Origin of the sequence: Pseudomonas sp. RSB 5.4 (assembly GCF_037126175.1) — a bacterium.
GTDB classification, from domain to species: domain Bacteria; phylum Pseudomonadota; class Gammaproteobacteria; order Pseudomonadales; family Pseudomonadaceae; genus Aquipseudomonas; species Aquipseudomonas fluorescens_H.
Genome location: NZ_CP146986.1, coordinates 403,701 through 461,371, shown reverse-complemented (window position 1 = coordinate 461,371; position 57,671 = coordinate 403,701). Strand labels below are relative to the sequence as shown.

44 protein-coding genes and 1 other RNA gene (2 of these 45 cut by a window edge) are annotated in these 57,671 nt (G+C 61.9%); 27 read left to right on the top strand and 18 right to left on the bottom strand.

The genetic code is table 11. From position 1 onward, the window contains the following. From V9L13_RS02035 to V9L13_RS02010, 6 genes are all read right to left on the bottom strand, one after another. On the bottom strand, window positions 1–3,721 hold the beginning of the coding sequence (locus tag V9L13_RS02035; protein WP_338801306.1) for a non-ribosomal peptide synthase/polyketide synthase. Its footprint begins 8,603 nt before the window's first position; the window shows 3,721 of its 12,324 coding nt (coding positions 1–3,721); the start codon lies at window positions 3,719–3,721; its stop codon lies beyond the left edge, outside the window. Window positions 3,722–3,734: 13 nt separating this feature from the next. Further along, entirely contained in the window at window positions 3,735–11,594 is a 7,860-nt protein-coding gene (locus tag V9L13_RS02030; protein WP_338801305.1) for an amino acid adenylation domain-containing protein, read from the bottom strand. Continuing rightward, window positions 11,591–15,001 carry an amino acid adenylation domain-containing protein gene (locus tag V9L13_RS02025; RefSeq protein ID WP_338801304.1) on the bottom strand — a complete coding sequence of 1,137 codons (3,411 nt, stop codon included), beginning with the start codon at window positions 14,999–15,001 and terminating at the stop codon, window positions 11,591–11,593. Before V9L13_RS02025 ends, V9L13_RS02030 begins: the two co-directional genes overlap by 4 nt. Before the next feature lie 187 nt (window positions 15,002–15,188). After that, window positions 15,189–16,172 carry a TauD/TfdA family dioxygenase gene (locus V9L13_RS02020; protein WP_103484099.1) on the bottom strand — a complete coding sequence of 328 codons (984 nt, stop codon included), beginning with the start codon at window positions 16,170–16,172 and terminating at the stop codon, window positions 15,189–15,191. Window positions 16,173–16,210: 38 nt separating this feature from the next. Beyond that, the gene (locus V9L13_RS02015; RefSeq protein ID WP_003223420.1) at window positions 16,211–16,951 is read right to left on the bottom strand and encodes an alpha/beta fold hydrolase; all 741 of its coding nucleotides are present in this window, start codon (window positions 16,949–16,951) and stop codon (window positions 16,211–16,213) included. Between the two features lie 71 nt (window positions 16,952–17,022). Then, window positions 17,023–18,195, bottom strand: a complete 1,173-nt coding sequence (locus tag V9L13_RS02010) for an MFS transporter (RefSeq protein WP_338801303.1) — start codon at window positions 18,193–18,195, stop codon at window positions 17,023–17,025. 243 nt (window positions 18,196–18,438) lie between these two features. On the opposite strand from V9L13_RS02010, the gene V9L13_RS02005 reads away from it, so the two are divergent. From V9L13_RS02005 to V9L13_RS01990, 4 genes are all read left to right on the top strand, one after another. Then, the gene (locus V9L13_RS02005) at window positions 18,439–19,239 is read left to right on the top strand and encodes a glucose 1-dehydrogenase (RefSeq protein ID WP_103484097.1); all 801 of its coding nucleotides are present in this window, start codon (window positions 18,439–18,441) and stop codon (window positions 19,237–19,239) included. Further along, window positions 19,232–21,058, top strand: coding sequence for a glycoside hydrolase family 15 protein (locus V9L13_RS02000; protein WP_338801302.1), 1,827 nt, complete (start codon window positions 19,232–19,234; stop codon window positions 21,056–21,058). The genes V9L13_RS02005 and V9L13_RS02000 overlap by 8 nt, the downstream gene beginning before the upstream one ends. 390 nt (window positions 21,059–21,448) lie before the next feature. Beyond that, complete coding sequence (locus tag V9L13_RS01995) at window positions 21,449–21,838, top strand: hypothetical protein (protein WP_338801301.1); 390 nt, start codon at window positions 21,449–21,451, stop codon at window positions 21,836–21,838. 174 nt (window positions 21,839–22,012) lie between these two features. After that, the gene (locus tag V9L13_RS01990) at window positions 22,013–22,906 is read left to right on the top strand and encodes an alpha/beta hydrolase (protein WP_338801300.1); all 894 of its coding nucleotides are present in this window, start codon (window positions 22,013–22,015) and stop codon (window positions 22,904–22,906) included. On the opposite strand, the gene V9L13_RS01985 is transcribed toward V9L13_RS01990, so the two are convergent. Next, a complete protein-coding gene (locus tag V9L13_RS01985; protein ID WP_338801299.1) occupies window positions 22,875–23,858 on the bottom strand; it encodes a GlxA family transcriptional regulator in 984 nt (327 codons plus the stop codon). The genes V9L13_RS01990 and V9L13_RS01985 overlap by 32 nt on opposite strands. 89 nt (window positions 23,859–23,947) lie before the next feature. Between V9L13_RS01985 and inhA the strand changes: the two genes are divergently transcribed. The 3 genes from inhA to V9L13_RS01970 all read left to right on the top strand — a co-directional run bounded on the left by inhA (window position 23,948) and on the right by V9L13_RS01970 (window position 27,330). Then, the gene (inhA, locus tag V9L13_RS01980) at window positions 23,948–24,634 is read left to right on the top strand and encodes an isonitrile hydratase (protein WP_003223406.1); all 687 of its coding nucleotides are present in this window, start codon (window positions 23,948–23,950) and stop codon (window positions 24,632–24,634) included. A gap of 236 nt (window positions 24,635–24,870) precedes the next feature. Continuing rightward, window positions 24,871–25,662, top strand: coding sequence for a CPBP family intramembrane glutamic endopeptidase (locus V9L13_RS01975; RefSeq protein WP_338801298.1), 792 nt, complete (start codon window positions 24,871–24,873; stop codon window positions 25,660–25,662). Window positions 25,663–25,764: 102 nt separating this feature from the next. Beyond that, complete coding sequence (locus tag V9L13_RS01970) at window positions 25,765–27,330, top strand: PAS domain-containing methyl-accepting chemotaxis protein (protein ID WP_003223402.1); 1,566 nt, start codon at window positions 25,765–25,767, stop codon at window positions 27,328–27,330. A 913-nt stretch (window positions 27,331–28,243) separates the two neighbouring features. On the opposite strand, the gene V9L13_RS01965 is transcribed toward V9L13_RS01970, so the two are convergent. Further along, window positions 28,244–28,921: an alpha/beta family hydrolase gene (locus tag V9L13_RS01965; RefSeq protein ID WP_338801297.1), complete on the bottom strand. Its 678-nt coding sequence runs from the start codon at window positions 28,919–28,921 to the stop codon at window positions 28,244–28,246. 93 nt (window positions 28,922–29,014) lie between these two features. On the opposite strand from V9L13_RS01965, the gene ccoN (V9L13_RS01960) reads away from it, so the two are divergent. From ccoN (V9L13_RS01960) to ccoP (V9L13_RS01925), 8 genes are all read left to right on the top strand, one after another. Then, window positions 29,015–30,439 (top strand): cytochrome-c oxidase, cbb3-type subunit I, encoded by a 1,425-nt coding sequence (ccoN, locus tag V9L13_RS01960; protein ID WP_103368400.1) that lies wholly within the window; start codon window positions 29,015–29,017, stop codon window positions 30,437–30,439. A gap of 10 nt (window positions 30,440–30,449) precedes the next feature. Next, entirely contained in the window at window positions 30,450–31,058 is a 609-nt protein-coding gene (gene ccoO / locus V9L13_RS01955; RefSeq protein WP_003223389.1) for a cytochrome-c oxidase, cbb3-type subunit II, read from the top strand. A gap of 5 nt (window positions 31,059–31,063) precedes the next feature. Beyond that, window positions 31,064–31,261 carry a cbb3-type cytochrome c oxidase subunit 3 gene (locus tag V9L13_RS01950; RefSeq protein WP_095138674.1) on the top strand — a complete coding sequence of 66 codons (198 nt, stop codon included), beginning with the start codon at window positions 31,064–31,066 and terminating at the stop codon, window positions 31,259–31,261. Next, window positions 31,258–32,211 carry a cytochrome-c oxidase, cbb3-type subunit III gene (ccoP, locus tag V9L13_RS01945; protein ID WP_003223384.1) on the top strand — a complete coding sequence of 318 codons (954 nt, stop codon included), beginning with the start codon at window positions 31,258–31,260 and terminating at the stop codon, window positions 32,209–32,211. Before V9L13_RS01950 ends, ccoP (V9L13_RS01945) begins: the two co-directional genes overlap by 4 nt. 481 nt (window positions 32,212–32,692) lie before the next feature. Further along, complete coding sequence (gene ccoN / locus V9L13_RS01940; protein WP_003223381.1) at window positions 32,693–34,135, top strand: cytochrome-c oxidase, cbb3-type subunit I; 1,443 nt, start codon at window positions 32,693–32,695, stop codon at window positions 34,133–34,135. Then, window positions 34,135–34,743 (top strand): cytochrome-c oxidase, cbb3-type subunit II, encoded by a 609-nt coding sequence (gene ccoO / locus V9L13_RS01935; protein WP_003223378.1) that lies wholly within the window; start codon window positions 34,135–34,137, stop codon window positions 34,741–34,743. Before ccoN (V9L13_RS01940) ends, ccoO (V9L13_RS01935) begins: the two co-directional genes overlap by 1 nt. A 6-nt stretch (window positions 34,744–34,749) precedes the next feature. Next, a complete protein-coding gene (locus tag V9L13_RS01930) occupies window positions 34,750–34,935 on the top strand; it encodes a CcoQ/FixQ family Cbb3-type cytochrome c oxidase assembly chaperone (protein ID WP_003175465.1) in 186 nt (61 codons plus the stop codon). After that, the gene (gene ccoP, locus V9L13_RS01925; RefSeq protein WP_003223372.1) at window positions 34,932–35,915 is read left to right on the top strand and encodes a cytochrome-c oxidase, cbb3-type subunit III; all 984 of its coding nucleotides are present in this window, start codon (window positions 34,932–34,934) and stop codon (window positions 35,913–35,915) included. The genes V9L13_RS01930 and ccoP (V9L13_RS01925) overlap by 4 nt, the downstream gene beginning before the upstream one ends. 55 nt (window positions 35,916–35,970) lie before the next feature. Here ccoP (V9L13_RS01925) and V9L13_RS01920 read toward each other — a convergent pair whose 3' ends face one another. Next, on the bottom strand, window positions 35,971–36,975 hold the full coding sequence (locus tag V9L13_RS01920) for a metallophosphoesterase (RefSeq protein WP_338801296.1): 1,005 nt from the start codon (window positions 36,973–36,975) through the stop codon (window positions 35,971–35,973). Between the two features lie 252 nt (window positions 36,976–37,227). On the opposite strand from V9L13_RS01920, the gene V9L13_RS01915 reads away from it, so the two are divergent. The 9 genes from V9L13_RS01915 to hemN all read left to right on the top strand — a co-directional run bounded on the left by V9L13_RS01915 (window position 37,228) and on the right by hemN (window position 45,600). Then, window positions 37,228–37,425 carry a hypothetical protein gene (locus tag V9L13_RS01915; protein WP_338801295.1) on the top strand — a complete coding sequence of 66 codons (198 nt, stop codon included), beginning with the start codon at window positions 37,228–37,230 and terminating at the stop codon, window positions 37,423–37,425. Between the two features lie 174 nt (window positions 37,426–37,599). Beyond that, window positions 37,600–37,854, top strand: coding sequence for a type II toxin-antitoxin system Phd/YefM family antitoxin (locus tag V9L13_RS01910; protein WP_045122727.1), 255 nt, complete (start codon window positions 37,600–37,602; stop codon window positions 37,852–37,854). Continuing rightward, entirely contained in the window at window positions 37,854–38,264 is a 411-nt protein-coding gene (locus V9L13_RS01905; protein WP_338801294.1) for a type II toxin-antitoxin system VapC family toxin, read from the top strand. Before V9L13_RS01910 ends, V9L13_RS01905 begins: the two co-directional genes overlap by 1 nt. A gap of 222 nt (window positions 38,265–38,486) precedes the next feature. After that, entirely contained in the window at window positions 38,487–39,902 is a 1,416-nt protein-coding gene (gene ccoG / locus V9L13_RS01900) for a cytochrome c oxidase accessory protein CcoG (RefSeq protein ID WP_338801293.1), read from the top strand. An 11-nt stretch (window positions 39,903–39,913) separates the two neighbouring features. Then, the gene (locus V9L13_RS01895; RefSeq protein WP_338801292.1) at window positions 39,914–40,453 is read left to right on the top strand and encodes a FixH family protein; all 540 of its coding nucleotides are present in this window, start codon (window positions 39,914–39,916) and stop codon (window positions 40,451–40,453) included. Window positions 40,454–40,588: 135 nt separating this feature from the next. Beyond that, window positions 40,589–43,039, top strand: a complete 2,451-nt coding sequence (locus tag V9L13_RS01890; RefSeq protein ID WP_338801291.1) for a heavy metal translocating P-type ATPase — start codon at window positions 40,589–40,591, stop codon at window positions 43,037–43,039. 22 nt (window positions 43,040–43,061) lie between these two features. After that, on the top strand, window positions 43,062–43,274 hold the full coding sequence (gene ccoS, locus V9L13_RS01885; protein ID WP_338801290.1) for a cbb3-type cytochrome oxidase assembly protein CcoS: 213 nt from the start codon (window positions 43,062–43,064) through the stop codon (window positions 43,272–43,274). Further along, on the top strand, window positions 43,267–43,950 hold the full coding sequence (locus tag V9L13_RS01880) for a sulfite exporter TauE/SafE family protein (RefSeq protein WP_103485067.1): 684 nt from the start codon (window positions 43,267–43,269) through the stop codon (window positions 43,948–43,950). Before ccoS ends, V9L13_RS01880 begins: the two co-directional genes overlap by 8 nt. 267 nt (window positions 43,951–44,217) lie before the next feature. After that, a complete protein-coding gene (gene hemN, locus V9L13_RS01875) occupies window positions 44,218–45,600 on the top strand; it encodes an oxygen-independent coproporphyrinogen III oxidase (RefSeq protein ID WP_338801289.1) in 1,383 nt (460 codons plus the stop codon). On the opposite strand, the gene V9L13_RS01870 is transcribed toward hemN, so the two are convergent. Continuing rightward, window positions 45,597–46,079, bottom strand: a complete 483-nt coding sequence (locus tag V9L13_RS01870) for a hypothetical protein (RefSeq protein ID WP_338801288.1) — start codon at window positions 46,077–46,079, stop codon at window positions 45,597–45,599. The two genes, hemN and V9L13_RS01870, sit on opposite strands and share 4 nt — an antisense overlap. Window positions 46,080–46,234: 155 nt before the next feature. Between V9L13_RS01870 and fnr the strand changes: the two genes are divergently transcribed. Both fnr and V9L13_RS01860 read left to right on the top strand, forming a co-directional pair. Next, on the top strand, window positions 46,235–46,969 hold the full coding sequence (gene fnr / locus V9L13_RS01865; protein ID WP_003223347.1) for a fumarate/nitrate reduction transcriptional regulator Fnr: 735 nt from the start codon (window positions 46,235–46,237) through the stop codon (window positions 46,967–46,969). Between the two features lie 78 nt (window positions 46,970–47,047). Next, the gene (locus V9L13_RS01860) at window positions 47,048–47,596 is read left to right on the top strand and encodes an adenine phosphoribosyltransferase (protein WP_003223345.1); all 549 of its coding nucleotides are present in this window, start codon (window positions 47,048–47,050) and stop codon (window positions 47,594–47,596) included. 108 nt (window positions 47,597–47,704) lie between these two features. On the opposite strand, the gene V9L13_RS01855 is transcribed toward V9L13_RS01860, so the two are convergent. The 5 genes from V9L13_RS01855 to dnaX form a co-directional block, all read right to left on the bottom strand. Further along, a complete protein-coding gene (locus V9L13_RS01855; RefSeq protein ID WP_338801287.1) occupies window positions 47,705–48,853 on the bottom strand; it encodes an acyl-CoA dehydrogenase family protein in 1,149 nt (382 codons plus the stop codon). A gap of 182 nt (window positions 48,854–49,035) precedes the next feature. Then, window positions 49,036–49,638, bottom strand: coding sequence for a recombination mediator RecR (gene recR / locus V9L13_RS01850; RefSeq protein WP_007965550.1), 603 nt, complete (start codon window positions 49,636–49,638; stop codon window positions 49,036–49,038). A 66-nt stretch (window positions 49,639–49,704) separates the two neighbouring features. Then, on the bottom strand, window positions 49,705–50,739 hold the full coding sequence (locus tag V9L13_RS01845) for an NADP-dependent oxidoreductase (protein WP_338801286.1): 1,035 nt from the start codon (window positions 50,737–50,739) through the stop codon (window positions 49,705–49,707). A gap of 264 nt (window positions 50,740–51,003) precedes the next feature. Continuing rightward, on the bottom strand, window positions 51,004–51,342 hold the full coding sequence (locus V9L13_RS01840) for a YbaB/EbfC family nucleoid-associated protein (RefSeq protein WP_003223337.1): 339 nt from the start codon (window positions 51,340–51,342) through the stop codon (window positions 51,004–51,006). 67 nt (window positions 51,343–51,409) lie between these two features. Further along, window positions 51,410–53,503, bottom strand: coding sequence for a DNA polymerase III subunit gamma/tau (gene dnaX, locus V9L13_RS01835; RefSeq protein ID WP_338801285.1), 2,094 nt, complete (start codon window positions 53,501–53,503; stop codon window positions 51,410–51,412). 144 nt (window positions 53,504–53,647) lie between these two features. Here dnaX and V9L13_RS01830 point away from each other — a divergent pair, with 144 nt between their 5' ends. After that, window positions 53,648–54,397, top strand: a complete 750-nt coding sequence (locus V9L13_RS01830) for a transporter substrate-binding domain-containing protein (RefSeq protein WP_338801284.1) — start codon at window positions 53,648–53,650, stop codon at window positions 54,395–54,397. A 121-nt stretch (window positions 54,398–54,518) separates the two neighbouring features. On the opposite strand, the gene V9L13_RS01825 is transcribed toward V9L13_RS01830, so the two are convergent. The 3 genes from V9L13_RS01825 to V9L13_RS01815 form a co-directional block, all read right to left on the bottom strand. Continuing rightward, window positions 54,519–56,468 (bottom strand): hypothetical protein, encoded by a 1,950-nt coding sequence (locus V9L13_RS01825; protein ID WP_338801283.1) that lies wholly within the window; start codon window positions 56,466–56,468, stop codon window positions 54,519–54,521. A gap of 228 nt (window positions 56,469–56,696) precedes the next feature. Next, an RNA gene (ffs, locus tag V9L13_RS01820) (signal recognition particle sRNA small type) lies at window positions 56,697–56,793 on the bottom strand. 111 nt (window positions 56,794–56,904) lie between these two features. Beyond that, window positions 56,905–57,671, bottom strand: partial view of a putative zinc-binding metallopeptidase gene (locus tag V9L13_RS01815; protein ID WP_338801282.1) — the 3' portion only. Its footprint extends 400 nt past the window's final position; 767 of the gene's 1,167 nt are visible here — the last part of the coding sequence; its start codon lies beyond the right edge, outside the window; its stop codon occupies window positions 56,905–56,907.

Here is a 57,671-nt window from a genome sequence, read left to right as displayed (position 1 = left end):
ACACGCCATCGACCACCAGGTGATGGATCACCAGCAGCAAGCGCTGGCTGGCGTCCGGCAGATCGACCAGCGCCGCACGCATCAGCGGGCCGTCGAGCAGATCGAGACTGCGCTGCAACTCCAGGCACAGCGCCGGCAATGCCGCACTGTCATTCAGCGTGACAGTGCGCAGCAACGCTTGCGCCTGATCCGCCGGCGCATGGCTCTGCTGCCAGCCATCGCCGGTCTGGCGATAACGCAGGCGCAGCGCGTCATGGTGCCGTTGCAGGTGCAGCAGCGCCTGTTCCAGCGGCGCCGCTTGCAGCGCCGTGGCCGGGGTCAGCAGGATCGACTGGTTCCAGTGATGCCGCGCCGGGATGTCGCTGTTGAAGAAGTAATGCTGAATCGGCGTCAGAACCGCATCGCCGAGCACTTCGCCCTGTTGCGTCTGCACCGCATCGCTCTGTTGCGCGACGGTTGCCAGACGCTGCACGGTCTGGTGCTGGAAGATGTCTTTGGGGGTGAAGCGAATACCCGCCTGACGGGCGCGACTGACCACCTGAATCGAAATGATCGAATCGCCGCCCAGCTCGAAGAAATTGTCGTTGAGACCGACGCGCTCGACCTTCAACACGTCCTGCCAGATATCGGCCAGACGCTGTTCCAGTTCGTTGCGCGGTGCGGCGTAGGCTTCCTGCACCTGGGCGACGTCCGGCTGCGGCAGTTGCTTGCGATCAAGCTTGCCGTTGGCCGTCAGCGGCAGACGCTCGAGGAACGCCCAACTGACCGGAACCATGTAATCGGGCAGCGATTCGCGCAAATGTGCCTTGATCGAATCGCGCAGCGCGCCCTGCCCTTCGGCATCCAGCGCCTCGTTGGCGACGATCCAGGTTGCCAGTTGCTGACCACTGAGACCATCGACCGCCAGCACCACCGCTTCACGCACTGCGGGGTGCTTGAGCAGTTGCGCTTCGATTTCTCCCAGCTCGATTCGGAAACCGCGGATCTTCACCTGATGGTCGATGCGGCCGATGTATTCGATCACACCGTCGCCGCGCAACCGCGCCAGGTCACCGGTGCGATACAGGCGTTGACCGGCCTGCGGATTGAACGGGTCCGGAACAAACCGCGTCGCGCTCATGCCGGCCTGATTCAGATAACCACGGGCCAGACCGGCGCCGGCGATGTACAGCTCGCCGATGCAGCCTTGCGGCACCAGGTTCAGCGCGTTGTCGAGCAAGTACCACGACAGGTCGACGATCGGCTCGCCAATCGGGCTGCTGTGGCTCTGCTGCAAGTCGGCCAGCGACAATGGCCGGTAGGTCACGTGCACGGTGGTTTCGGTGATGCCGTACATGTTGATCAGCGTTGGCGCGCGATCGCCGAAACGTTCGAACCACGGGCGCAGGCTCTGCACTTCGAGGGCCTCGCCACCGAACACCACATAACGCAGGGCGTTATCGCGCGACGACTCGCTGGCCACCTGCATCAACGGCTTGAATGCCGAGGGCGTCTGGTTCAGCACGGTGACGTTTTCATCGCACAGCAGGCTGTAGAAATCTTCCGGGGAACGGCTGACGTCGTGGGGCACCACCACCAGTTTGCCGCCGTAGAGCAGCGCACCGAAAATCTCCCAGACCGAGAAGTCGAAGGCGTAGGAATGGAACAGCGTCCAGCTGTCCTGCGGGCCGAAATCGAACCAGTGCTCAGTGGCACTGAACAGACGAATGACGTTGCTGTGCGGCAACAAAGCGCCCTTCGGTTTGCCGGTGGAGCCCGAGGTGTAGATGACGTAGGCCAGATTGTCCGGCGTGGTCAGGCACTCCGGGTTGCTGTCGCGGCTGCCTGCGACTGGCTGGTTCAGATCCAGGCAGGTCAGTCCCGCTGGCACCGGCAATTGCGCCAGCAGGTGCCCCTGGGTCAGCAGCCATTGGATGCCGCTGTCCGCGATCATGTAGCTCAGCCGATCATCCGGGTAACCCGGGTCCAGTGGCACATACGCGCCACCCGCCTTCAGCACCGCGAGGATGGCGACGATCATGTCCAGCGAACGCTCGACGGCAACGCCGACGCGCACGTCCGGGCCGACGCCACGGTCGATCAGCACGTGCGCCCACTGGTTGGCACGGCGATTGAGCTCGGCGTAGGTCAGACGCTGCCCGTCAAAGGTCACCGCGATCGCTTCAGGATGACGTTCAGCCTGGGCTTCGATGACTTGATGAATGCACTGCTCGACCGTTTGTTCCACCCGTGCCGGATTCCACTGCGCGAGCAATTGTTGCTGCTGGCCGTCATCGAGCATCGGCAGTTGCCCGATACGCTGGCCCGGCTCGGCGACGATCGCCCGCAACAGCGCATTCCAGTGTTGCGCCAGGCGCTCGATGGTCGCGGCGTCGAACAGATCCGTGGCGTACTTGAGCACGGCTTCGATGCCGTGAGCCTGCTCGGTGGTGTTCAGGGTCAGGTCGAACTGCGCAGTCTGGCTTTGCCATTCCAGCGGTTCGATGCTCAGGCCGTTGAGGCGGGTTTCGACGCTCGCGCGGCGTTCGGCCTGGTGGTTGAACATCACCTGGAACAATGGGCTGTGGCTCAGACTGCGGCCCGGCTCCAGCGCTTCGACCAATTGCTCGAACGGCAAGTCCTGATGGGCCTGGGCTTCCTGCGCAGTCTGTTTGACCTGACGCAGCAGATCGACAAACGGCATCTGCCCGTCGATGTCGGCCTTGAGCACCTGAGTGTTGACGAAGAAGCCGATCAGACGCTCGATTTCCACCCGCCCACGGTTGGCCACCGGCACGCCGACGCGGATGTCGGCCTGCCCGCTGTAGCGGTGCAGCAACGCCTGGAACGAGGCCAGCAACACCACGAACAGGGTCACGTTTTCCTGACGGGCGAACGCCTTGAGCGCATGGCTCAGCGCCGGATCGAGAATCAGGTTGTGACTGGCCCCGGCAAAGCTTTGCTCGATGGAACGCGGGCGATCCATCGGCAGTTCCAGCACTGGCTGCTCACCGCCCAGCTTCTCTTGCCAGTACGCCAGTTGCCGCTCTTGCTCACCGGCCTCCATCCACTGCCGCTGCCACAGGGCGTAATCGGCGTATTGAATCGGCAACGCCGGCAGACCGGCGGCGTGCCCGAGATTGAAACCGGCGTACAGCTGCACCAGTTCCTCGATCATCACTTGCAGCGACCAGCCATCGGAAACAATGTGGTGCAGGGTCAGCACCAGGACATGGTCATTCGGGGTGACCTGCAGCAACGCCGCGCGCAACAGCGGGCCATGCTCCAGGTCGAAAGTTTTCTGGCTCTGGGTCTGCACGAACGCCTGAATGGACGCTTCAGGGTCGTTCGCCGACTCAGCGCTCAGTTGCTGAATTTCCAGTGCAAAGTGGCCTGCGGGGAGGACCACTTGCAAGGGTTGTCCGGTTTCCTGGGTGAACACCGTGCGCAAGGTTTCGTGTCGTTCGATCAGCGCCTGGACGCTGCGCTCCAGCGCGGATACATCCAGCGGCCCCTGCAAACGCAGGGCCGTCGGAATGTTGTAGGCCGCGCTGTGCGGCGCCCACTGCCAGAGAAACCACTGGCGTTGCTGGGCGTAGGACAGCAGCAACGGCTCTTCAGCCGTGCGCTTGAAAACCGGGGCAATGTCAAAGAGGTTGACGCCTTTCTGCTTGAGCAGAACCGCCAGAGCCTTTCTTTGCTTAGCCGAAAGTTGTCCTACCGACTCGATTAACTCTTGCACGCGTTTTTCCCTCTCAAGAAATCAGTTTTTCCAGATCATCGAGGGATAGACGTTTGAGGGCCTCCAGGGATTTAGCCAATTCATCCTGAACGGGCGACATTTCGACACGCAGGGCCTCGATCCGCGCACAGAACGCCTTGAGGGTATCGGTTTCAAACAACGCCTTGAGCGGCACCCTGTCACCCAGACGTTCCTTGATCCGGGTCACCACCAGCGTGGCCAGCAACGAGTGCCCGCCGAGCTGGAAGAAATTGTCCGCCAGCCCGACGCGCTCGACCTCCAGCACCTCCTGCCAGACCGTCGCCACTTCCCACTGCAGATCGGTCTGTGGCGCCTGATACTGCTGCTGCGCCGGACTGTCGCCGAGGGTCATCAGCGCCTTGCGATCCAGCTTGCCGTTAGGCGTCAGCGGGATGGCGTCAATCAGGTGCAAGTGCCCCGGCACCATGTGCGCCGGCAGGCGCGCGGCCAGAGCACTGCGCAAGCGTTCCGCCAACGCGACCTGATCGCCCACCGGCTGCGCCGGTACGACGTAGGCGTGCAGGTGTTTACCGGCCGCACCGTCCTGGGCGAGCACCACCGCTTCAGCAATGTCCGCCTGCTCCAACAGCCTCGCCTCGATCTCGCTGAGTTCGATACGGAACCCGCGAATCTTCACTTGATGGTCGGCGCGACCAATGTATTCGATGTTGCCGTCACTGCCCTGGCGCACCAGATCGCCGCTGCGGTACAGCCGTTCGCCGTTGCTGGCGTAAGGGTTCGGCACAAAGCGTTCGGCGGTCAACGCGGCCTTCATCAGGTAGCCACGGGTCACGCCGGCACCGCCCAGGTACAGCTCGGCCGGCACGCCTTCAGGCAGCACCTGCAACTGACTGTCGAGCAGGTACGCGACGGTGTTTTCCAGCGGCCGGCCGATGTTCGCCTGCCCCTGTGGCGTACGCAGGGTGAAGGTCGAATACGTGGTGTCTTCCGACGGCCCGTACAGGTCGTAGACCTGCTGCACTGAGGTGCTCGCATACAAGGTATCCACCAGACTTTGCTTGAGCGGTTCACCGGCCAGGTTGATGGTCTTGACCGAGCGCGGAATCTGCCCGGCACGTTGCAGCGCGGCAATCGCCGACGGCACCGTGTTGATCAAGGTGACCTGTTCGCGGCCCGGCAGATCGGCCAGTGCCAGTGCGTTGTCCGCCAGTACCAGACACCCGCCGCAGGCCAGCGTGACGAAGATTTCCCAGACCGACAGGTCGAAGCAGATCGACGTCGACGCCAGCACGCCGCGCAGTTGTTCTGCGCGGTACACACCCGCCGACCACTGAATCAACGCCGACAGGTTGCCGTGGGTAATCGCCACGCCTTTCGGCTTGCCGGTGGAACCCGAGGTGTAGATGACATACGCCAGATTCTGCGCCGTCACTTTCGCCACCGGGGCGGTAGACGGGAACTCGCAGAGCGCGTCCTCATCCACCAGCACTACCTGCGCACTCAACGCTTCAGGCAGCATCGCCTGCGCACTCAACGCTTCAGGCAGCATCGCCTGCGCCGCGGGTTCGGTGAGCAGCACGGCGGCGTGACTGTCGTCGAGCATGTGCAGCAAACGTTCCTGCGGGTAGTCCGGATCCAGCGGCACATAAGCGCCACCGGCCTTGAGGATCGCCAGCAGGCCCACGAGCATGTCAGGGGTGCGGCGCATGCACACGCCCACGCGCACTTCCGGCCCGACACCCAAGGTTTGCAGTTTGTGCGCCAGACGATTGGCCCGGGTATCGAGGCTCTGGTAATCGATCGATTGCTCGGCGAACACCACGGCCTGCGCCTGTGGTTGCCGCTGCAGTTGCGCGGCGATGTGTTCCAGCACCGTGCGAGTGTCCGGCGCGGTGACGGCAGCCTTGCCCCAATTGATCGCCTCTTCGCGCTGCGGCGCTGCGAGCAATTGCAACCCGCCCAGTGGCTGAGCGGGATCGGCGAGGAACTGCGTCAGCAGGCTTTCCAGCTGCGCACTCAAGGCAACGACTGTGTTCGCGGCAAAACTGGCCTGATCGTAACTGATCCCCAGACTCAGCTCGCGACCGGTGACCGCCACCAGCGTCAGTGGGTAGTTGGTCTGTTCCTGACGACGAATCGCCGAGAACGTCAGGCCAGTGGCCGGGCCTTGTTGCAGGGCTTCGGCCATCGGGTAGTTTTCGAACACCAGTATGCTGTCGAACAACGCCCCGGCACCGGTTCCCGCCCAACGCTGAATGTCGTAGAGCGGCGTATGTTCGTGCTCGCGCAACGCCAGATTGAGTCCCTGCACCTGTTGCAACCACTGACTGACGACGATTTCCGCGGACGGCGCCGCCACCACCGGCAGGGTGTTGATGAACAGGCCGATCTGCTGCTCGACACCCGGCAGGTCGGTGGGACGTCCGGCAACGGTGGCACCGAACGCCACGTTGTCCTGACCGGTGTAACGCTGCAACAGCACCAGCCACGCCGCCTGCACCAGCGTGTTGAGGGTGACTTTCTGCTCACGGGCAAAACGGTTCAGGTCGGCGGTCAACGCCGCGCTGAACACATGCTCGTGGTCGGCGTAACCGACTGCCGCCAGCGGCGCGCCCGACACGGCGCCGGCCAGTCGCGTCGGCTCTTCCAGGTCGGCCAGCGCCGCCGTCCAGAACGCACGGCTGGCCTGCTGATCACGCTGGCCGAGCCACTCGATATAGTCGCGATAGCGCCCCTGGGGCGCGGCCGGGGCCAGACCGGCGTAGCGCTGCAACACTTCGCCGAACAACTGCGAGGTGCTCCAGCCATCCATCAGGATGTGATGACAGGTGTAGATCAGGTGATGCGTCGCTTCGTCGGTGCGCACCAGCGTCACCCGCAACAGCGGCGCGGCGGTCAGGTCGAACCCGCTGGCAAGATCGTCACTGGCCAGTTGTTCCAGCGCTGCGCCGAGGTCAGCCCGGCCACGCCAATCCTCGACCTGCCATGGCATCTGCACGTGGTGCCGCACCACTTGCACCGCCGCGGCGGCATCCTGCGGCCAGATGAATGCGCTGCGCAGAATCTCGTGGGCCTCAACGGTGTGCTGCCAGGCCTGACGGAAGCGCTCGGCGTCCAGTTGTTGCACGTCGACACGCAACTGGTTGGTGTACGCCGGGCTCTCCGGATCGTTGACGCTATGGAACAGAATGCCTTGCTGCATCGGCGACAACGGGTACAGATCGACGATGTCACGGGCCGGGATTGGCAGTGTCGACAGCTGTGCCTGGGTCAAGGTCGCCAGACTGAAGTCCGACGGCGTGACGCCTGCTTCACCGCTGTCGCAGCAGTGCTCGATCAGACGCTCCAGCTCACGCCGATAGGCTTCGGCCAGCGCCGCGATGGTTTCTGCGCGGTACATGCCCGTGCCGAAGGTCCAGGTCAGCTCCAGCTCACCGCCATACACCTGACCATCGACGCTCAGCCAGTTGCCCAACGGTGCAGCGGCGTCCTGATTGGCGCCGGTGCTTTCGCCACTTGGCACGAACAGCGCGCCCTCGTCAGCGCTGAAGGCACCGTCGAACTGGCCCAGATAGTTGAACGTCACGCGCGGCTGCGGCAATTCCTGCAGCTCGGCGCGTCGGCTCAGATATCGCAGCACGCCATAACCGATGCCTTTGCCCGGCACCGCACGCAGTTGTTCCTTGATCGCACACAGGGAGGCACCCGGATTCACATCCGGGGTCAGGCGTACCGGGAACAGGCTGCTGAACCAGCCGACCGTGCGACTCAGATCGACCTCGTCGAACAGATCTTCGCGCCCGTGCCCTTCGAGCTGAATCAATACCGAAGGCTGCGCGCTCCAGTCGCACAACACCCGCGCCAGCGCGGTCAGCAGCAGATCGTTGATTTGCGTGCGATACGCCGCGGGAGCGACTTTGAGCAGCTTGTGGGTCAGCGCCTGACTCAGGCGCGAACTGGCCCGGGCCGCCTGGGCACGGGTCTGACTGTCCTGCGGGAAATCTCGCGGCAGTTGTGCGTCGCCCGCCTCCAGGGTTGCACGCCAGTAGTCGCCCTCGGCAGCCAGCGCCTCGCTTTGCGCATACCGCTGCAGATGTTCGGCCCAGCTCTGCAGCGACGTGCTCTTACCCGCCAGAACCAGCGGCGTGCCGGCGGCGAGCGCGGTGTAAGCGTGCTGCAGATCCTCCAGCAGAATGCGCCAGGACACTCCGTCGACCACCAGGTGATGAATGACCAGCAACAGGCGTTGCTCAGCGTGCGGCAGGTTCACCAGCACCGCACGCAGCAAGCGTCCCTGTTGCAGATCGAGGCTGCGCTGGGCTTCGTCAGCGAGTGCCGGCAACGCCGCCAGACTGTCGAGCTCGCGCAGCCACAACAACTCCGGATCACGCTGGGTCTGCGCCAGTGCCTGCCACGTATCGCCCGAGCACTGGAAATTCAGCGCGAGTGCATCGTGCTGTTCGACCAGTGCCGCCAACGCAGAGCGCAGGTGATTGGCGTCAAGGGTGCTGGTCGGTTGCAACATCACCGACTGATTCCAGTGTTGACGCTGGGCAATGTCGGTCTCGAAGAAGCGTGCCTGAATCGGTAACAGCGGCAGCGGCCCACGATTCGGCTGTGCCGTGGCCGCCACCGGTTTGGCCTCGATCAGCCTGGCCACCGCAGCCAACTGGCCAATGGTCTGTTTTTCGAACAGTTGCTTGGGGCTCAGCTTGATCCCCTGGCGCTTGGCCCGGGCAATGATCTGCAGGCTGAGGATGGAGTCACCGCCCAGCTCGAAGAAGTTGTCGCTGGTGCCCACGCGCTCAAGCTTGAGCACTTCGGCCCAGATTGCCGCCAGCTTCTCCTCGACCTCTCCCACCGGCGCAACGAAATGCTGCGTGACCACGCCCGGCACCGGCAAGGCACGCTTGTCGAGTTTGCCATTGGCCGTCAGCGGCAGTTGCTCCAGCAGCACAATCTGCGCCGGCACCATGTACTCCGGCAGGCACGCCTGCAACTGCTCGCGCAGAGCGTGTGCCTGCACGGTCGCAGCGGCCGCCGGTACACACCACGCCACCAGTTGCAGGCGCGCCGGATCGTCATCCAGGGCCAGGGCGAGCACCGCCGCCTCACTGACGCCGTCAAGGCCGAGCAGCACCCGTGCGACTTCCGCCGGTTCGACGCGATAACCACGCACCTTGACCTGATCGTCGGCGCGACCGATGAACTCCACCGCTTGCTGACGATTGCGCCGCACCCGGTCACCACTGCGATAAACCCGCGCACCCGGGGCGCCGAACGGATCAGGCAGGAAGCGCTCGGCAGTCAGACCCGGTTGCCCGAGATACCCCAGCGCCACGCTGTCACCACCGATGTACAGCTCGCCGGCCACCTGGTCGGCGACATTGTTCAGCACATCGTCGACGATGTAGACCTGCGCACCGCTCAGCGCGGTGCCGACCGGAACGCTGCGCGCGTCGGCCGCCAGCTCGCTGACCTCGTGGGTCAGCACACCGACTGTGGTTTCGCTCGGCCCGTAGTGGTTGATGATGCGGCACTCCGGCTTGAGCTGACGCACGCGTTCCACCAGTGCTGGCGAGCAGGCTTCGCCGCCGACGATCAGCGCCTGCGCCGGCAGTACATCGGCGGCGCGGCCAGCCTGCAACAACGCCGCCAGGTGCCCCGGGACGATTTTCAGCATGCCCACTTGATGCGTAGCCATGTACTCGGCAAATCGATCCGGGTCGAAACCCAGTTCTTCCGGCAGTACGTGCAACAGGCGACCGGAACACAGCGCGCCGAACAACACCGTGAAGCCCAGATCCGCCGCAATGGTCGACACCAGCGCCATGCTGGAGTCCGGCGTTGGCGCCAGGCGCTCCAGTACACCACGCACGTAACTGCCCAGCGCCCCGTGACTGACCAGCACGCCCTTGGGTTGCCCGGTGGAACCGGAGGTGTGAATCGCATACGCCGGGGACTGCGCAAACAGTGGCACCACCGGGCTGACATCCGCCTCCTGCTGCCACTGTTGCGGGGCATACGCGAGCCCCTGACAACCGTCGACCGCCAGCGCGGACACCCGCGCATCCCCTTGCGCGCACAACAGCAGGCGCGCGCCGGCATTGCCGAGCATCTTCTGCAAGCGCGCGTTCGGCGCCTTCACGTCCAGCGGCATGTACACCGCTGCGGCCTTGAAGATCGCCAGCACACAGGTCAGCCAGTCCAGCGAACGCTCCATCAGCACCGCTACCGGTTGGCCGGGGCTGATGCCCTGCGCCAGCAGATGATGGGCCAGACGATTGGCGGCCTGGTCCAGCGCCTGAAAACTCAGGGTCTGATGCAGGTCGCGCGCAGCCAGTGCTTCGGGCTGTTGCGCCACTTGATGAGCCCACTGCTGCAACACTGACAACGCCGGTTCGCCCGGTGCTGCGAGCACCACCGGAGCCCGCGTGGCGACGCTGTGCAACGGCGCTTGCGGTGCCTTGAGCAATTCGTCGAACAGACCGAGTAACGCCGGCACAAAGCCCTCGACGGTTTGTGCGCGATATAGATCGCTGGCATAGGTCAGCTGGCCGTGGATCAGCGTGCCGTCGTCGGTGATGTCCAGCGCCAGATCAAAGTGGGTGCCGTCCTTGTCCAGCGGATACTCGGCGACGCTCAGTCCCGGCAGGTTCATCGAGCGCTGTTTCTGCATACCGACGTTCTGGTTGAACTTGGCCTGGAACAGCGGGTTGTGGCCCAGGGTTCGTTCCGCCACCAATTCGTCCACCAGTTGCTCGAAAGGCAGTTCCTGATGGGCCTGCGCGCCGAACGCTGCCTCGCGCACCTGCGCCAGCAAGTCTTCGAAACTGCCGCACTCATCGATCTCGCAACGCAACACCTGGGTGTTGACGAAGAAACCGATCAACCCTTCGACTTCGGCACGGCCACGATTGGCATTCGGCACGCCGACGCGAATGTCGCGCTGCCCGGCCTGACGCGAGAGGAACAGCGAGAAACCCGCCAGCACCAGCATGAACAGACTGATGCCCTTGCTGCGGGCAAACGCATTGAGTTGCAGGGACAGTTGCGCACCGAAACCAAAGCTCAGGGTCTGGCCTGCGAAGCTTTGCGTCAGGGGCCGGGCGAAGTCCGGCGCCACTTCCAGCAGCGGATGTTCCTCACCGAGCTGCTGACGCCAGTAATCGAGTTGACGCTCGCCCTCGCCGGCTTCCAGCCAGCGCCGCTGCCAGATCGCATAGTCGGCGTATTGCAACGGCAGCGCCGGCAACTGCGGCTCGCGCTGAAGACTGAAGGCCTGATAACACTGGACGAATTCCTTGACCATCACGTCCATCGACCAACCGTCGGAGACGATGTGGTGCATGCTCACCACCAGCACGAATTCCTCTTCGGCCAGAGCAAACAGGCTCGCACGCAGCAGCGGTCCATGGCGCAAATCGAACGGTCGCGCGGTGGCTGTCTGCACCTGTTGCGCCAAGGCCGGCTCGCGCTGCGAAGCCGCGAGGCCGGTCAGGTCAATCCGTTCCAGAGCGATCGGTTGCTGCTCGAGAATCACCTGCTGCGGCTGATCACCGTCGGTGTGGAACACGGTGCGCAGCACTTCGTGGCGCGCGACCAGATGATCGAAAGAGCGTTGCAGCGCCGATTCGTCCAGACGTCCTTTCAGGCGCAGCCCGGCCGCCATGTTGTACGCGGCGCTCTGCGGTTCGAGTTGCCAGAGAAACAGCAGGCGTTGCTGAGCGAACGACAACGGTATCGGCGTGACCTCGTGACGACTGACCGGCAGCGGCAACAGGCTGAAGTCCTTGCCGTCTTCGCGCAGTCTGGCCAGAAACTGTCGACGCTGCTCCAGCGGCAAACCAACGAATCTTTTAGCGATACGCTCCGCCATGGTGCCGCTCATACTTCTTCTCCTTCCAAAGCATTCATGAACTGATCCATGTCGGACCAGTCGTCATCCGTCGCACTGTCCGCCCGTTGCGCCAGCACCGCCGCCAGATCGGCCAGCAACGGTTTTTCGAACAGGCTGCGCAGTGGCAAGACCACGCCCAATTGAGTCTTGATGCGTGCGATCACCTGCGCGGCCAGCAGCGAATGGCCGCCCAGTTCAAAAAAGTGATCATCCAGACCGACCCGCGACACTTGCAGGACCTCGGCCCAGATTTGCGCCAGACACTGCTCGGTTTCGGTTTGCGGCGCGCGATAGTCGCCTTGCAACTGGCTCGCATCCGGCGCCGGCAAGGCCTTGCGGTCGAGCTTGCCGCTCGGTGTCAGCGGCAGATTCGGCAACAACAGTAAATGCCCCGGCACCATGTAGTCCGGCAGATGGGCTTGCAGCGCGGTGCGGATTTGCTGGCGGAACGCCGACTGGGTGGCGGCGCTGTCCAGCACGGCGTGCTCGCCGACCACGTACGCCACCAGTTGCTGGCCGCCGCTGAGCGGCACCGCCAGAACCACTGCCTCGCGAATGCCCGGGCACTGTTGCAGGCGCGACTCGATTTCGCCCAGCTCGATGCGGAAACCGCGGATCTTCACTTGATGGTCGACTCGGCCGACATACTCCAGCGCGCCATCGGCGCGCAGTCGGGCACGGTCTCCGGTGCGGTACAGACGCTGCCCTGCGGCGAACGGGTCGGCGATAAAGCGCTCGGCACTGAGCATCGGCTGACGGTGATAACCACGGGCCAGGCCCGGGCCACCGATGTACAACTCGCCCACCGCACCTTGCGGCAGCAGGTTCAAATCATCGTCCAGCACGTACAGACGCCGGGCATCGAGCCCCTTGCCAATCGGGATGCCGCGCCAGGACACGGCGTCTGCCGTCAGTGCACTGCAATCATGAATGGTCGAAACCACCGTGGCTTCGGTCGGACCGTAGGTGTTGAGCAACCGCACATGCCCCAGCCCGGCCTGTTGCCACAGACGCAAACCGTCCACCGCCATGGCCTCGCCACCGACGTGGATCTGTCGCAGCGCGCCAAAACCGGCCGGCGGCTGCGCTGCATATTCCTGCACCAGCCAATACCAGTACGCGGCCGGCAGGTCAGCCAGGGTGATGCCGTGATCGACAATCACCTGACGCAACGTTGCGCTGTCCCACAATGGCGCATCGCGCAGCACCACAGCGGCGCCATGGCACAGCGGCGGGAAGAACTGCTCGACAAAACCGTCGAAGCTGCTGGTGGCGAACTGCAGGACCCGGTCACCTTCGCGCAGGTCGCTGTAATCGATGGCGCGGTCGATGAATTCACTCAGTGCATCGTGACTGACCGCCACGCCTTTCGGCCGCCCGGTGGAACCGGAGGTGTAGATCACGTAGGCAAGATTCTGCGGCGCGACCGTTAACGACAGGTTGTCGGCCGGAGTCTCGCCGGACAATTGCTCCAGGCACAGGCACTCGACAGCCTCCAGCGCCGGCAGGCTGGCAAGGCTGGCAAGGCTGGCGCTGTCGGTCAGCAGCAGTTTCAAGCCACTGTCATCCAGCACGTGACGTAACCGTTCAGCCGGGGTTTGCGGGTCCAGCGGCACATAGGCGCCGCCCGCCTTGAGCACGGCCAGCAACGCCACCGCCAGCTCCAGCGAGCGCCCCAACGCCACACCGACCAGCACGTCCGGGCCGACACCGCGCGTGCGCAGCTGATGCGCCAGGCGATTGCTGCGCGCATTGAGTTCGGCATAGGTCAGTGACGGTGACGGTGCGGTGGCGAGGATCACGGCCGTTGCCTGCGGCGTGCGTGCCACTTGTGCCTCGAACAGGTTTTGCACGCTGGTGAAACGCGGCGCCGCAGCAGTGGCCTGAATCAGTTGCGCGCGCTCGGCATCTGCCAGCAGCGCGACTTCGCCGATGACCTGCTGCGGGTCGCGGCAGACGGATTCAAGAATGTTGCGCCAATGCCCGGCCATCGCGGCGATGGTCGCGGCATCAAAAATATCGGTGGCGTACGTGAAGGCGGCGAACAGCTGCTCGCCTTCTTCGCGGGTATCGAGCATCAAATCGCTGGTGGCCGCATGTTGCCGAGCGCTGCCGGCCAGTTGCTCTTGCGTCAGATAACCCACCTGCAGACCCGATTCCAACTGCACATGCTGCAAGTCGGTCACCAGCGGCTGATGGTTGAACATCACCTGAAACAGCGGATTGTGGCTTTGGCTACGCGCCGGTTGCAGGGCCTCGATCAAGGCGTCGAACGGCAGCTCTTGATGAACCTGCGCGCCGAGTGCGGCCTCTCGCAGCCGCTGCAACAGCTCGGTGAAACGGGTTTGCGCGGTGACTTCGCTGCGCAGGATCTGGGTGTTGACGAAGAAGCCGATCAGCCCTTCCGTTTCGCTGCGGGTGCGGTTGGCAATCAGGCCGCCGACGCGAATGTCGGTCTGCCCGCTGTAGCGATGCAACAACGTCTTGAACGCCGCGAGCAGCACCACGAACAGGGTCACGCCCTGACGCTGGGCAAGGCTTTTCAGCTCCTGACGCAGCGCCGCATCAATGACCGTTTCCAGACGCGCGCCCTGGTGACTCGATTGCGCCGGATAAGCGCGGTCGGTCGGCAACTCCAGGACCGGATGCTCGTCGCCCAATTGTGCGCGCCAGTAGTCCAGTTGCCGTTCGCGCTCACCCGCCTCCAGCCAACTGCGCTGCCACAGCGCGTAATCGCGGTAATGCACGGTCAGCGCCGGCAACGATGGTTCGCGCCCCGCCACCAGCGCATCGTAGGTACGTATGAACTCGTCGATGAGAATATTCATCGACCAGCCATCGGCAATGATGTGGTGCAAGGTCAGCAGCAGCACATGCTCCTGCTCCGCCAGACGCAACAGGCGCAGGCTCAGCAGCGGGCCGTTTTGCAGATCGAACGCTTGCGTGGCTTCAGCCATCATGTGCTGTTGCGCGAGCGGCCAGCGCTGCTGTTCGGGCACGGCGCTCAAATCGGTGAGGGGCAGTTGCAGCGCCTGCGGCTCGGCCACACGCTGAAAGGCACGCTCGCCGACCTGACCGAAGGTGGTGCGCAGACATTCGTGCCGCGCGACCAGCAGGCTGAACGCCTGCTCCAGCGCTTGCATCTGCAACGCGCCGTTCAGACGCACGGCCATCGGCAGGTTGTAGGCAGCACTTTGCGGATCCAGTTGCCAGAGAAACCACATCCGTTGCTGGGCGTAGGACAGGCCGTCACGCTCGGCGATCCCGTCACAGGCGGTCATGGGAAGCTGCGCAAAATCGATGCCTTCGCGGGCCATGCCGGCGAGAAACAAACGGCGTTTGTCCTGCGGCAGTTCGATAAAGCGGCGGGCTAGTTTCTGTGCGTCTGCGGCATTCATGCATTGGGTCCTTGCTGATCGGCGGCGTGACCAGGAGGCCCGGTCGTATCAACAAGAACGAATGACAAACGCAATGATTTAGCGCACTGGCGCACCAGCGGCCCGGCAGTTACCCACACCGACGCAAAAATGCCGAAGCCGGTACAAGACCGGCTTCGGCAGCGTCACGGGCAACCACCCGAATGGCTCAGAGCGGGCCTTGGGAATGCCCCTCGGCCATGGCCACGATGACTTTGCGCGGCCCTTCGAACGGCGAACGCGCATGGGCCGACAACATATTGTCGAGCATCAATACATCGCCTTCCTGCCACGGAAAACTGATCGCGCATTCATCGAGTACCGCACGGATCTGCGCCAGCACTTCGTCTTCGATGGCCGAGCCGTCACCGTAATAAACGTTACGCGGCAAGTCCTCCTCATCGACGATGTCCAACAGGCTTTCGCGCACTTCCGGCTGCAAGTTGGAGATGTGGAACAAGTGCGCCTGATTGAACCAGACGTGATCGCCGGTCACCGGATGCACCGCCACCGCCTGACAGGTCTGACGGGTACGCAATTCGCCGTCATCCTTCCACTCGCAAAGGATGCCATGGGCCTTGCAGTACGCCTCGACGACCTCGCGGTCGTCGGTGTTGAACACATCTTCCCAAGCCACATCCAGACCGTTGCCGAAGTTGCGCACATACATCAGACCTTTGCTGACAAAGCGCTCTCGAATGGCCACCGGAATACGCCGATAGACTTCGCGACTGTCGGCAATCGGCGTTTCGCCACCGGACTTCGCCGCGATCATGCTGTAGAACCAGATCTTCATCGGCCAGTCGCGGGAGTAAGCCTGTTCGTTGTGCAGCGGAATGCTCTGGTGCGCCGGGTATTCGGTCGAGGTGTATACGCCTTGGGTGACGTTGGTGCGCGGCGTGGAGCCGAACTCATAGTTCAACAGCGGATGGCCGAAACTGGCCGCGAACTGACGAAACTGTTCAGCGCCGTCGAGACGAAATCCGCGGAACAGCACCCCGCCATCGCGCAGCAGATGCTCATCGACCAGCGCTTTCACTTCATCGAACACCGCCAACAGGTCGGTATCCGCCTCGGTCGCCTCCACCAACAGCGGCAAGCGCCCTCGTTGCGGCAGCAGCGGCCGAACGGAAAATTCCACAGCAACAGCCATGACTGGCCTCCTGTAATCACTCGATAGTGAGCGGTGCGTCAAAACGCCGGTGCCGCCGCTTGCGCATGACGCCGGTGATGGACTTCCAGATGCGTCTTGATCGTGCGGATCACCCGGGCTTCGTGCTCATGGATGAAGAAATGCCCACCGGTCATCATGTCCACGGAAAAACTGCCCAGGGTTTCCTTGCTCCAGCCGATCAGTTGCTCGGTGGTGGCGCGGTCTTCCTTGCCGCCCAGCACATGCACCGGGCAATTGAGCAGGGGCCGCTGCGCCGGACTGAAGCGTCCGCACATCATGAAGTCGGCGCGCAGCACCGGCAGCGTCAGACTCATGAGTTCCTGGTTGGCCAGCACTTCTTCGCTGGTGCCCTGAAAGGTGCGCAGTTGATCGATCAATTCCTCATCGCTGCGCGCTTCGGCAAACCCGCGATCGTAGTCGCTGCGCATGGTCGGCGCCGCCGTGCCGGAGGCGAACAGCGCCACCGGTTCCGGCGCGCCGAGCTCGCGAAAGGCGTGCGCCATCTCGCACGCCAGCAGCGCGCCGAGGCTGTGGCCGAACAGGGCGTAAGGCGTTTGCAGGCCGGGTTTGTGCTCACGGGCCAACTGGCGGGCCAGGGCTCGCATGTCAGTTTGCAGGGGTTCGTCGAAACGGGCACCGCGCCCGGGCAACTCCACCGGTTGCAATTGCAGCCATGACGGCAGTTGGCGCCGCCAGCGGCTGTAGACCATCGCGCTGGCGCCCGAATAGGGCAGGCACAGCAGTGTCAGCTTTGTCACCGCGTTTACCTCAATGGGTTATCTGTAAAAGAGAACGGATGAGGCGTGGCGCGAATTAGTCCGAATGACGATCACTTCAAATGGCGGAAACTCTGCACAGCCGAACCCAGCACCACTACGCCGGCGGCGATCGCCAGCCAGAATCCGCTGCGCGCACCGAAGGCGTCCACCAGCGCGCCGGATCCGGCCGCGCCAATCGCCACACCGATGCTCAGACCGGTGACCAGCCAGGTCAGGCCTTCGGTGAGCTTGGCCGGCGGCACGATGCGCTCAACCAGCGCCATGGCGACGATCAGCGTCGGCGAGAAGAACAGCCCGGCGACGAACACCGCCAGCGACAAACCGAAAATATTGCTCGCCAGCAACAGCGGCAAGGTGGTCACCGCCGTCGCCACGCCGCCGTACAGAAACAGCCGCGGCAACGGCAGTTTCGAACGCATCGCGCCAAACGCGATACCGGCCAGACACGAGCCGATGGCGTACACCGACAACACGATGCTCGCCGCCGCCGGTTGGCCCTGCTGCTGGGCGAAGGCAACGCTGACCACATCGACCACGCCAACGATGACGCCCATGGCCAGCATCAACGCCAACAGCCATTGCACGTCGGTCGAGCGAATGATCGAACCCTGATGCTGCGACTCCTGCGGGTGCACCGCCGGTTCGGTGCTGCGCTGGGCGACAAACGCCGTTACGCCGACCGCCAGCGCCAACAGCGCGGCCAATGGCCCGGCCTCGGGAAACGCCACCACGCACAGCCCCACCGACAATGGCGGGCCGACGATGAAACAAACTTCATCGAGTACGGATTCCAGTGCATAAGCGGTCTGCAATTGCGGCTGGCCGCGATAGATCTCGGTCCAGCGCGCGCGCACCATCGCCGACATGCTTGGCATGCAACCGGCCAGCGCGGCGAAGATGAACAATGTCCAGGTCGGCGCCTGCAAGCGGGTGCACAGCAGCAACATCAGCAGCGCCCCGCCACCGATCAATGCCGACAGCGGCAGCACCTTGCCCTGACCGAAACGATCCACCAGACGCGAGACCTGCGGCGCACAAAACGCCGTGGCCAGGGCAAAGGTCGCCGCCACCGCACCGGCCAGTGCGTACCCGCCCTTGAGCTGCGAGAGCATGGTGATCACGCCGATGCCCGTCATGGAAATCGGCATGCGCGCGATCATCCCGGCCAGTACAAAAGCCCGGGCGCCGGGGGCGGTGAATAATTCGCGGTAGGGGTTTGCCATGGAACACTGCCTCATCAAGGGCCGCCAAGTTGCCATAAAGGCTGATGAGCAAGGAAGCGGGGAATTGTTGGTGGAATGTGAAGGCCTGAAGAGCAAAAGATCGCAGCGTGCCGCAGCTCCTACAGGTGATCGCATTTCCATGTAGGAGCTGCCGAAGGCTGCGATCTTTTGATCTTTGCTCTTGAACTCTCTCCACTTGCGACCAGTCAGCTAAATAGGCCCTCACGCAAGGCACGACTTCGCATGCAGATTTCCCTCGCCCGACAAGTAGCCCTGATCACCGGCGCCAGCTCCGGCATCGGCCACGCCGCCGCCAAAGCCCTCGCCGCTGCCGGTGCAGCCGTCGTCATCAATTACAACCGTCAGGCGGAACCCGCCGAAGCGCTGGCCCGGCAGATCATTGCCGATGGCGGTCAGGCGCTGGCCATCGGTGCCGATGTGTCGAAGGAAGACGAGGTCGAACGGTTGTTCGCCGAGACCCTCGACGCCTTTGGCTCGCTGGACATTCTGCTGGCCAATTCCGGCCTGCAAAAGGACGCCGCGGCGGTGGACATGACGCTGGAAGACTGGAACACGGTGATCGGCGTCAACCTCACCGGCCAGTTCCTCTGCGCCCGCGCCGCGCTGCGGATTTTCAATCGCCAGGGCGTGCGTGAAGGCGTGTCCCGCGCCGCCGGCAAGATCATTCACATGAGTTCGGTGCACCAGCGCATTCCGTGGGCCGGGCACGTCAACTACGCAGCCTCCAAGGGTGGCGTCGACCAGTTGATGCAGACCCTCGCCCAGGAAGTCAGCCATCAGCGCATCCGCATCAACAGCATCGCGCCGGGGGCGATTCGCACCGCCATCAACCAAGACGCCACCGAAGGCGCTGCCGGCGAAAAACTGCTGGATCTGATTCCCTACGGACGCATCGGCGATGTCGAAGACATCGCCAACGCGGTGGTGTTCCTCGCTTCCGACGCCGCCGACTACATTGTCGGCACCACCCTGTTCATCGACGGCGGCATGAGTCTTTATCCGGAGTTTCGTGGCAATGGCTGAGCATCATCCTGAACGACAAAGCCCGATCGACGCCCACGGCATCATCGGCGACCTGCGCAGTGCCGCACTGGTCAACGACAAGGGCAGCGTGGATTTTTTCTGCTGGCCGGAATTCGACAGTCCGTCGATCTTCTGTTCGCTGCTGGACACGCCCGAGGCGGGGATTTTCCAGCTCGCGCCGGATCTGCCCGATGCCCGGCGCGAGCAGATCTACCTGCCGGACACCAACGTTTTGCAAACCCGCTGGCTCAGCGAACATGCGGTGGTGGAGATCACCGACTTGCTGCCGATCGGCGACAGTGTCGATGACCTGCCGCTGCTGATGCGCCGGGTGCGGGTGGTCAGCGGCCAGGCCACTTTTCATATGCGCTGCGCGGTGCGCCATGACTACGCCCGCGCCAACACCCGGGCGCAGATGGATGAACAATCGGTGATTTTCAGCGCCGAGGGTCAGCCGTCGCTGCGGCTGGTGGCGGATCAGGCGCTGCAGATCGATGGCGAATCGGCCGTCGCAACGTTCAGTTTGAACCAGGATCAGAGCGCCGAATTCCTCCTCGGGGGGGCCGACGATCCACGCTTCAAGGATGACGGCGCAAAAATGTGCGTGGAACGCACGCTGAAGTTCTGGCGCGACTGGATCGGCCAGTCCAACTACCGCGGACGCTGGCGGGAAATGGTCAACCGCTCGGCGCTGGCGCTGAAACTGCTGACCTCGCGCAAGCACGGTGCAATCCTCGCCGCCGCCACCTTCGGTCTGCCGGAAACCCCCGGCGGCGAGCGCAACTGGGACTATCGCTACACCTGGATCCGCGACGCCTCGTTCACCGTTTACGCGTTCATGCGCTTGGGCTTTGTCGCTGAGGCCAACGCCTACATGGGCTGGCTGCGCGGGCGGGTCAGCGATTGTCATGGGCAGTCAACCAAACTCAACATCCTGTATGCCATCGATGGCCGTCAGGAATTGCCGGAAACCGAACTCTCCCACCTCTCCGGTCATGGCGGCGCGCAACCGGTGCGCATCGGCAATGGCGCGTACGACCAGATTCAGCTCGATATCTTTGGCGAACTGATGGACGCGGTGTATCTGGTCAACAAGTACGGCGACGCGATTTCCCATCAGGGCTGGAAACATGTGCGTGAAGTGGTCGATCAGGTATGTGAGACCTGGCAGACCACCGACGTAGGCATTTGGGAAATGCGCGGTGAGCAACATCACTTCCTGCACTCGCGACTGATGTGCTGGGTGGCACTGGACCGGGCGATTCGCCTGGCCTCGAAACGCTCACTGCCGGCACCGTTTGCCCAGTGGGACCAGACCCGGCAGGCGATCTACGCCGACATCTGGGATAACTTCTGGGACGAGGAGCGCGGGCATTTCGTCCAGTACAAGGGCGGCACCGCGCTCGACGGCTCGATGCTGCTGATGCCGCTGGTGCGCTTCGTCAGCGCCAAGGACCCGCGCTGGCTGTCGACCCTGGAAGCGATCGAAAAGCATCTGGTGCGCGACGGCATGGTCTATCGCTACCGCAACGATGACGCCAACATCGACGGTTTGAGCGGCACCGAAGGCGCATTTGCTGCCTGCTCGTTCTGGTACGTCGAATGCCTGGCCCGGGCCGGTCAGGTGGAAAAGGCCCACCTGGAGTTCGAACAACTGCTGCGCTATGCGAACCCGCTGGGGCTGTACGCCGAAGAGTTCGACAGCAAGGGCCGCCATCTGGGCAACACCCCGCAGGCGCTGACGCATCTGGCGCTGATCAGCGCGGCGAGTTTTCTTGATCGGCGTTTGAGTGGGGAGAAGAGTGTTTGGCAGCCGTAATTTCGTCAGTGTCTGTAGGAAATATGCCGCATCAGCGCGCTTCGCCGGGCTAACCCCTACACAGAAATAAACAGAATCAGATCCCCTGTGGTGAGGGGATTTATCCCCGACGGGCTGCGCAGCGGCCCCGCTCTTTGCCTGCTCATTTCTTCAGCAGTACCGCCCTGCATGGCTTTGCGCCTGCTGCGCAGTCGATCGGGGATAAATCCCCTCGCCACAGTTTGTGCGGTTTGTTCCTACTTCCTCTAAACAACTCCCAGGCAAATCCCTCCCCAGTAACCTGCACTTACACCCTGAAATACCCTGTTGCCAGCTGTTACATCCCCCCTACCATCCACCGCAACGGGCACAGCGGAGCTGTCCAATAAAACCCGAATTCAAGGAACCAGAATGACCCTGCATGTCCATCGCCCCATCGTCACGCCCCTGCGTACCGGCCTGACCCGCACCCAACTCTGGGAAGCCGCCGACAAAGGCCTGATCAAATGCTGGGAAATCGGTCGCCAGCGCGCCACGCGCTTCCCCGACCTTGCGCAACAATGCCTCGCCGGCGAACTGCCGGTACTCGGCTGGAAAGGCGGCGTGAGCCGCAGCCTGAAGAAAAACGAGAAATACGGCTCACTGAAATACCTCGCCCAGTGGCAGGGCTTGCGGGGCGAGGATCTGGATATTGATCTGGGTGAGGAACGTTCGCTGACCTGCTCGCGGACGAAGATGCGGGTGACGTTTACCCCAGACCGGACGAAGTATTTCAATCAGGTGGCGGAAGCCGAGGCTTAGTGGTATTCACGCCGAAAAGTGGCGCTTCCCCTGTGGCGAGGGAGCTTGCTCCCGCCGGGTTGCGAAGCGACCCCATACTCGAATGGACCTGCTGCGCAGTCCAGCGGGAGCAAGCTCCCTCGCCACAAAATAATGGTCTAGTGTTGCCTGACGCTCATTGCTGTGGAGTCTGCCGTGTCTGACATTCAACGGGTACCGACACCCAACTTGACCGTTGCCTTTGAACGGCACGGCCCGTCCAGCGGCGACGCGGTCATATTGCTGCATGGTTTCCCCTACTCGCCTCGGGCGTACGATGAAATCGCCCCCGCCCTCGGCGCCCACGGTTATCGGGTGATCGTCCCGTACCTGCGCGGTTACGGGCCGACTCGCTTCAACCACCCCGAAACACTGCGTTCCGGCCAGCAAGCGGCCCTCGCTCAGGATTTGCTGGAGTTGATGGATGCGCTGGGTATCGAACAGGCCACGCTTTGCGGTTACGACTGGGGCGGTCGGGCAGCGTGCATCGTTGCGGCGTTGTTTCCCGAGCGGGTGCGCGGGCTGGTGACGGGGGATGGCTATAACGTGCAGGACATCGCCAATTCGACCCGACCACTGGATCCCGAAACCGAGCACCGTTATTGGTACCAGTACTATTTCCACACGCCACGCGGCGTCGCGGGCCTGACGCAAAACCGGCAGGCGTTCTGTGAACTGCTCTGGAAATTGTGGTCACCAACCTGGGCACGCAACGCCGAACGTTATCCGCTGAGCGCAACGGCCTTCGACAACCCGGACTTCGTTGACGTGGTGATTCATTCCTACCGTCATCGCTTCATGTACGCCGCAGGCGATCCGGCGCTGCAATGGATGGAAGACGCGTTGATCAAACAACCGCCGATCAGCGTGCCGACTATTTCCCTGTGCGGTGCCGACGACGGGGTCGGTCCGGCGCCGGAAGTCGATGAAGACATTGCGCACTTCACTGGCCTGTACGAAAGGCGCGTGCTGCCCGGTGTCGGCCACAACATTCCCGAAGAAGCACCGCAGCAAACGCTCAAGGCATTACTGGATCTGCTCCAGCGCTGACCGAAAACCGCTCCCGATACGCCTGCGGCGTCACGCCAATCGCCCGCAGAAAACTGCGGCGCAAGGTTTCTTCACTGCCAAAGCCGCAATTGGCCGCGATTCGCTTCACCGGCAGTCCCGTGTCACTGAGCAGGCGGCGGGCGGTTTCGACGCGGATCAGTTCGATGGCGCGGGCCGGGGTCTGGCCGGTGTCGGCGCGGTAGTGGCGGACGAAACTGCGTTCGCTCATGCCGGCCTGTTCGGCCAGGGTCGGCACGCCGAGGTCGCAGGTGAGGTTTTCGGCGATCCAGGCGTGCAGCTCATCAAAGCGATTGCCCTGATTCTGCAGGGCCAGGGTCACACTGAACTGCGATTGCCCGCCGGGGCGTTTGAGGAACACCACCAGATGCCGGGCGACGTCGAGAGCAATATCACTGCCCAGATCTTCCTCGACCATTGCCAGTGCCAGATCGATGCCGGCGGTAACGCCTGCCGAAGTCCAGACCGGGCCGTCGTTGATGAAGATCGGATTGGCTTCGACCTGCAGCTTCGGATGCTGCTGCGCCAGTTGTTCGCAACGGGTCCAGTGGGTGACCACGCGACGTCCGTCGAGCCAGCCGCTGGCCGCCAGTAGAAATGCCCCCGTACACACCGAGGCCACGCGTCGACATTTCGCTGCGTGCTCGCGTACCCAATCCACCAGCGACTCATCTTCGGATGCCGGATAGATCCCCCAACCACCCGCGATAATCAGCGTGTCGCTGGCGTCTTGCGGCAACGGTTCGGCGAGCACCGCCAGCCCCGCCGAGGACATCACCGCCCCGCCTTCGCAGGCAATCACCGACGGCGCATACGGCACGGGCAAGCCGCGTTGGCGGGCGATGTCGTTGGCCGAGGCGAACACTTGCAGCGGGCCGGTGACATCGAGAATCTGCATGTTGGCAAACGCGAGTACATGGATGACTTTGGGCATTTGGCGTAATTCGTGGGGTGATTGGCGTATGCGCCAGAACCTACGCGCCTACAGTGAAGCCGTCCACCCCTCAAATGGAGAAATCCCCCATGACGTTGCAGATCGGTTTTCTGTTGTTTCCACAGGTGCAGCAACTGGACCTGACCGGCCCCTATGACGTGCTGGCCTCGCTGCCGGACGTGCAGGTGCATCTGATCTGGAAAGATCTGGTGCCGGTCACCGCCAGCACCGGCCTGCTGCTGAAACCGACCACCACCTTCGACGACTGCCCGAATCTGGATGTGATCTGCATTCCCGGCGGCGCCGGGGTCGGGCCGCTGATGGAAGATGAGCAGACGCTGGGCTTCATCAAGCGTCAGGCGGCGCAGGCCAGGTATGTGACGTCGGTGTGCACCGGTTCGCTGGTGCTGGGCGCGGCGGGACTGCTGAAAGGCAAACGCGCGACCACCCACTGGGCCTATCACGAACTGCTGCCGAAACTCGGCGCGATTGCGGTGCAGGACCGGGTGGTGCGCGACGGCAATCTGTTTACCGGTGGCGGGATTACCGCGGGGATCGACTTTGCGCTGGTGCTGGCCGCCGAACTGGTGGGAGCCGAGGCGGCGCAGTTGATCCAGCTGCAACTGGAATATGCGCCGGCACCGCCGTTTGAATCGGGCAGCCCGCAGACAGCGCCGAGTGCTGTCGTCGAAGAGGCTCGTAATCGTGCAGCGGCGTCGTTGAAACTGCGCACGGAAATCACCGAGCGCGCTGCGGCGAAGCTCGATTTGCGCTGATTCCTCAGCCACACACAGATCTACTGTGGGAGCGGGCTTGCTCGCGAAGAGGGTGTGTCAGGCGACATGGATGTTGTCTGATACACCGCTTTCGCGAGCAAGCCCGCTCCCACAATGGGTTTTGGGGATGGCCTAAGGTTTGGAGTCTGTCCCCAGCTCCCGCCACACCTTGACTTGTCCCAACGCCCCCACCCGTGTAGAAAGCCCTTCCACAAAATTCTGCACAAGGACTTTCGATGAAGGCGTTGCCATGGGTCTATCTGGCGCTTCTCAGTCTCGGTTACGGGTGGGCGCTGAGCATTGGCCACCTCGGCTGGCTCGCGCTGATCTCGGTCGGATTGTTGCTGGTGGCCGGTTTCGCCGTGCGCCAACAGCAGGTGCCGGTGGCGCGGTTGCTGGGACACGCGCTGTTTATCTTCCTCGCCCTGTCGCTGGCGCTGCACTGGTTGCCGGGGTTCGACAACGGTCGGGCCATCGCCCGGATGCGCTTCACCGACGACGCCGTGCCTTTCGTGATGTACCTCAATCTGGACAAACCCTTGCTCGGCTTCTGGCTGTTGCTGGCCTGCCCGTGGATCGTCGCGGCACGCTCGCTGCGTCTGACGGTGTTCGCCAGCGTCTTGGGCCTGACGTTGAGCGCCGTAATGGCGCTGGGCGGAGCGCTTCTGTTCGGCATGATTGCCTGGGCGCCGAAGTGGCCCGATCAGGCGTGGCTGTGGCTGCTGAACAATCTGCTGCTGGTGACCCTGGTCGAGGAGGCGCTGTTTCGCGGCTATATACAGGGAGGCCTGAGCCGCCTGTTCAAGCACCTGCCCCACGGCGACAATCTCGCCCTGCTGCTGGCGCCGCTGATCTTCGGCCTGGCACATGCGGGTGCTGGCTGGCACTGGGTGTTGCTCGCGGGGCTGGCGGGTGTCGGCTACGGTCTGGCTTACCGTTTCGGTGGATTGGCGGCAGCGATCGCCACGCATTTCGGGCTGAACCTGCTGCATTTTGCGCTGTTCACCTATCCGATGCTGGCCGCTTGAAGCAAGAGCGGTTTTGCGACGCCGTACTTATATCTGAAAAAAAACTTCAATAATTTCCTGACAGCGCCGACAACCTTTCAAAGCCTTGCGGATTGAAAAACCATGCGTAATAACCAGCCCATTACACAACGCGAACGGACTTTCCCGGCTCAGCAGCGGTTGATTTCCACAACCGACGCCAAAGGCGTGATCACCTACTGCAACGACGCTTTCGTCGAAATCAGCGGGTTTTCGCGTGAAGAGCTGATCCGTGCGCCGCACAACCTGGTTCGTCACCCCGACGTCCCGGCGGCGGTGTTTTCGCACATGTGGGGCACACTGAAACAAGGCTTGCCATGGATGGGCATTGTCAAGAATCGCTGCAAATCCGGTGACCATTACTGGGTCAACGCCTACGTGACACCGGTGTTCGACGGCAATCAGGTGGTCGGTTACGAGTCGGTGCGGATCAAACCCACCGCCGAACAGATCCGCCGTGCCGAAGCGCTCTACCAACGCATCAACCAGGGCAAGTCGGCAATTCCTTCCAGCGACAAATGGCTGCCGGTGCTGCAGGACTGGCTGCCGTTCATTCTGGTCAGCCAACTGAGCTTCGTGATCGGCGCGACCCTGAACTCGCACTGGGGCTTCGCCCTGGCCGCTGGTCTGTCGGTACCGCTGGGCCTGATGGGCCTGCAATGGCAACAACGCGGGCTCAAGCGCCTGCTGCGCCTGGCCGAACAGACCACCTCCGACCCGCTGATCGCACAGATGTACACCGACAGCCGTGGCGCGCAGGCGCGTCTGGAAATGTCGATCCTCAGCCAGGAAGCCCGCCTGAAAACCTGCCTGACCCGTCTGCAGGACACCGCCGAACACCTGACTGATCAGGCCAAGCAGTCCGACGCCCTGGCGCACAACAGCTCCAGCGGTCTGGAACGTCAGCGCGTGGAAACCGAACAGGTCGCCACCGCCGTCAACCAGATGGCTGCCACCACGCAAGAAGTGGCGAGCCACGTGCAGCGCACTGCCGACGCGACGCAGGAAGCCAATCGCCTGACCGGTCGCGGCCGCGACATCGCTGGCGAAACCCGCGAAGCCATCCAGCGCCTGTCGGTAGTGGTCGGTGAAACTGGCCTGACCGTCACCCAACTGGCCAAGGACAGCGACGAAATCGGCGGCGTGGTGGATGTGATCAAAGGCATCGCCGACCAGACCAACCTGCTCGCGCTCAACGCCGCCATCGAAGCGGCACGTGCCGGCGAAATGGGCCGTGGTTTTGCCGTAGTCGCCGACGAAGTCCGCCAACTGGCGCAACGCACCAGCGAATCGACCGGGCAGATTCATGCCCTGATCGCCAAGTTGCAACAGACTGCGTCCAGCGCCGTACAAACCATGGAAGCCGGGCATCGTCAGGCCGAAGAAGGCGTGGCGCGGGTACTGGAAGCGGATCAGGCACTGGTCGGTATCAGCGAAGCAGTGGCCAACATCACCGACATGACCACCCAGATCGCTGCGGCGACCGAAGAGCAAAGTGCGGTGGCTGAAGAAATCAGCCGCAACATCAGCAATATTTCGGAGTTGGCGGACCAGACCTCGGAACAGGCACATAACTCGGCGTTGTTGAGTGAAGAGCTGACGAAGACGGCGAACACGCAGTATTCGTTGGTGGAGCGGTTTAACCGCTAAAAACAAAAGATCGCAGCCTACGGCAGCGCCTACAGGAACATGCATTCCAATGTAGGAGCTGCCGCAGGCTGCGATCTTTTGATCTTCAAAGCCCGGAAGGCGAAAGCTTCCGGGTTTTTTGTTGCTGGTCTGAAAGTGATGGTGCTTGGCAGATCGCAATCGCGAGCAGGCTCACTCCCACAGGGAAATGCCTTCCAAATGTGGGAGCGAGCCTGCTCGCGATGAGGCCTTCTCTGCTAACGACGATCTCACTCAAGCAATGCAGACACTGCCTACAACTGCGCCAGAATGCGCCGACTGGTGCTCGGTGCAGCCAAGTTCTATCGTTTGCCGGTCGCTACTCAATCACGCAGATCGGCCAGCATGAATACGTACCCCACGCAAAAAACCCACAAACAGAAAGTTCGTGATGAACTGACATTCCTTGATGTTCGAAAGGCCGCGCGTGATGGTCAGAAAGTGTTCGATAAATTTGTGATCACTGGCAGGCTACCCATTACAAAGTAAATCCAAAAAGATCGCAGCCTGCGGCAGCTCCTACAGGGAAGATAAGTACAACCCGCACGCGGCGCAGCCGCCCCACTCCAGGATGAGCGCAAGCTCGGCTGTCGCTCTTGATCTTGATCTTGATCCACGGGCGACGTCGGAAGGCTGAGTGGAGGGATTGATCCGGGGGTGGGAGCGCAGCGACCGTTTGGCGCAGCCAAACACAGCGAGAGGAGGTGCAGCGAAGCAAACCGTAGGCGCTGCCCCCGGATCGATCCCGGAGCGAAGGAACCCCGAGCCCCAGCGAGCGGGCCGCACGCAGGAGCAAGCCTTTTTGGTTACTTTTTCGGCGTCTGGAAAAAGTGACCCGCCGTAAGGGCGGAACCCTAAGCCGCCGTGACCGCAGCAACGGATATACACCCAAATTTCATCGAAGAAACGAAGCAACCTTCTGCGCAGCACTGGCCAAATGATCCGAATGCGTAAACCCGGAAACCTTCAACGGCTTCAAATCATGATCCCCAGAGGCCAACCAAAACACCTCAATACTCGGCGATAGATCATAAGCCTCGACTGCGTCCCGATTGCCAAGCGCATCCCGCTCCCCCTGCACAATCAAAGTCCGAGTCCGCAAAGAAGCCAAATGCTCAACCCGCGGCTTCTCAGGTTTCCCAACCGCATAAAACGGATATCCGAGACAGACAAGCGCATCAACACCCAACTCATCAGCCAAAAGACTGGCCATCCGCCCGCCCATGGACTTACCACCGATGGCCAAAGCCCCAGCGACATGACGTCGCACTTCAGCGAACACTTCGCGCCAGCACTCAAGCAGTTTCGGCGCCGGATTAGGCGGCCGTTTACTGCCATCCACCCGCCGCTGCGCCATATAAGGAAACTCAAACCGCAACACGTTCACGCCCAATGCAGCAAGGCGCCCAGCCATATCCGTCATCCACTCACTGTCCATCGGCGCCCCCGCCCCATGCGCCAGGATCAACGTCGCCGAAGCCTCACCCGACGCAGCGTCCCACAACCACCCATGATCCCGCACGCACTGCGCCCATTGATCCCCGTCAATACTGGCCTTGTGCTGTTTGTCCATGCTTGCCTCGCTTTTAGTCTGCCTATAACTCCAGACGAAGGATTCGCGGCGTCTTGCGCGCGCTCACTTCGGCTGAACCGTGGATGGGGAACCATGAACACTTCTATCAGTACCGCCTACAACTACAAGGTGGTCCGCCAATTCGCCATTATGACGGTGGTGTGGGGCATCGTCGGTATGGGGCTCGGGGTTTTTCTCGCGGCCCAATTGGTCTGGCCCGAACTCAACTTCAATTTGCCCTGGACCAGTTTCGGCCGTCTGCGCCCGCTGCACACCAACGCGGTGATCTTCGCCTTCGGTGGCTGTGCGCTGTTCGCCAGTTCGTTCTACTCGGTACAACGCACCTGCCAGACGCAATTGTTCGCGCCGAAAATCGCCGCATTCTGCTTCTGGGGCTGGCAGTTGGTCATTCTGCTAGCGGCGATCAGCCTGCCACTGGGTTACACCAGTTCCAAGGAATACGCAGAGCTGGAATGGCCGATCGACATCCTGATCACCATCGTCTGGGTCGCCTACGCCATCGTGTTCTTCGGCACGATCATGCAGCGCAAGACCAAGCACATCTACGTCGGCAACTGGTTCTTCGGCGCGTTCATCATCACCGTGGCGATCCTGCACATCGTCAACAACCTTGAGTTGCCGGTGAGCCTGACCAAGTCCTACTCGGTGTACGCCGGTGCGACCGACGCGATGGTGCAATGGTGGTACGGCCACAACGCCGTAGGCTTTTTCCTCACCGCCGGTTTCCTCGGGATGATGTATTACTTCGTGCCGAAACAGGCCGAACGTCCGGTGTATTCGTATCGCCTGTCGATCGTGCACTTCTGGGCGCTGATCACCCTCTACATCTGGGCCGGCCCGCACCACCTGCACTACACCGCGCTGCCGGACTGGGCGCAGTCGCTGGGCATGGTGATGTCGCTGATTCTGCTGGCACCGAGCTGGGGCGGCATGATCAACGGCATGATGACCCTCTCGGGCGCGTGGCATAAGTTGCGCAGCGACCCGATCCTGCGCTTCCTTGTGGTGTCGCTGGCGTTCTACGGCATGTCGACCTTCGAAGGGCCGATGATGGCGATCAAGACCGTCAACGCCCTCTCCCACTACACCGACTGGACCATCGGCCACGTTCACGCCGGCGCGCTCGGCTGGGTGGCGATGATCTCGATCGGCGCGCTGTACCACATGATCCCGAAAGTCTTCGGCAAAGAGCAGATGCACAGCATCGGCCTGATCAACGCGCACTTCTGGCTCGCGACCATCGGCACCGTGCTGTACATCGCCTCGATGTGGGTCAACGGCATCGCCCAGGGCCTGATGTGGCGCGCAGTCAACGAGGACGGCACGCTGACTTACTCCTTCGTCGAAACCCTGGTGGCCAGCCACCCTGGCTTCATCGTGCGTCTGGTGGGTGGGGCGATCTTCCTCAGCGGCATGTTGCTGATGGCTTACAACACCTGGCGCACCGTGCGGGCCTCGCAGCCTGCTGACGTCGTTGCTGCCGCGCAGATGGCCTGAGGAGTCCGCCATGAAACACGAAACGATTGAAAAGAACGTCGGCCTGCTGATGCTGCTGATGGTGTTCGCCGTGAGCATCGGCGGCCTGACCCAGATCGTCCCGCTGTTCTTCCAGGACGTCACCAACAAACCGGTGGAAGGCATGAAGCCCTACACCGCGCTGCAACTGGAAGGCCGCGACATCTATATCCGCGAAGGCTGCGTCGGTTGCCACTCGCAGATGATCCGCCCGTTCCGCGCTGAAACCGAACGCTACGGGCACTACTCGGTGGCCGGTGAGAGCGTGTGGGATCACCCGTTCCTCTGGGGCTCGAAACGTACCGGGCCGGATCTGGCCCGGGTCGGCGCGCGTTACTCGGATGACTGGCACCGCGCGCACTTGTACAACCCGCGCAACGTCGTGCCCGAGTCGAAAATGCCGGCCTACCCGTGGCTGGTGACGCAAGCGGTCGACAGCAGCCACACCGAAACCAAGCTCAAGACCATGCGCACCCTCGGCGTGCCGTACACCGACGACGACATCAGCGGCGCGGTCGCCAGCCTCAAGGGCAAGACCGAAATGGACGCCCTCGTCTCCTACCTGCAAGTGCTCGGCACTGCGATCAAGAGCAAGAGGTGAGCACGATGATCATTGAAATGAGTGCAGGGCTGATTCGCGGCCTCGGCACCGTCGTGGTGTTCGTCGCCTTCGTCGGCCTGACGATCTGGGTGTTCAACCGCAAGCGCACCCCGGAGTTTGCCGAAGCGCGCCTGCTGCCGTTCGCCGACGAGCCGCAACCCGACACCCAACCAGTATCTGAACCAAGGAGTACCCGGCCATGACCACCTTCTGGAGTACGTGGATCTGCGTACTGACCATCGGCAGCCTGATCGGCCTGACCTGGCTGCTGATCGGCACGCGTCGGGGCGAGACCAAGGGCAGCGTCGACCAGACCATGGGCCACAGCTTCGACGGCATCGAGGAGTACGACAACCCGCTGCCGCAGTGGTGGTTCATGCTGTTCGCCGGCACACTGGTGTTCTCCGTGGGCTATCTGATCCTGTATCCGGGCCTGGGCAACTGGAAAGGCATCCTGCCCGGCTACGAGGACGGCTGGACCGGCGTCCACGAGTGGGAAAAGGAAATGAGCAAGGCCGACGCCAAATTCGGGCCGATCTTCGCCAAATTCGCCGCCATGCCGGTGGAAGAAGTGGCGAAGGATCCGCAGGCGCTGAAAATGGGTGGCCGGCTGTTCGCTTCCAACTGCTCGGTGTGCCACGGTTCCGACGCCAAGGGCGCTTTCGGCTTCCCTAACCTGGCCGACAGCGATTGGCGCTGGGGCGGCGATGCCGAGACCATCAAGACCACCATCATGGGTGGCCGGATGGCGGCAATGCCAGCCTGGGGCGACGTGCTGGGAGAAGCCGGGGTGAAGAACGTCGCGGCGTATGTGCGTCACGAACTGGCCGGCCTGCCACTGCCCGCCGACAGCAAGGCTGACCTGCAAGCCGGACAGCAAGCGTTCAGCACCACCTGCGTAGCCTGTCATGGGGCAACCGGCCACGGCACTGAAGCCATGGGTGCGCCGAATCTGACGCACCCGGCCGGATTTATTTATGGCACGAGTCTGACGCAGCTTGAGCAGACCATCCGCCACGGTCGCCAAGGCCACATGCCGGCACAGAACGAACTGTTGGGCAACGATAAAGTGCAACTGCTCGCCGCTTATGTGTACAGCCTGAGCCATGGATTGAATACAGAAAAACTGATTACTGAAGACAACAAGCAATAAGCATTGCGTACACATCTGCCGCACCGTTCTCGGTGCGGCAGCATCCCGCCCCTTTGCGACGCATTGTCGCACCCCGTCACACCCTCTCCTTTCGAATCCTCCGATTCGGGTCTACGCTTGCTCGATGCGGACTGGCCCGTGCCGGTTCCAGGTCGACCTTGAGCGATGTGTTCGACAAATCGCCTGACTGACAGGGCGCAAAGCCCGGTAGATACCGGCTGTCGCGTCGATGACCGTCCGTCACCCGATCACTGCGTTCGAACACACCCCGTTACAACTGACCTGAACCCCTCGCTTTTTTCGTCCGCTGCGACATTTTGTCCGAGGCCAATTTTGTCCTTACGCGGCGTATGGAAAGGCCGCAGAATCAGCGTTGGAAAGCATTGACCCAGGTCATGGCGCGTTGCAATGACCCCCTGCTCTCTGCATACTTGCGGCCGATTTTAATCCTAATAAAACACCCAAACCGTGGAACCTTAGAATGAGCACAGCAATCAGTCCGACTGCTTATAACTATAAGGTAGTCCGCCAGTTCGCCATCATGACGGTGGTCTGGGGGATCCTTGGCATGGGGCTCGGTGTCTTCATCGCCTCGCAACTGGTCTGGCCGGAGTTGAACTTCGGTCTGCCGTGGACGAGCTTTGGACGCCTGCGCCCGTTGCACACAAACCTGGTGATTTTCGCCTTCGGTGGTTGTGCACTGTTTGCCACTTCCTACTATGTCGTGCAGCGAACCTGCCAGACGCGACTGATCTCCGACAGCCTCGCCGCCTTCACCTTCTGGGGCTGGCAAGCGGTGATCGTCGGCGCAATCATTACCTTGCCGCTGGGTTACACCACCACCAAGGAATATGCAGAGCTGGAATGGCCGCTCGCCATTCTGCTGGCCATTGTCTGGGTCTCCTACGGGCTGGTGTTCTTCGGCACCATCACCAAGCGCAAGACCAAGCACATCTATGTCGGTAACTGGTTCTACGGCGCGTTCATCGTCGTGACTGCGATGCTGCACATCGTCAACCACGCGTCCCTGCCGGTCAGCTTCTTCAAGTCCTACTCGGCCTATGCCGGTGCGACCGACGCGATGATCCAGTGGTGGTACGGCCACAACGCCGTGGGCTTCTTCCTGACCACCGGCTTCCTCGGGATGATGTACTACTTCGTGCCGAAACAGGCCGAACGTCCGATCTACTCCTATCGCCTGTCGATCGTGCACTTCTGGGCGCTGATCACCCTGTACATCTGGGCCGGCCCGCACCACCTGCACTACACCGCACTGCCGGATTGGGCACAATCGCTGGGCATGGCGATGTCGATCATCCTCCTGGCGCCAAGCTGGGGCGGCATGATCAACGGCATGATGACCCTCTCGGGCGCCTGGCATAAGCTGCGCACCGACCCGATCCTGCGCTTCCTCGTGGTTTCCCTGGCGTTCTACGGCATGTCGACCTTCGAAGGTCCGATGATGGCGATCAAGACCGTCAACTCGCTCTCGCACTACACCGACTGGACCATCGGTCACGTACACGCCGGCGCTTTGGGCTGGGTGGCGATGATTTCGATCGGCGCGATCTACCACATGATCCCGAAACTGTTCGGTCGTGCGCAGATGCACAGCGTCGGCCTGATCAACGCGCACTTCTGGCTCGCGACCATCGGTACCGTGCTGTACATCGCTTCGATGTGGGTCAACGGCATCACTCAGGGTCTGATGTGGCGTGCAATCAACGATGACGGCACCCTCACCTACTCGTTCGTCGAAGCGCTGCAGGCCAGCCACCCGGGCTACATCGTCCGTGCCCTGGGCGGTGCATTCTTCGCCAGCGGCATGTTGTTGATGGCTTACAACGTCTGGCGCACCGTGCGCGCCTCGAACCCGGCTGAAGCCGAAGCCGCTGCCCAGATCGCTGTCGTTGGAGCTCACTGATGAAGCATGAAGCTGTCGAGAAGAATATTGGTCTGCTGGCCTTCTTCATGGTCATCGCCGTCAGCATTGGCGGCCTGACCCAGATTGTTCCGCTGTTCTTCCAGGACGTCACCAACAAGCCGGTCGAAGGCATGAAGCCGCGCTCGGCGCTGGAACTGGAAGGCCGCGACGTCTACATCGCCAACGGTTGTGTCGGCTGCCACTCGCAGATGATCCGTCCGTTCCGCGCTGAAACCGAACGCTACGGCCACTACTCGGTCGCCGGTGAAAGCGTCTGGGACCATCCATTCCTGTGGGGTTCCAAGCGTACCGGCCCGGATCTGGCTCGTGTCGGCGGTCGTTACTCCGATGACTGGCACCGTGCGCACCTGTACAACCCACGCAACGTGGTGCCTGAGTCGAAAATGCCGGCTTACCCGTTCCTCGTGGAAAACAAGCTCGACGGCAAAGACACGGCCAAGAAAATGGAAGTGTTGCGCACGCTCGGCGTCCCTTACACCGACGAAGACATCGCCGGTGCAAAAGATGCCGTGAAGGGCAAAACCGAAATGGACGCGCTGGTAGCCTACCTTCAGGGCCTGGGCACCATCATCAAAAGCAAACGGTGATTCTTAATGGATATCGGGATGATTCGAGGCCTGGGCACCGTTGTCGTGATGGTGGCCTTCATCGGTTTGGCGTTGTGGGTGTTCAGCCCCAAGCGCAAGTCGGAGTTTGAAGACGCAACCTTGCTGCCTTTTGCGGATGATCCCGAAGCCATCAAGCACGTCGAGCAAGCTTCTAGGAGTAACAAAGAATGACTACATTCTGGAGTCTGTACGTCACAGTCCTCAGTCTCGGTACGATCTTCGCCCTGACCTGGCTGCTGCTGTCGACCCGCAAGGGCCAGCGCAGCGAACAGACGGACGAAACGGTCGGCCACTCCTTCGACGGGATCGAGGAGTACGACAACCCACTGCCGAAATGGTGGTTCATGCTGTTCGTGGGCACCATCGTGTTCGCCTTGGGTTATCTGGTGCTGTACCCGGGCCTGGGCAACTGGAAAGGCCTTCTGCCGGGCTACAACTACCTCGATAACGACAAGCAGACCGCGTTCGCCAACGGCAAGACCGGCTGGACCGGCGTGCACGAATGGGAAAAGGAAATGGCCCGCTCGGACGCCAAGTTCGGTCCGATCTTCGCCAAGTTCGCGGCAATGCCGATCGAGGAAGTCGCCAAGGACCCGCAAGCCTTGAAGATGGGTGGCCGTCTGTTCGCCTCCAACTGCTCGGTCTGCCACGGCTCCGACGCCAAGGGTGCCTATGGCTTCCCGAACCTGACCGACGCCGACTGGCGATGGGGCGGCGAGCCGGAAACCATCAAGACCACCATCATGGGCGGTCGTCACGCAGTGATGCCGGCCTGGGCCGAAGTCATTGGCGAACAAGGCGTAGCCGACGTCGCGGCCTTCGTGGTGACCCAGCTCGATGGCCGCAAACTGCCGGAAGGCACCAAGGCTGACCCGGCCAACGGCCAGAAACTGTTCGCCGCCAACTGCGTGGCCTGCCACGGTCCTGAGGGCAAGGGCACCCCGGCCATGGGCGCGCCTAACCTGACCCACCCGGCCGCGTTCATCTACGGTTCGAGCTTCGCGCAACTGCAGCAGACCATCCGTTACGGCCGTCAGGGCCAGATGCCTGCCCAGGAACAACTGCAAGGCAACGACAAGGTGCACCTGCTGGCGGCTTACGTTTACAGCCTGTCCCACGGTGAAAAAGCGCCGGAAGCCGAGGCGCAGTAAAGCCAGGGCTTGATGCAATGAAGAATCCCCCGCCAGTGCTCTGGCGGGGGATTTTTTATGGGGCACTGGCCCAGATCGACTTCACCGGTACGGTGGCCACCAGTGTACGTTTGCGCCACTGATTGTCCTCGACCAGACTTACCTCCAGTTGCTTGCGATCCTTGGAAAAACTGGCGGTCAGGTACGTCTGCTGAGAAGCTGAACCGCTGAGAAACATCGGCACGCTCCCCATATAGGTCTGGCGACCACCCTCGTCGTGGAAGTGGCCGGCGAACATCGCCGTCACCTGATACTTTTCAATCATTTCGCGAAAGCGCTTCTGCTGATCCCAACTGCCTTTCCACTCATAGGGCTTATGCATGTTGATAATGATCGCGTAGCCCTGCGCTCGCGCTATTCGCAAATCATTCTCCAGCCAGTCCAGCGACGCCCTGATGTCGAATGTGGTCGGATTCAAAGCGTGAGAAATCTTCACCGCGTAAGTCGGTTCATTGTTCAACTGCACCAGATGCACTTCACCGATATTCTTTGAATAAGCCAGACTACCCAGATAGTGTTTATTCAGAAAACTGCCGCTCACTTCCAGATCGAACTGGTCGACTTTATCGACATGATGATCACGGTAATCAACAATACTGCCTGCGGCGCAATTCTCACTGAAACAGTCATTCACATTGTTCTGATAATCGTGATTGCCCAATCCGTAGAGCACGTGATCGCCAAAGTGTTTCTTCAGCATCGATCCGACATAAGAACGCTGCCAGCCATGGCCGAACGCGGTCATGTCACCATTGATCATCAATGGTACTGCAGCCTGCCCGTCCATCTCGTTGCGGAACTGGGCAATACTCGCGAACTGGGTTTCCACCAGCCATTTCGCGCGTTTTTCGAAATCCGCGCTCGATTCATCTTCACCACTGTCCGATTTCTCCGTCCACGGGTATTGCGGATCCGAGGCGAACACCATGTGCTGCGGCGCCCCTTCGTTGGCACTGGCGAAAGAAGTCAGTGACAACAGGCACAGACACGCGAAAAGCTTTTTAACTTCCTTGATTCTCATAACACTCCAAAATTTAGTTAACCATCAAAACATTAACCTGCAACTAATACGCTGCAGAACAGCCCCAAAGCTATTCGAAAATAATAAAAAATCAAAAGCCTTCAATTAACTAATGATATTTCTGCAACATCGGTACAGTCATTGAAATTAATACTTTGAGACACATGCCTGATGGACTCGATCAACAATGCTCTATAGGGTCTTCCGCAGCCCGATGATCCGCATCGGAGCAACTTCAAGGATGAAGCCACTGTGTTGAATGACGACAAGAACCGTCTCTCGGATGATCAGATCCTCGCTGATAACAATCACGCAATCGAACCATCAGATCACCCCGCGGAATCGATTGCCGTGACACTGGGCAATCCGTTGCAACCCGAATCCCGCCGCACCACAAAACCCCACAGAAACACCGCCAGCCTCGACAGCCTAGGCGGCAGGCTTCCCTGAGTCTTGAAGCCAGGTCTGAATAAAACCGAGCCGGCGTCCACCTTTGACGAGGCCGGCTCGACGGACGCCAGCCAGGGGCCGACCAACGGACGGCTGAGACCGGTCTTCCTCGATTGCCGCACCGAAGGCGAAGTAGTAACGTTGCTACACCTGTATTGCGAGAGGTCTACCATGATGGCAATCACCACCATCTCAAGCCGTGAATTCAATCAGGACACCAGCGGCGCCAAAAAGGCTGCACGTCTGGGTCCAGTGATCATCACCGACCGTGGCAAGGCCTCTCACGTACTGTTGAGCATTGAGGAATTTCAGAAACTGAGCGGTGCAAACGCCAGCATTGTCGATTTGCTGGTCATGCCGGAGGCTGCCGACATCGATTTCGAAACCGAGCGCGCAGTCATCATTCATCGTCCTGTGGATCTGTCCTGATGTATTTACTCGACACCAATGTGATTTCCGAACTTCGCAAGCCGCAAGCCGATGCCAATGTCGTCAGTTGGGCCAAAAGCGTCATCGCACCGCGCCTGTACATCTCGGCCATTACCTTGAAAGAACTGGAAACCGGGGTACTACGAATGGAACGGCGTGATCCTGCTCAAGGAAAGCTGTTGCGCAGCTGGCTGACGCGTCACGTCATGCCGGCCTTCGAAGCACGAATTCTGCCGGTCGATGCTGCGGTTGCACTACGCAGCGCCAGCCTGCATGTGCCCGACCAGACCAATGAAAGCGATGCATTGATCGCCGCCACTGCCCTGGTGCACGGGCTCACGGTCGTCACTCGTAACGTCGGCGATTTCCAGTCGAGCGGTGTCGCCCTGATCAATCCATGGGAACAATGAGCGAGCGACAGCGCGAAAACTGTCCATACTCAACAAGTCAATTGATCTGCATCAGGCTTTGCTGCATTCGCTACACCAATAACGCTTTTTCCCCAACGCGACCAAAGGTCGCACCCTTGCTCCAGAGCCACAGGCGTATCATTGCGCCACTGCAACACCCCTTTCTGACCGCGGTCGGCACGTATCGACCGAGGCATTTGTCCACTGCCGTGGGATGCAATGATGAGCAACCAGATTCCGGTACACGACGTCACGCCACCGAGCAAAAACGCGAACAACAGCGTCGACCTTTACGCCTCCCGAGAAAAAATCTACACCCGTGCTTTCACCGGTCTGTTCCGCAATCTGCGGATGGTGGGCGGCGCCGTGCTGTTCCTGCTGTATTTCGGTACGGTTTGGCTGAACTGGGGCGGGCATCAGGCGGTGTGGTGGAACCTGCCTGAGCGTAAATTCTTCATCTTTGGTGCGACCTTCTGGCCGCAGGATTTCATCCTGCTGTCCGGCCTGCTGATCATCGCGGCATTCGGCCTGTTCTTCATCACCGTCTACGCAGGCCGCGTCTGGTGCGGCTATACCTGCCCGCAAAGCGTGTGGACGTGGATTTTCATGTGGTGCGAGAAGGTCACCGAAGGCGACCGCAACCAGCGCATCAAGCTCGACAAAGCGCCGATGAGCGGTAACAAGTTTCTGCGCAAGCTCGCCAAGCATTCGTTGTGGCTGCTGATCGGCTTCGTCACCGGCATGACCTTCGTCGGCTACTTCTCGCCGATCCGCGAACTGGTGTTCGAGTTCTTCACCGGCCAGGCCGATGGCTGGTCGTATTTCTGGGTCGGGTTCTTCACCCTCGCCACTTACGGCAATGCCGGCTGGCTGCGTGAACAGGTGTGTATCTACATGTGCCCGTACGCACGCTTCCAGAGCGTGATGTTCGACAAGGACACGCTGATCGTTTCCTACGATCCGCGTCGCGGCGAAAGCCGTGGCCCGCGCAAGAAAGGTGTCGACTACAAGGCCCTGGGGCTGGGCGATTGCATCGACTGCACCATGTGCGTTCAGGTGTGCCCGACCGGCATCGACATTCGTGACGGTCTGCAGATCGAGTGCATCGGTTGCGCCGCGTGCATCGACGCCTGCGACGCCATCATGGACAAGATGGACTACCCGCGCGGCCTCATCAGCTACACCACCGAACACAACCTGTCCGGACAGAAAACCCATAAACTGCGGCCACGCCTGATCGGCTATGCGGTTGTGCTGCTGGCGATGATCAGTCTTTTGGTCACCGCGTTCTTCATGCGCTCACTGGTCGGGTTCGACGTCAGCAAGGACCGCGTGCTGTACCGCGAAAACGCCGAAGGCCGGATCGAAAACGTCTACAGCCTGAAGATCATGAACAAGGATCAGCGCGACCACACCTACGTACTGGAGGCCGCCGGTCTGCCGGATCTGCGCCTGCAGGGCAAACGCGAGATCAAGGTGCCGGCCGGCGAAATCTTCAGCATGCCGGTGGAGCTGTCGAGCGCACCGGAACAATTGCCGTCGAGCACCAACGAGGTGAAATTCATCCTCAAGGATGCCGACGATGATAGCGTCCACGTTGAAGCCAAGAGCCGATTCATCGGCCCACAAACCCGTTGAGAGAACTGAACATGCCCGCAGCAAACGCCGCAAGCCCTTGGTACAAGCACCTTTGGCCATGGATCATCATCGGGATCCTGACCTGTTCGGTGACCTTGACCTTGTCGATGGTGACCATTGCGGTGAACAACCCGGACAACCTGGTCAACGACAACTACTACGAGGCCGGCAAAGGCATCAATCGTTCACTGGATCGCGAACTGCTGGCGCAGAAGCTGAAAATGCGCGCCAACGTGCATCTGGATGACGTCACTGGCGAAGTCGATCTGCGCCTGAGCGGTGACAGCCAGCCGAAAACCCTGGAACTGAACCTGATCTCGCCGACCCAGCCGGAGAAGGATCGCAAGATCGTCCTGACCCGCAGCGAAACCGAAACCGGCCGTTACATCGGCCAGTTGGGCGACAAGGTCGACGGCCGGCGTTTTGTCGAATTGCTGGGCACTCAGGACGACCACGTGTGGCGCATGTTCGAAGAGGAACAGGTCAGCCATGACAAGGATCTGCTGCTCGGTGACGAACCGCTGCAGGGCGCCGAAGACCTGAAGAAGTAAACCGATAATCCTGTGTAGGAGCTGCCGCAGGCTGCGATCTTTTGACTTTTTTTTTTAGAAGCAAGATCAAAAGATCGCAGCCTTCGGCAGCTCCTACAGGGATGGTGTTGATTCAGCGGTACTAGTGAAAATTTGATGACCACCCCACTCCCCTGCTACCACTGCGCTCTGCCCGTCCCGTCGGGCAGCCGCTTCACCGCCGTCGTGCTCGGGGAGTCCCGCGAGTTCTGCTGCCCCGGCTGTCAGGCTGTGGCCGAAGCCATCGTCGCCGGTGGTCTGGAAAGCTATTACCAGCATCGCAGCGAAGCCTCGGCCAACCCCGAAGCACTGCCGGTGCAATTGACCGATGAACTTGCGCTGTACGACCGCGCCGACGTGCAAAAACCTTTCGTCCGTCACGCGGGCGAACTCGCCGAAACCACCCTGTTGATGGAAGGCATCAGTTGCGCCGCCTGCGGCTGGCTGATCGAGAAACACCTGCGCACCCTGCCGGCCGTGGCCGAGGCGCGGCTCAATCTGTCGAACCATCGCCTGCATGTGCAATGGGCGGATACGCAATTGCCACTGAGCCAGATCCTCGCCGAACTGCGCCACATCGGTTACGCCGCCCACCCGTATCAGGCCGACCGCGCCAGCGAACAACTGGCCAGCGAAAACCGTCTGGCGCTGCGCCAACTCGGCGTCGCCGGATTGCTGTGGTTCCAGGCAATGATGGCGACCATGGCGACCTGGCCGGAATTCAACATCGACCTCAGCCCCGAACTGCACACGATCCTGCGCTGGGTCGCGCTGTTCCTCACCACGCCGATCGTGTTCTACAGCTGCGCGCCGTTCTTCAAGGGCGCCATGCGCGATTTGCGCACCCGACATCTGACCATGGACGTCTCGGTGTCGCTGGCGATCGGCAGCGCCTACATCGCCGGGATCTGGACCTCGATCACCGGGGTCGGCGAGCTGTATTTCGATGCGGTCGGGATGTTCGCGCTGTTTCTCCTTGCCGGGCGCTATCTGGAGCGTCGCGCCCGCGAACGCACCGCCGCTGCCACCGCGCAGCTTGTGAACCTGCTGCCGGCCTCGTGCCTGCGCCTCGACGCCAATGGCCAGAGCGAACGCATTCTGCTCAGCGAATTGCGCCTGGGTGACCGGGTGCTGGTGCAACCGGGCTCGATCCTGCCGGCGGATGGCAAGATACTCGACGGCCAGTCGAGCATCGACGAATCGCTGCTGACCGGTGAATACCTGCCACAACCGCGCACCCTCGGCGATGCGGTCACCGCCGGTACGTTGAACGTCGAAGGCGCGTTGACCGTCGAGGTGCTGGCGCTGGGTCAGGACACACGCCTGTCGGCCATCGTCCGCCTGCTCGATCGCGCCCAGGCCGAGAAACCGCGATTGGCGGAAATCGCCGACCGCGCCGCGCAGTGGTTCCTGCTGTTGTCGCTGATTGCGGCAGCGGCCATCGGCCTGTTGTGGTGGCAGCTGGACTCGTCACGGGCGTTCTGGATCGTCCTGGCGATGCTCGTCGCGACCTGCCCTTGCGCGCTGTCGCTGGCGACCCCGACGGCGTTGACCGCTGCCACTGGCACCCTGCACAAACTCGGCCTGTTGCTGACGCGCGGCCACGTGCTGGAAGGCCTGAACCAGATCGACACGGTGATCTTCGACAAGACCGGCACCCTTACCGAAGGGCGACTTGTTTTGCGTTCGATTCGCCCACTGGGCACGTTGAACAGCGACCAGTGCCTGAGCCTTGCCGCCGCTCTGGAAAACCGTTCGGAACACCCGATTGCCCGCGCCTTCGGGCGTGCGCCACTGGCCGCCGAGGAAGTGCACAGCACGCCGGGGCTTGGGCTGGAAGGATCGGTCGACGCACAGCGCTTGCGCATCGGTCAGGCCGAATTCGTCTGCGACCTCAGCGGCGCACCTGTGCCGGCGATGCCGGATGAACCGGGCCAATGGCTGCTGCTTGGAGACGATCAAGGGCCGCTGGCATGGTTCGTTCTCGACGACCGCCTGCGCGACGACGCACCCGCCCTGCTCGCCGCGTGCAAGGCCCGTGGCTGGCGTACGCTGCTGCTGTCCGGCGACAGCTCGCCGATGGTCGCCAGTGTCGCCGCGGAACTGGGTATCGACGAGGCCCGTAGCGGTCTGCGCCCGGACGACAAACTGCAAGTGCTGCAACAACTGCACGCTCAAGGCCGTAAAGTGCTGATGCTCGGCGATGGCGTGAATGACGTACCGGTGCTGGCCGCTGCCGACATCAGCGTGGCCATGGGTTCGGCCACGGATCTGGCGAAAACCAGTGCCGACGCGGTGCTGCTGTCCAACCGTCTCGACGCGCTGGTGCAAGCGTTCACGCTAGCGCGCAGAACCCGTCGGGTAATCATCGAGAACCTGCTGTGGGCGGCGCTGTACAATGGCCTCATGTTGCCGTTCGCCGCCCTCGGCTGGATCACTCCGGTGTGGGCCGCGGTCGGCATGTCGATCAGTTCGTTGACCGTGGTGCTCAACGCCCTGCGCCTGACTCGCCTGCCGAGCGCGCCGGTCGTCGGCACCCGTTCAGAAACCCGCCCGTTGCCGGCCTGAGCCGCACGACCCTGGAGTACCGATGCCAGCTCTTTACGTGATGATCCCGGCCGCCCTGCTAATCGTGGCCATCGCCGTGTACATCTTCTTCTGGGCGGTGGACAGCGGGCAGTACGACGACCTCGACGGCCCGGCCCACAGCATCCTGTTCGACGATCAGGACCCGAACCACACCGCCGCCGTGGACGAAGCCAAATCCGACAAACCGCACGACAAGGCGCCACCCCATGCTTGAGCTGGCGCCCCTGCTGGTCTCGGCGCTGATCCTCGGTTTGCTCGGTGGCGGGCATTGCCTGGGCATGTGCGGCGGCCTGATGGGCGCGCTGACCCTGGCGATTCCCAAGGAACAGCGCAGCCGGCGGTTTCGTTTGCTGGTGGCGTACAACCTCGGACGGATCCTCAGTTACGCGACCGCTGGACTGCTGATCGGCCTCGCCGGTTGGGCGGTGGCGAACAGCCCGGCGGCGATGTTCATGCGCATCCTCGCCGGGTTGCTGCTGATTGCGATGGGCCTGTATCTGGCCGGTTGGTGGAGCGGCCTGACCCGCATCGAAAGCCTGGGTCGCGGTTTGTGGCGTTACATTCAGCCGGTGGCCAATCGGCTGCTGCCGGTGTCGAGTTTGCCCCGCGCGTTGCTGCTCGGCGCGCTGTGGGGCTGGCTACCCTGCGGACTGGTTTACAGCACGCTGCTGTGGTCGGCGAGCCAGGGCAATGCGCTGGACAGTGCGCTGTTGATGCTGGCGTTCGGGCTGGGGACGTGGCCGGTGCTGCTCGCCACAGGGCTGGCGGCCGAGCGGGTGACGGCGTTGCTGCGCAAACGCAGCGTGCGCATGGCCGGGGGCTTGCTGGTGATTCTGTTCGGGATCTGGACGCTTCCTGGCCCTCACCAACATTGGTTGATGGGTCACTGACCTGACCACAGCCCTGAGAAGATTCATTGTGGGGAAGGATTTATTGTGGTGAGGGGATTTATCCCCGATGGTGTGCGAAGCGCACCCCGACATTCCTCCAGTGACACCGCGTACATAGGCTTTACGACTGCTTCGCAGTCGATCGGGGATAAATCCCCTCGCCACAAAAGCAGTCATTACCAATACGCCGTTGATGCAAATCAAGAGCCCCGTCGCCGCACCCCGATAGACTCGCCACACTGCCAGCCTATCCGGGGGAATGCCCGCATGCTCGACGCCATTCGTTGGGACACTGATCTGATCCGCCGCTACGACCTGGCGGGGCCGCGCTACACCTCGTATCCGACGGCCGTGCAATTCAACAGCCAGGTCGGCACCTTCGACCTGTTCCATGCCCTGCGCGACAGCCGCAAGGCGCTGCGCCCGTTGTCTCTTTATGTGCACGTGCCGTTCTGCGCGAACATTTGCTACTACTGCGCCTGCAACAAAGTCATCACCAAGGATCGCGGGCGGGCACAGCCGTATCTTCAGCGCCTGGAGCAGGAAATCCAGTTGATCGCCTGCCACCTGGAACCGACGCAGAAAGTCGAGCAGTTGCACTTCGGCGGTGGCACCCCGACCTTTCTCAGCCATGACGAACTGCGCCAGTTGATGGCGCACCTGCGCAAACACTTCAATCTGCTGGATGACGATTCCGGCGATTACGGCATCGAGATCGACCCGCGCGAGGCCGACTGGTCGACCATGGGCCTGCTGCGTGAACTGGGTTTCAACCGGGTCAGCATCGGCCTGCAAGACCTTGATCCGGCGGTGCAGCGCGCGGTCAATCGCCTGCAAAGCCTTGAGGAGACCCGCGCTGTGATCGACGCGGCGCGCACCCTGCAATTTCGCTCGATCAACATCGACCTGATCTATGGCCTGCCCAAGCAGACCCCGGAAAACTTCGCGCGCACTGTCGAGGAAGTCATCAGCCTGCAACCGGACCGACTCTCGGTGTTCAACTACGCGCACTTGCCGGAGCGCTTCATGCCGCAGCGGCGGATCAACAGCCACGAACTGCCAAGCCCTGCGCAAAAACTGGAAATGCTCCAGCGCACCATCGAACAACTGACCGCCGCCGGCTACCGCTACATCGGCATGGACCACTTCGCCCTGCCCGATGATGAGCTGGCGATCGCTCAGGAAGAACAGACCCTGCAGCGCAACTTCCAGGGCTACACCACCCACGGCCATTGCGATCTGATTGGTCTGGGGGTGTCGGCGATCAGCCAGATCGGCGATCTCTACTGCCAGAACAATAGCGATCTGAATCAGTACCAGACCACCCTGGCCGCAGCGCAACTGGCGACCAGCCGGGGCCTGGTGTGCAATGCCGACGATCGCCTGCGTCGCGCGGTGATCCAGCAACTGATCTGCAATTTCAGCCTGGAATTCGCCGAAATCGAGCAGGCGTTCAACATCGATTTTCAGGGTTACTTCGGCGCGCTGTGGCCGCAACTGCAAGGCATGGCCAACGATGGGCTGATCAATCTGGAACGCGAGCGGATCGAAGTGCTGCCGGCCGGACGCCTGCTGGTGCGCTCGGTGTGCATGGTATTCGACGCGTATCTGGAACAGCAGAACCGGCAGCGCTTTTCGCGGGTGATCTAGTTTTTCGTCAGCAGTGAGCCGAGCTTGAGGTTCTGCTCGGAGGTGAGGCCGGACTGGTCCATGACTTTGGACAGGGCCAGGTTGGCGCTGATCAGCCCGGTATTCAGCGCGGCGATGGCGCCACGCAGTGCGGCGAGCATGTTGACCTTGGCTTCGTTGGTCAGCCTCTTGTCAGCCATGACCGCCGCCATCCGGGCTTTCTTCTCGGCGATTTCCTTTTGCAGTTTGCGGATCATCTTCAGCAATTGCTGGACGTTTTCCGGCAGGCCACTGTCTTCGATGTCGCTGTTCTCGCCACCGGCGCTGAAGGCTTTTTCGATCGAGGCATGGGACAGCGACACTTTGACACCCTCGACCAAGGTCGGGGTTGCCAGCGACGCCGAGTCAGCATTCTGCTCGTCGCCGGACACCGTCCTGGTGGTGCTCGGTACAGACGCAACGCCGCTGTTACCGGGGTTCAGCGTGTCAATGACGGCCATCGAAGCGATTCCTTGCATGCGTGGTGATACCCCTTTATCGGCCACTTGCCCTGCGGCTTTACGCCCGTGGGACAAACTCGCCGCAGACTGGCCTGAATGTCCTCCCGTGGGTTACCCTTACGGCTTATGTGTGTTTTCCCACAAGGATTTAAGAAATGTCCGAGCCAGTTAAACTGCGCGCTCACAACCAGGCCCATTGCAAGGATTGCAGCCTGGCTCCTCTCTGCCTGCCACTTTCTCTGAATCTGGAAGACATGGATGCGCTGGACGAAATCGTTAAACGTGGCCGCCCGCTGAAAAAGGGCGAGTTCCTGTTCCGCCAGGGCGACACTTTCGATTCCGTTTATGCAGTACGCTCCGGCGCCCTGAAGACCTTCAGCCTGAGCGACAGCGGCGAAGAACAACTGACCGGTTTCCACCTGCCGAGCGAACTGGTCGGTCTGTCCGGCATGGACACCGAGAAACACCCGGTGTCGGCCCAGGCGCTGGAAACCACCTCGGTCTGTGAAATTCCCTTCGAACGCCTCGACGAACTGGCCCTGCAACTGCCACAGCTGCGCCGCCAGTTGATGCGGGTGATGAGCCGCGAGATCCGCGACGATCAGCAAATGATGCTGCTGCTGTCGAAGAAAACCGCCGACGAGCGCATCGCCACGTTCCTGGTCAACCTGTCCGCACGTTTCCGCGCTCGCGGGTTCTCGGCCAACCAGTTCCGCCTGAGCATGTCGCGCAACGAAATCGGCAACTATCTGGGCCTGGCGGTGGAAACCGTGTCCCGGGTGTTTACCCGGTTCCAGCAGAACGAACTGATCGCCGCCGAGGGCAAAGAGATTCACATCCTCGACCCGATCCAGCTCTGTGCCCTGGCCGGCGGTTCGCTCGAAGGCTGATCTCGATCCGCGGTTGAGCGAAGCGTTTCAGCCGCGGGTATACTGCGCCGTTTGCAGCCCTGCCAGGACACCTCGACGATGGTCTTCGACTCCTTCGACATCAAATCCCTGATCCGCCCCGTGATCGACTTCCCGAAACCGGGCGTGATCTTTCGCGACATCACCCCGCTGTTCCAGTCGCCCAAGGCCCTGCGCCTGGTGATGGACAGCTTCGCCCACCGTTATGTGGAAGCCGACTTCACCCACATCGGCGCGATGGATGCGCGCGGTTTCCTGATCGGCTCGGTGCTGGCCTACCAGCTGAACAAGCCGCTGGTGCTGTTCCGCAAGCAGGGCAAACTGCCGGCGGACGTATTGGCCGAGGGTTATGCGACCGAATACGGCGAAGCGTTCCTCGAAGTGCACGCCGACAGCCTGTGTGAAGGCGATTCGGTGGTGATGTTCGATGACCTGATTGCCACCGGTGGCACGCTGATCGCAGCCGCCAACCTGATCCGCCGCATGGGCGCGCGGGTGCATGAAGCGGCGGCGATCATTGATCTGCCGGAGCTGGGTGGGTCGCAGCGTCTGGAAGACATGGGGATTCCTACTTTCTGTCTGACGCAGTTTGCGTTGACCGATAAATAAGTAGCGCCCTTCAGGCCGCCTTCGCGAGCAAGCTCGCTCCCACAGTTGAATGCATTCTCCTGTGGGAGCGAGCTTGCTCGCGAAGGGGCCAGTAGCATCACCAAAGATTCAAAGCCCCATCTGCTTGCTGATGATCTCGTTCATCACCTCCCGCGTCCCGCCGCCGATCGACAGAATGCGGTTATCCCGATACAGCCGCTCCACCAGACTTTCGCGCATGTAACCCAGACCACCAAGAATCTGCACCGCTTCGCTAGTGATCCGGTCGGAGGTGTCCGTGGCAACGTTCTTGGCCATGGAAATCTCCTTGATCACGCTCTGCCCCGCCGCCATTTTCGCCGCCTGGCGGTAGGTGAACTCGCGCGATACTTCCAGTGCCGTGGCCATTTCGGCCAGCCGATGCTTGATCACCTGGAACTTGCCGATCGGTTTGCCGAACGCCTCACGCTCGCGCGCCCATTTCAGCGCCTCTTCCAATGCCAGCTGCGAAGTCATGTTGGCCATCAGCGCCAGCGCCAGCCGTTCGCTCTGGAAATTGCCCATGATGCAGGCAAACCCCATGTTCTCCGCGCCGATCAGATTGCCCACAGGCACCCTGCAATCGTCGAAGAACAGTTCAGCGGTGTCCGAGGCCCACCAGCCCATTTTCTTCAGCTGGCGGCCTACGCTGAAGCCTGGGGTGCCCTTCTCGATCAACAGCAGGCTGATGCCGCCGAAACCCGGCGCTCCGGTGCGCACTGCGACGGTGTAGAAATCGGCGCGTACGCCACTGGTGATGAAGGTCTTGCTGCCACTCACCCGGTAGACATCGCCGTCACGCACGGCGCGGGTTTGCAGGTTGGCGACGTCGGAACCGCCGCCGGGTTCGGTAATCGCCAGTGCGCTGATTTTCTCGCCGCTGAGCACTGACGGCACGACACGGTCGCGCACCTCGGGCCGGGCCCATTTGACGATCGGTGGCAGGCCGATATCCAGCGAACCGAGGCCGGCGACCAAACCACCGGAGCCGCAGCGCATCAGCTCCTCGCTGGCGGCAACCTTGGCGAACACATCACCTTCGTGGCTGCCACCCAGCGCTTCGGGATAACCGATGCCGAGAATCCCCGCCGCCCCGGCTTTCAGGTACAGCTCCCGGGGAAAGCTTTCGGCTTCTTCCCACGCATCGATGTCCGGCAGGATCTCGCGCTCGACGAAACGTCTGACGCTATCGCGGACCATTTGGTGGCTGGGGTCGAAGTATTCCTGGAAGGCAGGCATCGGCGAACTCCACTGAAGGGTTGGCCGACGTTAACCGAGCGCTTGCTTGGTTTTCAATAGGTTTGTGTGAATCAGTCAGACCGAGGTGCGCCATTCGCGAGCAAGCCCGCTCCCACAGGAGGATGCATTCCATTGTGGGAGCGGGCTTGCTCGCGAAGGCGTCTGCTCAGACACCCTGTAACTCAGAGAGAAATCGGCTTGCGCCCGGCAAACGAATGCGCCAGCGTCCCGCCATCGACCAACTCCAGCTCCCCACCCAGCGGTACGCCGTGGGCAATCCGCGAGGCGATCAGGCCTTTGTTGGCCAGAAGTTGGGCGATGTAATGCGCGGTCGCCTCACCTTCCACCGTCGGGTTGGTGGCGAGGATGACCTCGGTAAACGTGCCCGCCTCTTCAATACGCGCCATCAACTGCGGAATACCGATGGCTTCCGGGCCCAGGCCGTCGAGCGGCGACAGGTGGCCCTTGAGCACGAAGTAGCGGCCACGGAAACCGGTCTGTTCCACTGCATACACGTCCATCGGCCCTTCCACCACGCACAACAGCGTATCGTCGCGGCGCGTGTCGGCGCATTGCGGGCACAGATCGTCTTCGGTCAGCGTGCGGCACTGACGGCAGTGACCCACCCCTTCCATGGCCTGGCTCAGGGCCTGGGCCAGGCGCGTGCCGCCGCTGCGATCACGTTCGAGCAACTGCAACGCCATGCGCTGGGCGGTTTTCTGGCCCACACCCGGCAAAGTGCGCAGGGCGTCGATCAGTTGGCGAATCAAAGGGCTGAAGCTCATGGGTAAAAAGTCCGACAAAACAACGAGACGCGGTTTATACCCGCGCCTCCGGCCAGCGTCAAATGCTCAGTCCTGGGCAACCTTCACCACCAGTTTGCCGAAGTTGCGCCCTTCCAGCAGACCCATAAACGCCTCGGGCGCCTGCTCCAGGCCCTCGACCACGTCTTCGCGGAATTTGACCTTGCCGTCGCGCACCCACGGCACCATGTGGCTGATGAATTCCGGCTGACGATCGCCGTAGTCATCAAAGACGATGAAGCCCTGAATCCGCACCCGCTTGGTCAGCAGCGTGCGCTGCAGCATCGGCAGACGATCCGGGCCTTTCGGCGCTTCGGAAGCGTTGTAACCGGCGATCAGCCCGCACAGCGGGATCCGCGCCTTGGGGTTGAGCAGCGGCACCACGGCATCGAACACATGCCCGCCGACGTTCTCGTAATAGATGTCGATGCCTTTCGGGCAAGCCTTGGCCAGTTGTTCGGCAAAGTCCGGCGCCTTGTGATCGATGCAGGCATCAAAACCCAACTCCTCGACCACGTATTTGCATTTGTCGGCGCCACCGGCCACGCCGACCGCGCGCAGGCCCTTGATCTTCGCGACCTGACCGACCACCGAGCCGACGGCACCGGACGCGGCAGCCACCACCAAGGTTTCACCTTCTTTCGGCTGACCGATGTCGATCAGCCCCATGTACGCGGTCATCCCCGGCATGCCCAGCACACCGAGGGCCATCGACGGGCTCGGCAGGCCGGACGGGATCGGCATGATGTTGCGCCCGTCACTGATGCTGTGGCTCTGCCAGCCGGTCAGGCCGACCACCAGATCGCCCGGGTGGAATTTTGGATGACGCGAATCCTCGACACGGCTGACAGCGCCACCGGTCATCACTTCGCCGATTTGTACCGGCGCGGCGTAGGACGGCGCGTCGCTCATGCGTCCGCGCATGTACGGGTCCAGCGACAGGTACAGGGTCTTGAGCAGCACCTGCCCGTCTTCGAGGTCCGGCAACGCTTCGCGCTCCAGACGGAAGTCTTCCGGAGTCGGCGCGCCAACCGGGCGCGAGGCGAGGACGAAGCGTTGATTGAGGGTCAGAGGGTCGGACATGTCAGCGTCTCCTGTGAAGGGGGAATTCGGGGGTATAGGGAGCAGACCTTTGGCGGCGGCGGTGGGTTCGATGTTTCTTCAGTTGGTCCGAGTCGACGCCTTCGCGAGCAAGCCCGCTCCCACAGGGGAATGCATTTCAACATGTGGGAGCGGGCTTGCTCGCGAAGGCGTCAGCCCCGCCAACACATGACGATCAGGCAGAAACAAAAATGCCAGGCGCAATGCCTGGCATTTTGTGTAGCTCATCCAACCCGCAAAGGCGAATCAGAATGGCAGTTTCATACCCGCTGGCAGGTTCATGCCGGCGGTCATGCTGCCCATTTTTTCCTGGCTGTTGGCTTCGATCTTGCGCACGGCGTCGTTGACGGCGGCAGCGACCACGGCTTCCAGCATCTCTTTGTCGTCTTCGCTCAGACCTTCAACCAGGCTTGGGTCGATGCTGACGCTTTTCACGTCGTGACGACCGGTCATCACCACGGTGACCATATCGCCACCGGCCTTGCCGGTGACTTCGGCGTTGGCCAGTTCTTCCTGCATCTTGGCCATTTTTTCCTGCATCTGCTGTGCCTGCTTCATCAGGCCGGCCATGCCACCTTTCATCATGGGAATCACCTCAAAAGTACTTGGATCAAAACAGCGCCCGGCGCTTAACGCCGAACGCCCTCAGTTATTAACCTTGGGCGACCAAGGCATCGACAGGTTCAATAGTATCGTGTCGCACGACCGCACCGAACTGCTGGACCATCTGCTGGATGAACGGATCACCGTGGATCGATTCCTCCGCCTCGCGCTGACGGTTGGCCCGGCGACGGGACGCGGCCTGCGCCGGGGTTTCCTGCTCGGGCTTGATCAGCTCGATGGTCAGGGTCAACGTGCGACCGTGGAACTGGTTCAATGCATCGTTCAGGCGCCGCTGTTGCGTGGCGTTGAACAGCGCGCTGTGCGCCGGGTCCAGGTGCATCAGCCAATGGTCGCCATCGACCGCGATCAGCGTGCAGTTGGCGGCGATGCTGCCGGTCATGCCGGAGATCGGCAGTTGCGGGAACAGCTCAAGCCATTGCAACGCCAGACCGGTGGCCGGCGCAGCGGCAGGCTCCGGCTCGGGTTCCGGGGCCGGCTCGGCGGTGTGTTCACTGGCCAGGTCGTCGAGGTAGCTGTAGGCCGAATCCATGTCCGGCTCGATGTAGTCTTCGTCCAGCGGTGGCTCGTCGTCGAGGTCCATGCCCGGCGTGGCGGCATCGACGTCGGCGACCGACGGCTCGGGAATCGGCGCCGCGGCCCACTCCGGTGCATCCGGCACCACGCTGTCCGGGGTCGGCAGCGGCATCGGCGGCAACTCGGGCTGCTCGGCGGCGGTTTCCAGCACCGGTTCGACGGCTGGTTGTTGCACCGGCTCGGGCTGTGGCTCGGGTTCGACCGGATCGTTCCACGGCAGGTCGACTACCGCTTCGGCGACGACTGGCTCAGGTTCTGGTTCTGGCGCAGGTACCGGCGCAGCGGACACCACAGACGCTGGCTCAGGAGCCGGGGCTGGCACTGGCGCAGCAACCGGTGCAGGCGCAACAGCCGCAGCGACTACCGGCGCAGGTTCAGGCGCGGCAGCCACTGAGTTTGCGGAATCAACTGTGGCCTGGCTGATCCCCACTGGCTTTAGCGGTTGCCTCGGGGCGTCCGCCGTGTCCGCGGGCCGGAAGGCCAGCATCCGCAGCAAGACCATCTCGAACCCACCACGCGGGTCCGGCGCCAGCGGCAAGTCGCGGCGACCGATCAGGCCCATCTGGTAATAGAACTGCACATCTTCGGCCGGTAGCGCCTGCGCCAGCGCCAACACGCGGTCACGGTCGCCATGGCCGTTGTCGACACCTTCAGGCAATGCCTGGGCGATGGCGACGCGGTGCAGCACATTGAGAATTTCCGAGAGCACGCCATTCCAGTCCGGCCCCTGCTCAGCCAAGTGACGCACGGCTTCAAGCAACGCCTTGGCATCGCCCTCGATCAGTGCGTGCAGCACGTCGAAGACCTGGCCGTGATCCAGCGTGCCGAGCATCGCCCGCACGTCGGCGGCCAGCACCTTGCCTTCACCGAAGGCGATGGCCTGGTCGGTCAGGCTCATGGCGTCACGCATCGAGCCGTCGGCAGCGCGGCCCAGCAACCACAGCGCGTCGTCTTCGAACGGCACGTTTTCGGCGCCGAGGACGTGGGTCAAATGCTCGACCACGCGCTCAGGCGTCATGTTCTTCAGGGAGAACTGCAGGCAGCGCGACAAAATCGTTGCCGGAAGTTTCTGCGGATCAGTGGTCGCCAGGATGAACTTGACGTACGGCGGTGGCTCTTCGAGGGTTTTCAACAGCGCATTGAAGGAATGGCTGGAAAGCATGTGCACTTCGTCGATCAGGTAGACCTTGAAGCGCCCGCGGCTCGGCGCGTACTGCACGTTGTCGAGCAGCTCGCGAGTGTCCTCGACCTTGGTCCGGCTCGCGGCGTCGATCTCGATCAGGTCGACGAAACGCCCTTCATCGATCTCGCGACACACCGAACACTCGCCACAGGGGCTGGAGGTGATACCTGTTTCACAGTTCAGGCATTTGGCAATGATCCGCGCAATGGTGGTCTTACCGACCCCGCGGGTACCGGTGAACAAGTACGCGTGGTGCAGCCGCTGGCTGTCCAAGGCATTGATCAGAGCCTTGAGCACATGGGTCTGGCCGACCATTTCGCGGAACGAGCGCGGACGCCATTTACGTGCAAGAACCTGATAACTCATCGAAAACCGTCGCAACGAAGGAAGCTGAAGCGGCTAATGCTAGCGGAGCAAGGGCAAAATTGCATCCGGTGTGCTCGTCTAATCTGGCTAAGCTGCTGTTGGCGGGGAAATATCGGCTCGGGATCGGGACTCATCGGAGCATTTATGCGTTGGGCCTTGGGAGCATTATTGGGGATCAGCCTGAGCGTGAGCGCGTCCGAACCGCCGCTGCGCTTCGTCGTGGCCGACAGCTGGGCGATGCCGATGGTGCAGATCGACCACGGCCACCCGACCCAGGGCATCCTCCACGACATCATGCTCAGTCTCGCGACGCAGGTCGGCGTACCGGCCGAATTCCACGTCCTGCCGCGCACCCGAGTACAAAGTGCCATGGAGCGCGGTGAAGTCGATGTGCGCTGCTATGCCGCACAATCGTGGCTGCCGAATCAGTCCGGCGATTACATCTGGAGCATTCCGCTGCTGTTCCAGCGCGATCTGCTGATCGGCCGCCAGGATCAACCACCACGCGTCGATCCGGCGAACCTTGCACGCCAATCGATCGGCACCGTGCTCGGCTACACCTACCCGACCCTGCAACCGCTGTTCGACGCCGATCGCCTGCAACGCGACGACGCGCGCAATCAGGAACAAGTGCTGGAAAAACTCCTGGCCGGGCGCTACCGCTATGCGGTGAGCAATCAATGGACGCTGGATTGGTTCAACCAGCGCCTGCTGCCCGCGCAGCAACTGCACGGGGTGGCGGTGCTGCAGGAGCAGCAGGTCGGCTGCTACGTCCGCAACGACCCGCAGGTGCCGGTGCAGCGGATCTTGCGCACGTTGTTGCGGATGAAAATGTCGGGGGAGATTGATGACATTATCCGGTTGTATACCGGGTCCTCGGAAACCACCCCATAACCCATTGTGGGAGCGGGCTTGCTCGCGAAGGCGGTGTGTCAGTCACCTGATTCGTTAACTGGCACACCGCCTTCGCGAGCAAGCCCGCTCCCACAGGAGGATATTTCCGACGGAGAATTATTCAGTAACCGTGCGACTCGCGGAATTTCTGGTAGTCGTGAAACTCGATCCACTCGACCACATCGTACGGCAGGTAAAGCTGCTGTCGGGCGCGGGAGATGGCGATGTACACGGCGCAGATCCGCTGGTCGAACGCGTAGGCGTCCTTGAACTGCACGTTGGTCAGCAGCTCAGGCGTCAGCAGAACGCGGTCGAACTCCATGCCGCCGGCCTCCTGCGCCTGCATCAGCAAGCAGCTTTTGCCGCGGCCGCCGATCATCCGGTTGAGCCGGGTCAGGTCAGCGACCTTGAAGCCTTTCTCCAGCTCGGCCTCGACCCACAGAAACGCCTCGTCGAACTGATTGGCATCGCGTACCTGTTGCCACTTCGGCAAGTCGCTGAAATAGCGATGCGGGCCCTTCTCGCTGTGCGTGGAACTGTAGTAATCGACCTTGAACAACTCGATGGCGCTGGTCATGAAATGCTCGAGGTCGCGCTGCGCCTGCATGTCGGCGAAGCAGAACAGGCAATTGGCATCGTGCAGTTGCATGGCCCACTTCATGGTGTCCCACGGGGACGCTGTCAGCACCACACAACCTTCCGGCGGGACGAAGCCCTGTGGATAAAACTCGATGCCGACGTCCGCCTCACGTGCGCCTTCGAAAGGCACCTTGCTCTTTTCCGAGTGCCGGGAAATCAGCGGATTGACCAGACGTTCGACGTTGCGCCCCGAGCGCACCGAATAGGTGATATCGCTCTGGCGCACTTCACGCTTTCTTTTCACCAGATCGCGCTCGGCATGCTGGTACTCATCGCCCAGCGTGATCAGCACCTGCCGGCCGCGCTCGATAATCTGCAGCAGCGAAGCGGGAATGTCCTGGCTCTCGTCGATCAGCACGTGGCTATAACGCGGCGGCACCACGCAGCCCGCCAGACTTGCCCGTTTGATCAGCAACAACGCTTCGAAGCCGCTCTGCCGGCCCCACGCCGGGTTGGCCTCAAGGTAAGTCCAGACGCGGCTCGAATATTCCAGCAGCACCTTGGACTCAAGACCGGACAAGGACAGTTTGAAATACGGCAGATGATGCGCCGACAGGCTGTAATCCCGGGAGTGGCAATAGCGCTCGAGGGTTTCCAGACAGACGTTGAGGGTCCTTTGCGCGTCATGCTCGCGAAAGCCGAGGATGTTCAGCTCCTGCGCCAGGCTCTGCTTGCTCGCGACTCGGCCGGCGGCCCCTGCCGGCTGCGGCTTGCGCCCGTAAATCAGCCCGCGCGCGAACGCCTCAAAGGTGATGCCGGGCTTGCGCTCACTGCCTACGCCCATGCGCTGGCACAGGGTTGCGAGTTTTTCCGGGGTGCGTGCCAGCAGCAGGGTTTTCTCTGGGCGCAGGCACTCGGTCAACGCGCCGACCAGGTGGCTCTTGCCGATCCCGGCGTAGCCTTGAACGTGCAGGTCTTCATCGAGGTTGGCGCGGAAAGTTCTGACCAGTTTGTCTTGCGCAGCGCTGAGCCAGCGCTCGCGGTGCGCCGGGCTGATCATCTGCTGACTGAACGGATTGTTGACCGCGTGGTGGCGCGTCTTGAACTCGTCATCCCACTTGCCATCGGGCAGCAGGTAATCCTGCGCCGACACCTCTTCGGCCAACAGCAGACGCAGGTTCAATCCCCTGATGGCGTTCAGGCCGAAGTACAACTGGCGCGGATCGAACAGCCGCTGCGCCTCGGACAGCAGCCCTGCCCCGCCATCGACCGCCCAGGCGATCAGCCGCGCCAGCACCTTCTCCGCCGCCGAGGCGGTGAGATCCTTTTCGGCGGCCTGGGCCAGATTCTGGATCACCAGCACGGCGGCCAATTGCGCATCCGTCAGCTCGCCGAGGATTTTCGCACCCTCGGGCTGCAACAGGCTCGCGCAGGTCTCGTCCGTCACAGGCAAGTACACGGCGGTGGATAAATCGTGATGTTCCGGGTGCATACAACCTCATAGCCAGGGCGCGAACTTGTCAACGACGCGCGCAGCAAGACGGTGGAGTATGCCACTGTTCAACCTTGGTGGCTGAACAGGCATCGGGGGGCAGCCTTCGCGAGCAGGCTCGCTCCCACAGGGGCTGGCGTGACAGCTCGAATCGCAGGCATAAAAAAACCGCAGTGGGCGAAACCCATGCAGTTCTGTTGAAGCGTTGGTTGTTCGTTAAGGTGGTAACCCCACCAGCCACACCCCGGCACACAATGTTCCCGCTGTGGCTGCTGCCTTCCGGCTCTGACCAGGTTCACGGGTAATCGTTGCGGGGGGACCGATGGGGTCACCATAACGACACTCACCTGTCGGCGAGCCGCGCCATTGTACCTATCTGAAGCGAAGTTACAACCGTTGGTTTCAGATAAAAAACATGAAGGGCTTCAAGCACTTGCTATTGCGCCTGCAACACCTCATCCGCCTTGCCGCCCGCCTGCTGGATCACCAGATGGATGAAGTGCAACTTGGCAATCGCCGCCGCAGGCAGCACGAACGGGTAGAAATCCGGCTGCCCCATGCTGCGTGACAGCTCGTTGAGCATGCCCGCCAGTTCGATCCAGGCGTTGACGAACGACAGGAACGCCGCGCCGCCGGGGTGCTCCGGGTCGTACAGCGTGCTCGGTGGAAACGGCTGGTAGTCGAAGTCCATTTCCCGCGCGCTCATGCCGAAACCCAGCGCGGTATCCACCGCATCCATCATGTGCAGGTAATGCGCCCAGGTTTCCGCCCAGTCTTCCCACGGGTGCATGGTCGCGTAGGCGCTGACGTAGTGTTGCGGCCAGTCCAGCGGGGCACCTTGCTGATAATGACGATCTAGTGCTTCGGCGTAACTGGCGCGCTCGTCGCCGAACAGCTGGCGGAACGACTCGAGCCATGGGCCGTTGGCGATCAAGCGGTCCCAGTAGTAATGCCCGACCTCATGCCGAAAATGCCCAAGCAGCGTGCGATAGGGTTCGTGCATTGCCGCCCGCACCTGCTCGCGATGAGCGTCGTCGGCTTCTTTGATGTCGAGGGTGATCAGGCCGTTGGCGTGGCCGGTCATCGGCGCGTTGCCTTCGAGGTCGACGCCGATGAAGTCGAAGGCCAGACCGGTCGCTTCGTCCACGGCTTTCGGGATGACCGGCAGGCCGAGGGTGATCAGTTGCGCCACCAGTCGGCGCT

Excerpts from the sequence above, each read along its gene's own strand:
- V9L13_RS02030 (WP_338801305.1), bottom strand. The coding sequence starts at position 11,594 with ATGAGCGGCACCATGGCGGAGCGTATCGCTAAAAGATTCGTTGGTTTG.
- V9L13_RS02025 (WP_338801304.1), bottom strand. The coding sequence starts at position 15,001 with ATGAATGCCGCAGACGCACAGAAACTAGCCCGCCGCTTTATCGAACTG.
- V9L13_RS02020 (WP_103484099.1), bottom strand. The coding sequence starts at position 16,172 with ATGGCTGTTGCTGTGGAATTTTCCGTTCGGCCGCTGCTGCCGCAACGA.
- V9L13_RS02010 (WP_338801303.1), bottom strand. The coding sequence starts at position 18,195 with ATGGCAAACCCCTACCGCGAATTATTCACCGCCCCCGGCGCCCGGGCT.
- V9L13_RS02005 (WP_103484097.1), top strand. The coding sequence starts at position 18,439 with ATGCAGATTTCCCTCGCCCGACAAGTAGCCCTGATCACCGGCGCCAGC.
- V9L13_RS02000 (WP_338801302.1), top strand. The coding sequence starts at position 19,232 with ATGGCTGAGCATCATCCTGAACGACAAAGCCCGATCGACGCCCACGGC.
- V9L13_RS01995 (WP_338801301.1), top strand. The coding sequence starts at position 21,449 with ATGACCCTGCATGTCCATCGCCCCATCGTCACGCCCCTGCGTACCGGC.
- V9L13_RS01985 (WP_338801299.1), bottom strand. The coding sequence starts at position 23,858 with ATGCCCAAAGTCATCCATGTACTCGCGTTTGCCAACATGCAGATTCTC.
- inhA (WP_003223406.1), top strand. The coding sequence starts at position 23,948 with ATGACGTTGCAGATCGGTTTTCTGTTGTTTCCACAGGTGCAGCAACTG.
- V9L13_RS01975 (WP_338801298.1), top strand. The coding sequence starts at position 24,871 with ATGAAGGCGTTGCCATGGGTCTATCTGGCGCTTCTCAGTCTCGGTTAC.
- V9L13_RS01970 (WP_003223402.1), top strand. The coding sequence starts at position 25,765 with ATGCGTAATAACCAGCCCATTACACAACGCGAACGGACTTTCCCGGCT.
- V9L13_RS01965 (WP_338801297.1), bottom strand. The coding sequence starts at position 28,921 with ATGGACAAACAGCACAAGGCCAGTATTGACGGGGATCAATGGGCGCAG.
- ccoN (WP_103368400.1), top strand. The coding sequence starts at position 29,015 with ATGAACACTTCTATCAGTACCGCCTACAACTACAAGGTGGTCCGCCAA.
- ccoO (WP_003223389.1), top strand. The coding sequence starts at position 30,450 with ATGAAACACGAAACGATTGAAAAGAACGTCGGCCTGCTGATGCTGCTG.
- V9L13_RS01950 (WP_095138674.1), top strand. The coding sequence starts at position 31,064 with ATGATCATTGAAATGAGTGCAGGGCTGATTCGCGGCCTCGGCACCGTC.
- ccoP (WP_003223384.1), top strand. The coding sequence starts at position 31,258 with ATGACCACCTTCTGGAGTACGTGGATCTGCGTACTGACCATCGGCAGC.
- ccoN (WP_003223381.1), top strand. The coding sequence starts at position 32,693 with ATGAGCACAGCAATCAGTCCGACTGCTTATAACTATAAGGTAGTCCGC.
- ccoO (WP_003223378.1), top strand. The coding sequence starts at position 34,135 with ATGAAGCATGAAGCTGTCGAGAAGAATATTGGTCTGCTGGCCTTCTTC.
- V9L13_RS01930 (WP_003175465.1), top strand. The coding sequence starts at position 34,750 with ATGGATATCGGGATGATTCGAGGCCTGGGCACCGTTGTCGTGATGGTG.
- ccoP (WP_003223372.1), top strand. The coding sequence starts at position 34,932 with ATGACTACATTCTGGAGTCTGTACGTCACAGTCCTCAGTCTCGGTACG.
- V9L13_RS01920 (WP_338801296.1), bottom strand. The coding sequence starts at position 36,975 with ATGAGAATCAAGGAAGTTAAAAAGCTTTTCGCGTGTCTGTGCCTGTTG.
- V9L13_RS01910 (WP_045122727.1), top strand. The coding sequence starts at position 37,600 with ATGGCAATCACCACCATCTCAAGCCGTGAATTCAATCAGGACACCAGC.
- V9L13_RS01905 (WP_338801294.1), top strand. The coding sequence starts at position 37,854 with ATGTATTTACTCGACACCAATGTGATTTCCGAACTTCGCAAGCCGCAA.
- ccoG (WP_338801293.1), top strand. The coding sequence starts at position 38,487 with ATGAGCAACCAGATTCCGGTACACGACGTCACGCCACCGAGCAAAAAC.
- V9L13_RS01895 (WP_338801292.1), top strand. The coding sequence starts at position 39,914 with ATGCCCGCAGCAAACGCCGCAAGCCCTTGGTACAAGCACCTTTGGCCA.
- V9L13_RS01890 (WP_338801291.1), top strand. The coding sequence starts at position 40,589 with ATGACCACCCCACTCCCCTGCTACCACTGCGCTCTGCCCGTCCCGTCG.
- ccoS (WP_338801290.1), top strand. The coding sequence starts at position 43,062 with ATGCCAGCTCTTTACGTGATGATCCCGGCCGCCCTGCTAATCGTGGCC.
- V9L13_RS01880 (WP_103485067.1), top strand. The coding sequence starts at position 43,267 with ATGCTTGAGCTGGCGCCCCTGCTGGTCTCGGCGCTGATCCTCGGTTTG.
- hemN (WP_338801289.1), top strand. The coding sequence starts at position 44,218 with ATGCTCGACGCCATTCGTTGGGACACTGATCTGATCCGCCGCTACGAC.
- V9L13_RS01870 (WP_338801288.1), bottom strand. The coding sequence starts at position 46,079 with ATGGCCGTCATTGACACGCTGAACCCCGGTAACAGCGGCGTTGCGTCT.
- fnr (WP_003223347.1), top strand. The coding sequence starts at position 46,235 with ATGTCCGAGCCAGTTAAACTGCGCGCTCACAACCAGGCCCATTGCAAG.
- V9L13_RS01860 (WP_003223345.1), top strand. The coding sequence starts at position 47,048 with ATGGTCTTCGACTCCTTCGACATCAAATCCCTGATCCGCCCCGTGATC.
- V9L13_RS01855 (WP_338801287.1), bottom strand. The coding sequence starts at position 48,853 with ATGCCTGCCTTCCAGGAATACTTCGACCCCAGCCACCAAATGGTCCGC.
- recR (WP_007965550.1), bottom strand. The coding sequence starts at position 49,638 with ATGAGCTTCAGCCCTTTGATTCGCCAACTGATCGACGCCCTGCGCACT.
- V9L13_RS01845 (WP_338801286.1), bottom strand. The coding sequence starts at position 50,739 with ATGTCCGACCCTCTGACCCTCAATCAACGCTTCGTCCTCGCCTCGCGC.
- V9L13_RS01840 (WP_003223337.1), bottom strand. The coding sequence starts at position 51,342 with ATGATGAAAGGTGGCATGGCCGGCCTGATGAAGCAGGCACAGCAGATG.
- dnaX (WP_338801285.1), bottom strand. The coding sequence starts at position 53,503 with ATGAGTTATCAGGTTCTTGCACGTAAATGGCGTCCGCGCTCGTTCCGC.
- V9L13_RS01830 (WP_338801284.1), top strand. The coding sequence starts at position 53,648 with ATGCGTTGGGCCTTGGGAGCATTATTGGGGATCAGCCTGAGCGTGAGC.
- V9L13_RS01825 (WP_338801283.1), bottom strand. The coding sequence starts at position 56,468 with ATGCACCCGGAACATCACGATTTATCCACCGCCGTGTACTTGCCTGTG.